Here is a 56,686-nt window from a genome sequence, read left to right as displayed (position 1 = left end):
TGCTCAAGTCGCAGGGCGAGCTGTTCGCTGCTCCGCCGCGTGGGTCCGGAGGCCGGAGTCGTGGTGAGGGTGTAGCTCACCCGGACCAGGGCGACGGCCTTGGTCGGAGCCGGTGCGCCGTCGGGGACCGCGGTGGAGGTGATGTCGACCGTCTGCCGGGCCTGCTCGGCGCGGAGCGCGGCCCAGGCCGTCTCCTGGCCGGGACGCTTCTGGCCGAGGATGGGCACCAGGTCGCCGGACGCGAACTTGGCGGCCCTGGCTCCGGCCTCGGCGAACGAGGAGTCCTTGCCGTCGCGGGCGTCATGCTCGGCGTAGGCCGCGGTGAATGCCCGCGCGCTCTGTTCGATATCCGCGGGCAAGGAGGTGCTCGGCGGCGCCGCTGGGGCTTCTGCAGCCCGGACCGCCGCGCTCGTCTCCGCGGAGCCCGCCGAGATGGTGTCCGCCTGCGCGGCCGAGGAACGGGAGGAAGCCTCCGGGCCGCTGGAACAGCCGGCCGACAGCGCGGCCAGTGCGCCGACAGCACCTATGGCTGCGGATATGCGTATAGAACGGCTGGATCGAGGCATGGGGAATCCGCAATCTCGGTGCAAGGGGATTTTGAGAGCGGGTGTTGCGGCCCAGGGGGAGGGGGCCGCAACACCCCTTCGCAGAGGAGGGGGATTTCCTCTGCGGGCTTTATCGGCGGTTGCTCGCCGCAGAATTGGCGGACCAGGGGCGTATCTGTGCCGCGCCGGTCCGGGAGCTGTTCACTGGTCTCACCGGCAGACCTTCATTCCAGGTCAGATGCCGTTCCCAGTACCCGTCAGCCCGTGGCATAGTTCAGGGGGACGGTGCACGAAAGCAGCCGCTCATATCAAGGCCATCAGCCCCTTCCAGGAAAAAGGGAAGCCCGGAATTCGGGGCTCCTGTGGGCCGAAAACGCCTTGTGGCGTTGGCCGTGCCTAAATCCTCGCAGGGGTCTGCGGACAACTCGAATCAGCAAAAAAGCCGGAACCTAATTCCAGGAATTAGCCTCGATCTTTCGTGACGGTCCGTCGGTTCATCTGACGGGCCGTTTCGGCTTCTCGGGCTGGTGATGGGCAGGGCGGTGGCCCGGCTGTCGCGTCGGGTGGGCGCCGGGTTCCACGGCTCCGGGGTGGTGGGCTGCTCGTCGGGATAGGCGTTGTCGCTGGTCAGCCTGGCTGTGGGAGGGACTGGAGGCGCTCGAATGCGGTGGTGATCATGTCGGTCCAGGGCCAGTGGCGGGCCAGGCGGAGCCAGCGGCGGCGGCCGGTGGTCACGAGCTGGGCGGCGGCGGAGAACAGGCGAAGCCGCAGGCGCTTGGGCTCCCAGCGTCGGGCGTTGCCGGTCAGGGCGAGCATGGGCATCCAGGCGAGCAGGTCCAGGGCGATCTGGACGATCTCCAGCCAGATCCGGTTCTGGGCGGCGGCGTGGAGGGGCAGGTTGCGCAGGCCGGTGTCGCGGGCGGCACGGATGCGGTCCTCGGCCCGGGCCCGCTGGCGGTGCCGCAGTTCCAGAGCGGCGATCGGTGTGCCGGTGGTGTTGGTGGCGAAGCAGGTCAGCCGCATGCCGTCAGCGTCGGTGAAGCGCAACTGTGCTCCGGGGTGCGGGCGTTCCTTGCGCACGATCAGCCGCATGCCCTTCGGCCAGCCGCCCAGGACGTCGCCGGCGAGTTCGGCGACCCAGGCGCCGTCGCGGACGTGGCCGTCCGGTTCGACGGCCGGAGTCCAGGCCGAGGCGGGAACCAGCAGCACGGCCTGGTGGATCGCCTCCGTGATGGTCATTCCGATGGAGTAGGACAGCCATCGGCCGCGTGCGGTGAGCCAGTTGAGGAATTCGTGGGTGCCGCCGCCGGAGTCGGTGCGAATCAGGGTCCGCCGTCCGCGCCGGTGCTTCTTCGGCAGCTGGGCCAGGGCCAGGCGGGCGGCGGCGATGTGGTCGGCCGCGGTGTTGCTGCCCGCGTTGCCCGGCCGCAGCAGACCCGCGACCGGCTCGCCGGACCCTTCACGGCCGTGGTCGACGAACGCGAACAGCGGGTGGTGCCCGAAGGTCTTCTTCCAGGTCGCGGCCGCGTCCTGCTTCTCGGAGTGCGCCAGTACCAGCACCCCGTCGATGTCAACGATCACCGCGCCGTCGGCGGCCGGGGCCGCGTTGCCGGCCAACCGCCATACCTGTTCGCGGACTTCGGCCCGTGCCCGCCTTATCGCCGCAAGGGCTCGGGGCCCGGCCGTGGCCAGGGTGCCGACCAGGCGGGAGACGGTCGGGTCGGAGGCCACCGGGCCGAACACGGCGGGCTCGGCTCGCAGCATCGCGACATCGGCCAGGCAGTCCCCGCCCAGAGCCACGGCGAGCGCGACGTCCAGCAGGATCTTGCCCGGATCGTGTACCGCCCGGGGCTTGCGCCACGGCTTGAGCGCCACCGACAGCGCGTCCGCCAGTCCTGTCCGGCGGGCTGTTTCCACGAGGAGTACCCCGCCGGCCTGCGAGACGACCCCGCTGCCGCCACCCGATACCCGCACACGCGGGTAGGACCCGATACGCTTACTCACCTGGGAAGTGCCTCCGACGGCGCGAGAACAAGGGCCTAGACAATCCTCATTCTCGCTGGTCAGAGGCACTTTTCGCTTATCTGATCACCTGTCGGACGGGCCGCTCATGAAAGCCCGAGGTTAGGTTCCGGCTTCTCGGTCTGGAGACGGCGCTACTCGGCCCGGCGCAGGTGCTCGATCGCCACTCCGAGCCAGGCTGCGGCGGGCCCGGCGACCCACAGGGGTGCGCACGTGCTGTACGAGAGCACCAGCCCGTGCGGCCCTGCGGTGAGGTCGGTGAGGAGGCAGTGGTCGAACGGCATCCAGTCCACCGAGCCGGTCGGCCTGAGCCGCACGCCCGCAGAGGACAGGACGATCCGGGCCGGTGTGTGGTCACGCCACTGCGGCTCGGCGGCGGCCTCGGCTTCCCGCCGCCGCCGGGCGTTGAGAGCGTTGGGCACCCACTGCTGGCCGAAGGTGGGGTGGTTCTCCCAGTACCCCGCCGGCCGCGGATAGACGACGTCGGTTCCGTAGAAGCGGGCGGCCGAGCACCACACGTCGGCGAAGGCGGTCTCCCCCTCAGCCAGCGGGACGTCTGTCGCTTCGATGGGTGCCAGCCGGCCGCCGTTCTGGAGGTGTGCGGCGAGCGCGGACGCGGCGTGCACGCCTTCGGGGAGGGCCGTCTCCTCCGTGCGGTTCTGACGGCGTCGCCACATGACCGGTCCTTCCTTGTTGACGAGGCCGGGCGTGGTCGCTGCGGTGGAGACGGCAGCGACCACGCGGCCCCAATGAGATGAGATCACCAAAGAGCGCTGGAGGCGGCGGCGGGGGCGCTCGCGCGCTGGTCCGTCTCGTCCTTCAACCGCGCCAGCAGGACGCCCAACCGGTCGTTGCTGATCGGCTGCCGTGCGCGGACGGCCTCCTTGATCGCGTCACGGCTGATCCTTCCGCTCTCTCGGTAGGCCGCCCGAGCGACCGGCAACAGGTCCTCCAGCCACTCGTCATCGGCCTCCCGGTCCTGTGGTGGTTCGGCGTCGTCCGGGACGGACGGTCCGCCGTCGCCTGCGAGGTCGGGGACCGGCGCCGGGGCCGGTGCTTCGGGGTCCGCCGAGGACGGCGACGCTTCCCGGTCCTGTGGTGGTTCGGCGTCGTCCGGGACGGACGGTCCGCTCTCGCCTGCGGGGTCGGGGACCGGCGCCGGGGCCGGTGCTTCGGCAGCGGCCGGGGCGGGCCCCGGTACCTCCTGGTCCGGGCGGCCGGTCGGCTGCCCGTCGGCCGGTCCTCGCCCGTCGTCCGCCCGGTCCGCCGCCGCGGACGGTCGCGGCCTCGGCCCGGCCGCAGCAGGTGTCTCCGGATGGCGCTTTGCGGGCTTTCGCAGGTCAACAGCCGCGCGGACCGTCCCGGACGGCGCGGACGACGCGGACCTCATCCCGGAGTCCGCGCCGGTGTCCAGCGGCCCGGGCCCGGGGATCTGGGTGCCGCTCGCGGAGTCCTGGGCGGCCTGGCGGACCGGTCCGGGACCGGATTCCGCCCCGTCCCGGACGGACAACTCGGCGGTCCGCGCCATCAGGATGTACAGGTGGACCGAGCCCGCTAGCGCCAACGGCGCGAGCATCGACAGCACCGCGACGACACTGTCCGTGAGGTGCAGCGCGGACTGCGCGGACTGCGGACCGCGGTTCAACGTGATGGCGTGCAGCGCGTTCGCGCCCAAGCTCGCCGCCGTGGCTGCGAGGAACAGGAACCAGGTGTAGAGACGGGACAGGAACGGCTGGTGGCGGAGCAGGACGATCGCCCGCACTCCGTACGCAATGAACCCGTCGATGAACAGCGGGAACAAGTACGACAAGGTCTCGCGTGCATGGATCGCTATGGCGATCTGCCGCAGCGCGTCGTACGAGAACGCGAAGCCGGCCGCGCCCAGAAGGACGATCGCCGACCGGTCCCAGGGGGTCATGCTCCGCAGCGGGACCGCGGACTGCGAGTTGCCGGTAACCGGGGATATGTGCGCGTGGGACATCAGTAGTTGCCCCCATCCTGCGGAGCGATGTACTGCCAGGCCGGGGTCTGGGAGAGCAGGTGTCCGAGCTGCTCCAGGGAGGTCACCGCGTGTACGCGCTGGCTGGGGCAGCTCATGCAGGACACGCGCAGGGTGATGGACTCCGTGCCGCCCTGGTCGGAGTAGTACAGCTCCAGGTGCTGGCCGCCGACGGTGTCGAGCGAGGCGAATGCCTGGAGATGCTCCTCGAACGACAGGAGACCCAGGGTCTGCCACTCCAGGGTGGCCGCGTCGGCGCCGAGGAGACGGTGGGCGAAATTGGCCGCCGCCTTGGTGGACCGAGGGCCCCAGGTGCGGAAGGCGTCTTGCCGAGCAGCGGTGCGCCGCCACCTGTCAAGCGTGAGCTGTTCGGCCGCAGAGACCATGATCGGGTGGGGCATCGCGGGGCCTTCCGTGGAGTTGCTGGTGGAGATGGTGTTGCCGCCGCCGGGGGAGTTGGCGAGACGGAGCAGGACGTCCGCGTGGCACGGCACGTCGAGGGGGCAGGTGCACATGAGGTCGAGGCCGCGGAGCGCGCGGGCGAACTCCTTCGCGTAGGAGCGGCCCACCGGCCCCCGGAGCGTCGCGGAGAACAGGTCCACCGCTTCCTCCGGGCCCATCGGGGGCCCGGCCGGGGAAGGGCTGCGGTCCCCGGGCGTGAACGGGTTCGCGTACGGGCTGCGAGGACCGACGTATGCACAGGCTGTGGACAGGGTGGCGTCCGGTGCCGCCCCTTGCAGGCGAACGGGCATCAGGCTGCCCTCCCGCCGCGTCGACGGTCCGCGCCGATCATCGGGACCAGGCTGGTCACCATCTCGGCCAGTCGGCTGGCCACCCGGGCCCCGACGAAGTCGGTCAGGTCCGGCCCGGTCTCGTCACGCGCGGGGAGGTTGGACGTGATGACGGTCGGCAGGCAGTGGTTGTACCGGTGATTGATGAGGCGGTACGTCACCTCCTCGGTCCATTCCGAGGTCTTCGCGGTGCCGAGGTCATCCAGCAGCAGGTACTGCACCTCGCTGAGCCGCCGGAGCTCACGCTCGGCCGAGCCCATGACCTGTGAGGGCCGCAGCCGGCCGTACATGTCGGCGCTGTTGACCGCGATCAGCTCGAACCGGTCCGGGCCGCCGGCCGCGATCCTCCGCAGCGCGCCGTACGCCTCGTGCGTCTTGCCCGTGCCGGTGTGGCCGGTCAGGAGCAGGGCACCGGCGGCGGCGTTGTCGGCCAGAGCCCGATCGGCCCAGGCTTGTACTTCCGGAAGGCTCGCGTCGGCGTCGCGGTACCGGGGCGGGGTCGCGGCGTTCCAGCGGCCCAGGGCGTACTCCGCGCGGGCCCGGCGGTGCCACTGCCGGTCGCCCGGGTTCTCCTCCGGCGAGTCGTCGTCGATCGCTTCCGGCACGGTCTGTAGCCCTCTCGCTGCGAGTATCCGTTCCATGGCCCGCAGGGATGCGGCGCTGCCCGCGCGCTCTGGGTTGGGGGCCATGATCAAAATCCGTTCTGGTAGGCGCTGGGCTGGGCGGTGTTCTGGAAGGGGACCCACGTTCCGGGCTGCCTCCGCAGCGGGACGACGTTGGTCTGGGCCGCCTGCGCCGGGGCCTGATCAGGGAGGTCCGCCCAGATGCGGAGCAGGTAGCGGGCGGACAGCGGCGGGCGCTCGGAGTTCCAGCGCCGGGCGACCATCTCGACCAGCCGTTGGTGGCCCCAACGGGCCGCGAGGGCTGTTACCCGGTCCCATTCCGCTTCGGTCAGCCGCCAGCCGACGACCATCCCGGCCGCGGTCATCGCTGCTACCAGCTCCCGGGCGCCTTCCGGGACCTCGACCGAATCCTGTCCGGCTGAAACTTCCCGGAGCTTTGAATCAGCAAAGCTAGCTTGCTTTTTGGTGGTGGTAGTACTCCCGTAGGGAGTACTACCACCACGCACACGCGAGGAAGAAACTTCCGGCTCGCCGTGAAGAGAATTCCAATTTGAGGGCACCACAGGGGAATTCTGGGAAGCCCCTTCCTGGAAGTCCCTCCCACCTTGCGGCACGCCGGAGCCCGAAGACGGAAGTTCCGTCCCCTCGCGCTCCGCCGTCCCGCCGGCCTGGCCGAGGAGGATGGAGTACCTGCTGGGGTTGGACGCCCCGCCTCCGCGTTCGCGGCTCAGCTCCCCGAGCGACGCCAGGTCACCGAGGCACGTCGTGATCGAGCGGACCGTCAGCCCGGTCAGCCGCGATATCTCCTCCAGGGTGAGGGTCGCCCGCCCCTGATCATCCGCCTCCCGGGCCAGGGCGAGCAGGACGAGCCGCGAGCCCCTGCACGCCTTGGACTCAGACCACACCAGGTCCGTGGCTATCTCGCTCATTCGAAGTTCCCGTCGGATATCGCTATACGGCGTGCCGGTACGAGGCCGAAGGACTGGTCGTCTTCCGGGATGTACCCCTTCTGGTGCGGCTCCGGGGTGAGGTAAATCTCCCCGGTCGGGAGATAGAAGTCGTGAGCGACCCGCCAGTCCGCGAGACCGCCGAAAGTCCGGCGGACCAGTCGCGCCACGCCTTCTTCCGTCCTGTGATCGAGAAACGTACGGTAGAAATCGGGTTCGAATAGGTAGGTGAAGCCTCGCCGGACCGGAAAGACCCGGACAAGAACCGCAGCGGGGGCAACCCTTCTAATTTCTTCTTCGAGGTTTTTCCGCGTCAAAGCAGTGAGGTTGTTCTGAGACATGGGTAGGCTCCAGGACGCAAGGAAGTCCTTGCGGGAAGAATCGTTTCCTCGCGGCCGTCAGGCAGCATCAGCGCTTCGAACCGGCGGCGCGGCCGGTTCGGACCGGCGCTTCTGCCGGTGGGTCCGTGCCAGCTTCAACAGGTACTCGTGGGTGATTCCGAGCCCTCGCGCCACGGCAGCGGCATCCATCGTGGGATCGGCCGCGAACCGGGCGATCACTTCGTTACGCTCCGCCTTGCTCAGTGCCGCGGTTGAGCCGCGCAGCGCTCGACCGACAGCGTTCTCGTCGGTGCGCTTCTGCCAACTGGCCCGCAGAGTAGAGCGTTCCGAGGCAATCAGCCCCCCGCGAATCCCGAACTCTTCGTCGTTGCGCAAGGACTCGATCAGGCACCGGGCCGCCGTCGACAGCGGGCAGGCCGCACACAGATTCAGCGGCCTGACCAGCGACAGCCCCAGTCGTTCGACCGTTTCCATCGGCTCGGCCTGCGGACCGTCCCCGAGAGGAAAGAACATGTCGGTATCCCGCCCGGAGCACCGGGCATTCTCGGCCCAGTGCTTCCCTCGGGCCTTCTCGGATTCCCTGATGAGGGGGCCCCAGTCGCCCCGCAAAGCCGCCTCGGAGAGGTCGGATATTGTGGTTCTCATTTCGCCTCATGGTGCTAGCGGCACACGGCAGCCCAACCGGTCCGGTGCCAGAAGAGGAAGCGAGAGTCATCGAAAACTCTCGGTGAGGAAGGCGTGAGCTAAGCGGCTTCGCTGTCGACCGAGGTCCCGGTAACAGGCTTCACGAAGTCGTAGACGCGCGAATCGTGGGGAACCGAGAACTCGACGTCGAGGATCTTCCCCAGCGTCTCCCACTTCTCGCGGTCCCAGTCCGGCGAGGCTTCGAGCTGTGCGCTCACCCATGCATCAATGGAGGCGTCGAGGTCGTCCGCGTCCGCCATGGCCGCCCTCACGCGCCGAGCCGCAGGAACGCGACAGGGTGTACGGGCGTGCAGCAGGTAGCGGGCCCTCCCGGCCGGGCCATCGCCTCGGAGGCGTGCTCAACCCCAGACGGCCGACTGGGAGCCTGGCCGTAGCAGGGAGCAAAGAGGGGACGGACGTGCTCGACGGCAGGGGCGAGCTGGGGCTGGCCGTGGCCGGCCACTGAGGAAGGGATTCCCTTCGGCATGGCAAGCATGCGATACTCCATGGTTGCTAGAAACGCACGCAGCGGCCTCTCGCCAAAGAAGTTCCGTTGCCTGCGTAGTAGTGAATCGGCGCCCTTTAGGGAGCCGGACCCGGTGTCCAGGAGTTGGTAGCTCCTGGACACCGGTCTCATCTCGCCCGGATTCCTGCCGGGCTGGCTCTCTGTGGCACGTGTTTCCCCTCCGTTCGTTCCGGTGCCTGCCTGGGATGTTGCCGGGACACCTGCGGTGAGCCCATCCCCTAGCTCCAGGGATTGCGACGGGTCCGCGGGGCCCGCGACGGCCGACATCATCGGAGAGTGCTCCCGCCACCGGCCGACAACGACTAGGTACCGAAAGCAGGCCACGTCGATGCGACAGGCGCAGGAGTCCACTGGAGGCTGGCACCATAGAGGAGGCAGCCCGATCAGCAGGTTCGATACCTAAACTTACATTATTTTCCTAGAAGTATCAACCCTGATCTGCGGCTACCCGGTGCCGTCCCGACCCGTCCCCGATCGCCACCCTGGAGTTCATGTGCCACGTCAGTTCGACGGCAAGCGTGTACGCGCTGTCCGGCGGGGCAAGGACCTGAGCCAGGGCGAGCTGGCCGCCGCGGTGGGCGTCAAGGCTCCCGCTGTGGCGCGATGGGAGAGCGGTACGGACCACCCCAAGGGTGAGAAGCTCCCCGCGATTGCAGCGGCCCTCGGTCAGCCGCTCGACGTTCTCTTCCCCCACGACGGCCCGCCGGACCTCCAGCTCCTGCGGTGCGACGCCGGCCTCAGCGTGGCAGACGCCGCTGCGATCCTCGGCACGAGCCGCGTGCCGGTGAGCAATGCCGAGTCCGGTCGGCGCCGGCTGGGTGACGCCTATGTCCGACCCCTCGCGGAGGCGTACGGGGTGACCGAAGCGGAGTTGCTGGCCGCCCAGGACTGCTCGTTCGGGATTCGCCCCGAGACCTCGGGTGACGAGCGGGCATCGGCACCCCGCACGGTCGGGGAGAAGATCAACTATCTCCTGGAGTACGGGTACCTCGACCAGGACGCGCCCTCCAACGACGAAATCGTTCGGCGCGTAAATGAGCATGCCAGCGGGCCAGTCGTTACGGTCGAGGACATCGCCGCCCTTCGCGCGGGCGCGACAACCGAGGCATCCGAAGCAGTGCGCGCCGGCCTCGCCGAGGCGCTCCAGGTCGACGTCGCCATCTTCCAGGACGATGCGGAGCTCAACGAAGAGGTCCGCGAATTCCTGGAGTCGATCCGCTTCCTCAAGTCGATTCGAGGAGGGCAGATCCTCGGTCTGGCTGCCCGCGGCAACGGCGCGGGCCTGTCCGCCGAGATGATGGCCACGATCAACAACCTGGTCGGAGAGCTGAAGCACAAGCTCCCAGACGTAGAGGACGAGGGCTGACGCCCACCGGCGAGCGGTCCTCGCGGCCCTGGATCGGCGAGAATTTCCGAACCTCGGTTTCGTGTCCGGCGCCGACCGTTGGCGGGGCGCAGGCCCTGCGGCGGTAGCCGCGCTGCACCGAGCCGACAAAGGCGAAGGGACTGAGGCGATGCCCCCACGGGGGCATCGCCTCAGTCCCTTCGCCTTTTGCCGACCAGACCTCCGAGGCGCTGAACTACGACGCGGAGAGGTCCACGCCGAGCAGGTCGGAGAGAGTGGCTACCGTCTGCTTGGGGTCACGGTTGTGCACCCCCGCAAGGCCGAGCTGCTCTGCTGCCTTGACGTACGCCTCGGTGTCGTCGACGAAGATGCACTCCTCCGCCGGCAGGTCCATGAGCTTGAGCGTGATCTCGAAGAGGCCCTGGTCAGGCTTGCGCATCAGGTGCTGCTCGGAGATCACTACGACGTCGTACAGCCGCTCAAGCTCGTAGCCGTCGTACAGGTCCCAGGGGGCGAGGCCGACGCTGTTGGACAAAATGCCCACCTTGACCCCGGCCCGCCTGGCCGCAGCAGCCGCGTTGATCAGCAGCGGCTCGGGGCGGAGGTCGCCGAAGATGCGGCCCATCAGGTTGTCGGGGGCCACGCCCAGCATCTTGCCGGCGAACTCGTTCCACTCGGTCTGGGAGACCGCGCCGCGCTCAAGATCGCTGGTGATCCGGACGCCTTCCTCGTCCTTGTACAGGGCAGTGAGGCAGGCGCCCTGAGGAAGGCCCTCGCGCTGCTCGAAGGCGAGCACCGCGGGCAGCAGCGGCGTGGTGAGCACGCCGCCGAAGTCGAGGATGAGGCCAGTGCGGCGGTGGGACATGCGGGAACTCCTGGTTGCTGAGATTACGGACACCCATCCAGACCGGACGGCGTCAGGCCCCGGCTCCATGTCGTGACTGTGCGTCGCAGGCCAGGGCGTACCTATGGGCGGATCAAGACCGATTTGTCCGCACAACCCACGGTACCAAACCAGATCAAGCATCGGATGGTGCCGAATCTCACTGTCGGTGCGCTATTCAAGATCGCCATATCGCACCCCGCGTGCCTGAGATGAGGCCGCCCTGGGCGTCGTACGGAAATCCGTAGAGGCTACCGATCAGCCAACTCCGAAATTGTCGCTTCGGTGAGAAGGTCCTGAGCCTGCTTCTCGGTGGTATTCAAGTAGGCCGTGCTGACGCGCGCTAGCCATGCTGCTTCGCTGTCGGTGTCAACAAAAGGCTTTTCTCGCAGAGGGGCGGAGGCATCCACCCTTGCTGGTCCGGCGTCAACGGCCTTGAGTGCGGCTTTAATCCAGTACGCTTCTGCGGCCGGCTCCGGATCGGAATGCGACGCGGTAGCGTCCTCTGCGACAAATATCAGCTCCTGTGGAGCGTAGTAGCGCAGCTTCTCGCAAGCGTCAGCGATATCCTGGGTCCACCGGTCGAGGCGGACGTCGATGGGGACGCGCATGTGCATAAGCTCGGTGAATCGCTTTCCAGGTGGATAGAGACTCGTCCCCGGAAACGCCTCTACCAGGTCGAACCAGAGCGGATAGATCGTGTTCAACGTGCGCCACGTCTTCCACCGGGCCACGGCCGCGCGGGTGGTGGGAATGCTGGCCCCAACGCAGACGATCAGGAAAAGCAGGTTCATCCATATTGATGCAGCGTCCACGACAAGTCGAACTGCGGAGGGACTCATAGGGAAGATCACCGCGGCCCAGACGAGAGCAATGCGGGACACCGAATGGACCAGGCCCATCCACATCGAAATCCCCATCAAACGCAGCCCGATGCGCATGCTCGTGCACTCAGCCCGTCGCGCTGCCCTTGTCCACTGGTACCCGCAAACTGTGGCCGTGACCAGCGGAAAGAAGTAGAAGACGGTCATGTAGACCGCAAATCCCCACTGGCCGGCATGGTCGATGAGGAAATCTTGGCTCCGCACCTTGCGGTCCACCACGGTAAAGAACAGGACGGTGAGGAGAGCGACGCCTACAATCCCGGCCTTATATGATGCGCGGGCGATCCAGCGAGAGACCGCTACGTGACGGGGGACAACTGCCTCCGTGCTCTTCCCGTAGCTCGTGGCGACGTAGGTCAAGGCTGCGATGGTTGCCGCAGTGCTGGCGAAGTGTCTGAGCAGAGCATCCACGTCCACGACCGGGATTCGGTCCATGACGGTCATCAGTGCCGGTGTATAGAGCCACAGGGCTATTCCGAACCCTGCATAGCCTCCCCACAGGGCCCGGCGGTGAAAGTCACCGTAGCGAACTGCTGGGAATCGCCATACAGCGATTGCGGTCATTACAACCGCAGTCAGATATTGAAAATAGTCGGACATTGAACCGTGGCTATCTTGGGTAGGCTGCAATTGTCCCGACCCTGAAAGTCGGACGGCCGCAGCCTTAATCGCAATGAGGTGGACGGTCGGAAGTTGCGGTGCCCGATACGGCTAACGCCGGCGCTGGGGCGGGGCAACAGGGTGAGCAAGGGAGGCCTCAAGAAGGCTGACCATGTCATCTCCCCCGGCTGACTGACGGCGCGCCAGCCTCTTTATGAGCGACGCCGAAAGCTCGGCCTGCTTCTCCTCGGGGCTGTCAAAGTCGACGCGCCCTTGGACCACCGCCGATGGATAACGACGGATGACCTCTTGGCGGATTCGTTCAGGAACGTATCGCGCGATCTCGACTGCCGTCAGAGTGGTCCCGTGGTCCAGCCATTCGTGCGCGAGCTCATGGAGGATGATGTGCTCGGTCTGATTCCGGCTCGAACGGCGGCGGTAGAGAATGAGGGTGAACTCCGGCGCTTTCACTCGGAGGCCGCATGCTGAGCCCAGCCCGCCATCGGGGTCGTCTAGTGGTACTAGCCGAATCTGGCGACCCAACGCGCCCTCCATGTTCCGCACCAGTGCCTCGACGCTGAAAGGGGTGGGAACAGGAAGGTCGGCGAGCAGCCTCTCACATTCCTTCACGAGTGCGCGCTGTGAAGGGTCTCTACGCCAACGCATTAGTCGCTCCATTGAAATGCTGGTTTGCACCGCCAGCGCCACCCAGATACTCGTACGCGAGGCGCTATCAGTTAGGAGCCTGTGCTTGAGGTGTGTGCGGGGGCCGGTCGATCGGTGGCCGTAGCCACGGTCAATCGTACAAGGAGAAAAGTGTGTTATGTCCGGGCTGGGCGTGTTGTGAAGGTCACGCCGACGCGCAAATTCCAAGATCAAATTGAGAGCGACGACGCCTTAATTGATCTTTAGCCCTCCGGGCGCGAGCCGGGGTGAATGGGCCGGGCCGGGGCCGGCTTGGAGGAGCGCTGCGAGGCGGTTGGCAGCCTCGTGTCGGGGGTGGGCGCGGCACGGCCAGCCGGGGCACGCTCCGGGGCGGTTCGGGATGCGCTCGATGACAGACCTGCAACCGGTGCAGATCGTCATCATGGGGTCCGTGCTGCGGCGCTCCACCGACCGGTCCGTCCTTGCTCGTGATGCTGGTACCTCATCGAACGTACGGCTGCGCGGAGCGCGAACGGGAGCGAGGGCGGCGTGAGGTCGGCCACGCCGCGCATAGAGGTGGCTGCTGACGCGGAAGGGGCGGGGCCGTGCATGCCAGAGTGCACGGCCCCGCCCCTTCCGCTCGTGCCGAGCTGCCGTCGAGGGCGGGGAGCTATTTCCACACAGGGATGAGGCGCTTCGGGTTCGGTGTCTTGTTCCCCTTCTGTCCCGGCAGAACCTGGACAGCGGAGAATATCTCGAAGAGCACGTGGCGCTTCTGTGAAAGGTCGTACTCGCCGGAGAGCCACTTCTTGGCAACGTCGTCCGGTGCCTGGTTCTGCACTTCTGCCGCCAATTCAAACTTGGCTCGCTCGCGGCGCAACTTCTTGACTTCCTTCTCCAGTGGAATCGCCAGCCTGTAGAACATGTCGGCGGGGACTTCGTCCTCCTGCCACTTCTTCTCCAGGTCGGCGAGCTTGTCCGCCTTCTTCTGGAGCTTCTGTTCGTCTGGCCAAGCGACCTTGACCGGGATGAAAGTAGCCTGAGCCTTTTTCAGTTTCGCCAGCACCAGGAGCTGGAGTTGCTTGTCGACCATGGGTCCGGAGATCGAGTTACGCGAGCACCGCGAGCAGGTGTAGACGTACGGACTTCGCTTGCTCGAAGTCACCGAGCCACCCATGGCCTCGTTGCAAATGCGTGTCGTCACAACCCCGTTGAGCTCCTCCTCGATGCGGTACTGGCAGCGAAGCAAGGTGGAGCCTAGGTACTTGATGGTCTTTGGGATGCCGGTAATCCTCGGTGTGCCAGAGCCGCGGGCAAGATAAGTGCTTCCAGGCCCGAAAGTGGCGCACACTGCGTGCCACTTTTCCGGCGTGGTTACCGTTTCCCAGACTCCCACGATCGGCATGCCATTGTCGTCCAGGACGAGGTCACCACGGTTCGCGCGATAGCCGCAGACACGTGGCGCAGTCATCATCTGTGTCAGCGTCTGCGGAACAATGTTGCCGCCACGGCTTCCCTTCAGCCCTCGTCGCCGTGATTCATCGCAGAGGGTGCTCATGGCTTTCCCCTTGATGCGCTCGTCAATCGCCCACGCGAGAAAGTCTGACTCGACCCGTCGAAGCGTTTTCCGGTCTTCCTCCCAGCCGAACGGGCGCGGGCCGCTGTGAGGCAAACCGTCGAGTATTCGGTCCTGGTGCCAGTCACGGATTCGGCGCTTCTTCTTCATGGACTCGGCCTTGTTGACCACCGCCATGATGCCGGTCTTGATGATCTCGCTTTCCTCGGTGAGATCCATCGGCCCCGACGGGGTGTAGAACCGCCGGCTCGGGTCGAGGGTGAGCGCCTCGACAAAGTCCTCCCAGTCCCGGTCCGTGCGCTGTACGCGGTCCTGGTCCACGCAGATGACCCCGTGGACCGGGTAGCCCTCCGGGGTGTGCCCGCGGCGGAGGTCCCGGAGCATCGCCTGGAAGTCCGGACGGATTACGTCGCGCTTCGAGGCCGACAGGTCGTTGTCGGTGTACCGGTGGACGATCACGGCGTTGTGGCGAGCCGCGTTCCTGCCGTTGCGGCGGTGCTGGTTGGCCACGCCCTTGCCCGCCGACCACGCGGAGGTGGCGGCCTTCTTCTTGTTGTGCTTGCGCCAGTCGTCCGAGATGCGGGAGTACCCGATCAAGAAGGGGGTGTCGGGGTGGAGGCGGGCAAGCTCCTCCGGCGGAGCGAGCCCGGCGGGCCTGCCGCGCAGCTCAAGATCGTCCGGCCCGGTCTCGTCGAGCGGAGCGCTGGACATGGCGTGTTCGTGACTGATTGTGCTCAAGGACTTACTCCTGACCCGGCTGCCCGAAAGCTTCGCGGGGCGGTTCGGATCATGGGACGATGCCGGTATGAACCGACTGGCTAACGAGCAGTCGCCGTACCTACTCCAGCACGCTTCCAATCCGGTGGATTGGTGGCCATGGGGAGAGGAGGCGATGAATGAAGCTAAGCGGCGGGACGTACCCATCCTTCTTTCGGTGGGCTATGCGTCCTGCCACTTATGCTTCTGTAAGTTTACTGGTGTCACGTGATGGCGCACGAGTCGTTCGAGGACGAGGTGACGGCGGGGTTCCTGAACGAGCGGTTCGTGGCGGTGAAGGTCGACCGGGAGGAGCGGCCGGACGTCGACGCGGTGTACATGGAGGCGGTGCAGGCGGCCACGGGGCAGGGCGGGTGGCCGATGACGGTGTTCCTGACGCCGGGGAAGGAGCCGTTCTACTTCGGGACGTACTTCCCGCCGGAGCCGCGGCACGGGATGCCCTCGTTCCGGCAGGTGCTGGAGGGGGTGGACAAGGCGTGGACGGGGCGGCGCGAGGAGGTGGCGGAGGTCGCGGCGCGGATCGGGCGGGACCTGGCGGAGCGGGCCTCGGTGTACGCGGTGGGCAGCGGGGTGGCGGAGCTGCCGGGGGAGGGTGAACTGCACGGGGCGGTCGTGGAGTTGACGCGGTCGTTCGACGAGCGGCGGGGCGGGTTCGGCGGGGCGCCGAAGTTCCCGCCGTCGATGGTGCTGGAGTTCCTGCTGCGGCACCACGCGCGGACCGGGTCCGAGGCGGCGCTGCAGATGGTGGAGCGCACCTGCGAGGCGATGGCGCGCGGCGGGATCTACGACCAGTTGGGCGGCGGCTTCGCCCGGTACGCGGTGGACGCGACCTGGACGGTGCCGCACTTCGAGAAGATGCTGTACGACAACGCACTGCTGCTGCGGGTGTACCTGCACCTGTGGCGGGCCACCGGCGAGGAGCGGGCACGCCGGGTCGCGCTGGAGACCGCCGACTTCCTGCTGCGCGAACTGCGCACCCCCGAGGGCGGGTTCGCCTCCGCGCTGGACGCCGACTCGCTGGACGCGGCGAGCGGGAAGAACGCCGAGGGCGCGTACTACGCCTGGACGCCCGAACAGCTGGAGCAGGTGCTGGGGGCGGCGGACGCCGCCGTGGCGGTCGGACTGTTCGACGTCACCGGGACGTTCGAGCACGGCAGTTCGGTGCTGCGGCTGGTCGAGGACCCGCAGGACGAGGAGAAGTACCGGGAGATCCGGGCGAAGCTGTTCGAGGCGCGGGCCGGGCGCCCGGCCCCCGCGCGGGACGACAAGGTGGTGGCGGCCTGGAACGGCCTGGCGATCGCCGCGCTCGCCGAGGCCGGCGCGCTGCTGGAGCGCCCCGACCTGGTCGAGGCCGCCGAGCGCGCCGCCGACCTGCTGATCGCCGTCCACCTCACGGCCGAGGGACGGCTGCTGCGCACCTCCCGGGACGGGCGGGCGGGCGCCAACGCGGGCGTGCTGGAGGACTACGCCGACACCGCCGAGGGCTTCCTCGCGCTGTACGCCGTCACCGGGGAGAGCTCCTGGCTGCAACTGGCCGGGGAACTCCTCGACCTGGTGCTGCTGCACTTCACCGACGAGGCGTCCGGCGCGCTGTACGACACCGCCGACGACGCCGAGCAACTGATCCGCCGCCCGCAGGACCCCACCGACAACGCCACCCCGTCCGGTTGGACCGCCGCCGCCGGCGCCCTGCTCACGTACGCCGCGTACACCGGCTCGGCGCGCCACCGCACCGCCGCCGAACGGGCGTTGGGCATCGTCTCCACCCTCGGCACCCGCGCCCCCCGGTTCACCGGCTGGGGCCTGGCCGTCGCCGAGGCGCTGCTCGACGGGCCCCGCGAGGTCGCCGTGGTCGGCCCGGCCGGCGACCCGGACCGGACCGCGCTGCACCTGGCCGCGCTGCGCTCCACCGCGCCCGGCGCGGCCGTCGCCGTCGGCGAACCCGGCGACACCGAGGTGCCGCTGCTCGCCGACCGGCCGCTGCTGGACGGCCGGCCCGCCGCGTACGTGTGCCGGCACTTCGCCTGCGAGCGCCCCACGGCGGACGCCGCCGAACTCGCCGCCCGCCTGCGGGGGAAGTAGCGGACCGGAAAAACCCGCTGGGCACGGACGACCGCGGCGGGGGAGGATGCGGCAATGGGCTGGACACTCACCACGTCACTGGACGCGTTCCGCACCGCAGCCGGGGCCTTCCTCGCGGCCGATCCCGTCGAGAACACCGTGCTGCTCACCATCCTCGACCGGATCGACCGGGACGGACCGCGGGCCTACGGCGAAACGCCGCCCGAGTACGGCTGGTGGTGCGAACCGGACGGCACCGTCACCGGCGCCACCGTGCGCACCCCGCCGTACGGGCAGCGCCTCGGCCGGATGGGCACCGCCGCCGCCGAGGAGCTCGCCCGGGTGCTCGCCGACCGGCCGCAGCGGCCCGAGGACGCGGGCGGCGGCCGGGAGACGGTGTTCGCCTTCGCCGCCGAATGGGCCCGGTGCACCGGCCTCGGCTGGGCCGTCGCCTCCGACGAACGGCTGTACCGGCTCGGCGAGTTGACCCCGCCGCCGGCCCCGCCCGCCGGGCGGCCCCGCCCCGCCGCGCCCGCGGACCGGGAGCTGGTCGCGCACTGGCTCGCCGCGTTCTGCACCGAGGCCGGGATCAGCGCCCCCGGCGACGTGCGGGCCGACGCCGACCAGCGGATCGCCGCCGGCACCCTGCTGCTCTGGGAGGCCGGCGACGGCCGCACCACCGCCCTGGCCGGAGCGAGCCCGGCCGTCGCCGGCATGTCCCGGATCGGCCCCGTCTACACCCCGCCCGAGCACCGCGGCCACGGCTACGCCAGCGCCCTGACGGCGGCGGCCTCCGCCCACGCCCGGGCCGGCGGCGCGGCCGAGGTGCTGCTCTACACCGACCTCGCCAACCCCACCAGCAACGCGATCTACCAGCGCATCGGCTACGTCCCGGTCGGCGACGCGGCGAACGTCGTCTTCCGCTGAACCGGAGGACCGCGGCGCGCTACCTGGACTGATGGCAGCGGGACGTCAACGCGGCGGTCAACGTCGCCAAGGCCGCCGGACTGGCGGTGTCAGCCTGTGGAGCGCAGGTCAGACGGGCACCCGTGCCCGCACCGCGCGGCGAAGCAGGAACCCACCCGAAGCGACCCACCCAACCGGTGCGGGAGCAGGCGGGAATCCCCGGCCCCTAGGCCGGGGAGGATGTCAATCCCAGTCCCAGCGCAGGCCGAGCAGGCAGGGCGGCAGGTCGGCGGCGACCAGGTGGGCGCAGTGGTGGCCGTCGAGGGTCAACTCCTCGGTCTCCAGCGGGGACTGGCCGGGGGTGCGCAGGGTGAAGCGGTCGCAGCGGACCGGGAGGGCGGCGGCGGAGAAGGTGACCTGCAGGACGTACTGGCCGGCGCCCGCGTTGAAGCCGCGGACGTACTCGTGGCTGGGCCCGGCCGACGGGGCCTCGTCGAAGCCGTAGCCCAGCAGGTGGGTGTCGCCGGTGCGCAGGCGGCGGTCGAGGAGGAGTTCGGCGACCAGCAGGTTGGCGGCGGGGTCGCGGCGGATCCGGCCGGGCCGGCAGTTCTCCTCGGCCCGGACCCGGACGCGTTCGATGTCGCAGCCCGGGTCGCCCTGGTAGATGGCCAGGTAGCGGTCGATGCCGTCGCGGTGCGCGCGCAGCACGTGCTGGGAGTCGCGGCGCAGCAGCTGCCGGTCCGCGCCGACCCGGATCCGCTCGATGTGGGTGATGGTGTGCAGGCCGGTGTCGGGCGGTCCGGACAGGACGGCGAGCAGCCCGTCGACGGCCTCGGCGGGGCTGATCAGGTCCCGGTAGGGGCGGACCGCCGGGCTGGCCGGCGCGGGGTCGGGGACGCTGCGGCGGGGGCCGAGCAGCCGGGTCAGCGAGTGTTCGGGCAGGTCCAGCAGCTCCTCCAGCACCGCGACGGCGCGCAGCGACTCGGCCCGCTCGGGCCGCCGCAGCCCCTGCTGCCAGTAGCTGAGGCTGGTCACCCCGACCCGCACGCCGCGCTGTGCGAGCCGTTCGCGCAGCCGGTGCAGAGCCAGCCCGCGGGCGGCGATCGCGGCCCGCAGCGCGAGGTGGAACGGCCCGGTGCGCAGGGCGAGGGCCAGGTCGGACGGTGCGGTCGGCTGCTGCATGGCCACCTCCTCGATCGACCGTGAATATTCACACCTCGCGGCCGCCTTGTCATCGGGCCGGACGATATCCGCGCTGCCCAGGTCCGCCGCGTTCACACCGCCGCCGACCCCGTTCACACCCCGGCCGCCGGGCGGGCCGCGGCCGTTGACCCGCGCCCCGGCCCGGCCGGATGCTCGTCCCGCGCCGTCCGGACGCCGCCCCCCACATCCACTCCTCGCCCCTGCCAGGAGGCCGAACCCCCATGCCACACCTCCCGATCCGGCTGCGCCGGACGGCCGCCGCACTCGCCCTGGGCGTCCTCGCCCCGGTGCTGGGCACGGCCGCCACCGCCACCCCCGCCCAGGCGGCCACCGCCCCCACGACGACGGCCGCCGCGCCGGCCGCCCCCGCCGCGCCCCAGGCCCCGGCGCTGGCCGGCACCTCGCGCATCCTCGACCTCACCATGCAGGCCCAGCAGCAGAGCAACTGGTGCTGGGCGGCCAGCGGCAACACCATCGCCACGTACTACGGCTACACCTACAGCCAGAACCAGTTCTGCAACCTCGCCTTCGGACGCTCCGTCAACTCCTCCTGCCCCAACAGCCAGGCCAGCCTGGCCGAGGTGCAGAACGCGCTGTACCGGATCGGCATCAGCACCGGCTCGTACGTCAACGGCTACCTGCGCTACGCCACCGTGCAGGGCGAGATCGACGCCGGCCGGCCCGTCGAGACCCGGATCCAGTGGAGCTCCGGCGGCGGCCACATGAACGTCCTCTACGGCTACGACACCGGCAGCAACTGGCTGTACTGGGGCGACCCGTGGCCGTCCGACTACCGCTACAACTGGGGCGACTACAACTACTACGTGAGCAACGGCTCCTTCTCCTGGACCCACTCCCTGTACCGGATCGGCGCGTGAGGAGCCCCGCCATGAACAGCCACCACCACGTCCGCACCGCCCGCACCGCGACCGCCCTCACCGCCGTCGCGCTCGCCCTCGTCCTCGCGCCCGCGGCCCACGCCGCCGACGCCCCCGGGGCCCCCGCCGCACCCGGCGCCGGCGAACTCGCCGCCGCCCGCACCGCGACCCAACAGCCCGCCGTTCTCGACAAGTTGGGGCACTTCTTCGCCCGCAAGGGCGTGCCGCCCACCCAGCAGCTCGGGATCAGCGCGGCCGACGAGGCCAAGGCCGCGACCGCCGCCGCACCCCGGCTCACCGGGGACACCGTGCCCGTCTACACCCTCTCCGCCGCCTTCGTCTCCGGCCGGGCCGGGGCCGAGGTCGCCGAGGCCGGGTTCACCGCGACGACCGCCGTCGCCGCGGACGGACAGCGCGCCTCGGTCTGGACCGCCCGGCAGAACGGAAGCTGGCGGGTCGTCAACATCGCCTCCGGCAGCGACGAGGCCGACTACGCCGCCAAGGCCGCGGCCGACGGCGGCACCGCCTTCCGCGAACCCCAGATCAACGCCTGGTACGAGCTCAAGGACGGCCGCGTCCTGCCGCTCGACGACGAGGCCCGCCGCTCGGTCGGCGCCCGCGGCAGCACCGTCGCCGCCTACCAGCGGCTGGTCCGGCAGCGCTACGGGGACAAGCTGCCCGGCTCCGCGTACGACGCCTCCGGCAAGGCCGGCGGCTTCACCGCGGAGAACGCCGCACCGCAACCCGACCGGACGGCGCCGCTGCTCACCGCGGGCAGCGCGATCGGGCTGACCGCCCTGGCCGGCACGGCACTGGGCCTGCGGCGCCGCAAGGCCCGCATCAAGTACTGACGCGCACATCGAGCACCGGACCTGCACCAGGACGCCCGCCGTCGGAGACGGCGGGCGTCCGCCGTGCGGCGGTGGTGCCGACAGGTGGCCCTAGGCCCTGTCCGGTCGATCTTGTCGGATCAGCGCGCGGCGGTGGGCGCCCGGCTGGGAGTGCCGGCCCGACGCCCTCGTACTGGATGTACTTGGGTGTTGGGCCGGTGCTTCCAGGCGGGATGTCCGGCGTCGTGCGCCCGGCAAGATCGGCCGGACAGGGCCTAGCGGGCGGTGCCGGCGAAGGTGCGGCGGTAGGCGAGGGGGGAGACGCCGATCGCGCTGTGCAGGTGCTGGCGCAGCGAGACGGGGTTGGCGAAGCCGACGCGGGTGGCGATCTGGTCGATGGTGAGGTCGGTGGCCTCCAGGAGGTGGCGGGCCAGGGCGATGCGCTGCTGGGTGAGCCAGCGGCCGGGGCTCTGGCCGGTCTCCTCCTGGAAGCGGCGGGCGAAGGTACGGGTGCTCATGGCGGCGTGGGCGGCGAGTTCGGCGAGGGTCAGCGGCCGGTGGAGCCGGGTGAGCGCCCACTCGCGGGTGGGGGCGGTGCCGGCGCTGCCGGTGGTGGGGACGGGCCGCACGACGTACTGGGCCTGGCCGCCCTCGCGCCAGGGCGGGACGACGCAGATCCGGGCGGCCCGGTTGGCGGCGGCGGTGCCGTGGTCGCTGCGCAGGACGTGCAGGAAGAGGTCGATGCCGGAGGCGGCGCCCGCCGAGGTGAGGACGTCGCCGTCGTCGACGAACAGCACGTCGGGGTCGAGCCGGACGCGCGGGAAGAGCGCGCGGAAGCGGTCGGCGAGGGCCCAGTGGGTGGTGGCGGGGCGGCCGTCGAGGAGTCCGGCGGCGGCGAGGACGAAGGCGCCGGTGCAGATGGAGATCAGCCGGGTGCCGGGCCGGACCAGGGCGAGCGCGGCGGCGGTCGCCGGGTCCAGCGCAGCGGTCTCGGGGACGGGCGCGAACGGCGGGATCACCACGGTGTCGGCCTCGGCGAGGACCTCGGGCCCGTGGTCGGGGACGACGGCGAAGTCGGCGTCGGCGCGGACCGGCCGGCCGTCGACGGTGCAGGTGGACAGCCGGTAGAGGCCGTCGGTGCTGCCGAACACCCGCTTGGGGATGCCCAGTTCGAACGGGTACACGCCGTCCAGGGCGAGCACGGCGACCCGGTGCGGCGCCGGAGCGGGGGCGGTGGCCATGGCGGACCTCCTGGCAGGATCCCATCGGACGGTGACCATCATGCCACTCACGTCCGGCCGCCCGCCGCCGCGAGGCTGGAGCACATGACGACGGACCGGACGAACACGAACACGAACACGAACACGGGCGCGGACACGATGCGCGCGGTCAGCCAGGACGTCCTCGGCGGCCCCGAGGTACTGCGGGTGGTGGAGCGCCCCCGCCCGCACCCGGGGGCGAGCGAGGTGCTGGTACGGGTCCGGGCGGCGGGCCTGAACCCGACCGACTGGAAGCACCGGGCGGCCGGGATCTTCCTCGGCGAGCCGCCGTTCGTGCTCGGCTGGGACGTGGCGGGCACGGTCGAGGCGGTCGGCCTCGGCGTCACGCTGTTCGCGCCGGGCGACGAGGTGTTCGGCATGCTGCCCTACCCGCACGGGGTCGGCGCGCACGCCGAGTACGTGACCGGCCCGGCCCGGGCCTTCGTCCGCCGCCCCGCCTCGCTGGACGTGGTGCAGGCGGGCGCGCTGCCGCTGGCCGCGCTGACGGCCTGGCAGGCACTGGTGGACACCGCGCAGGTCCGGGCCGGGGACCGGGTGCTGGTGCACGCCGCGGCCGGCGGGGTCGGACACCTGGCGGTGCAGATCGCCAAGTCCCGCGGCGCGCACGTGATCGGCACCGCCAGCGCGGGCAAGCACGACTTCCTGCGCCGGATCGGGGTGGACGAGCCGGTCGACTACCGGGCGGTCGACTTCGCCGAGGCGGTGCGCGACGTCGACGTCGTGCTCGACACCATCGGCGGCGACTACCAGCTGCGTTCGCTGCGCACGCTGCGCCGGGGCGGGCTGCTGGTGTCGATCCTGCCCGTCCCGGCCGAGGGACTGGCCGAGGAGGCGGCCCGGCTCGGGGTGCGGACCGCGCTGCTGCTGGTGGAGGCCGACCACGCGGGCATGACCGCCGTCGCCGACCTCGCCGAACGCGGCCTGCTGCGGGCCGAGATCGCCGGGACGTTCCCGCTCGCCGAGGCCGCGAAGGCGCACGAGCTGGGCGACGGCGGGCGGGTCGCGGGCAAGCTGGTGCTGCTGCCGACGGACTGAGCCCGGCCCCGGCCCCGGCCCCGGCGCCGGCCCCGGTCAGCGGGTGCCGAGTTCCTGGAGGTGCCGCAGGGCCTGGTCGAGCAGGTCGGCGAGGTCGTCCCGGCCCTCGTGCTCGGCCCAGTACAGGGAGGTCTCGGTGAGCGCGGCGGAGATCGCGGCGGCGGTGACCCGCAGTTCGAGGGGGGAGGCGTCCGGGGCGGCCCGTTCGGTGAGCAGGTCGAGCAGCATGCCGCGCGGCTGGCCGGAGCCCTCCAGCATCCGGACCCGGACCGACGGGACGGAGGCGGCCAGCCGCATCCGCTCGTACAGCTCGGCGCGCTCGTGCTCGGCGAGCATCCGCCGGACCAGCCCGACCAGCACCTCGCGCGCCGAGGTCAGGAAGGGCTCGTCCGCCGGTCGGGCCCGGATCGCGTCGGCCATCAGCGGGTCGTACTCGTCGGTGAGCAGCAGGTCCTCCTTGACCGGGAAGTACCGGAAGAAGGTGGACGGGGAGACCTCCGCCGCGGCCGCGATCTGGTCGACGGTGGTGGCCTCCCAGCCCTGTTCGGCGAAGAGCCGCAGCGCCTCCCGGCGCAGCGCCTGACGGGTCTTCAGCTTCTTGCGCTCGCGCAGCGACAGCGGGGCCTCGACGAGTTCCTCCAGCGAACCGGGCGCGCCGGGGGAGGAGTCGGACGGTCGGGGCCGGGCGCTGCGCGGGGTGGTCATGCTGACGATTCTCCGTGATCGCCCGCCGCCGCGGCCACCGGCCGCACCGGCCCGCCCGGCACCGCACCGTCCGGCTGCTCCGAAGCACCGGACACCGGAGCACTGGACACCGAAGCACCGGACACCCCACCGCCCGGCACCGGCCCGCCCGGCCCGCCCGGCTCCGGGAGGGCGGCGGGTGTGGGCCCGGGGCCCGCGCCGGGCGCCGCCGCGGGGTCGGTGCCGGGCATCCGGGCCGCGACCAGGACGGCGGAGAGCACCGCGAGGATCCCGGCGACCAGCAGCACCAGCGTCATGCCGTGCAGGTAGGCGCCGTGCGCGGACGCGGCCAGCGCCGGGTCGCCGAGCCGCTCGGCGACCGTGTCGGCGGCGGTCACCGAACCGCGGGCCGGCTGCGCGGCCGGGCCGGGCAGCCCGGCGGTGTCCAGGCGGGAGCGGTACCCGGCGGCCAGCAGGGCGCCGAAGGCGGCGACGCCGAGCGCGCCGCCGACCTGGCGGAGCGTCTGGAGCAGGCCGGAGCCGACGCCGGCCTTGGCGGGCGGCAGCAGGAGCAGCGCGGAGGCGGTCGCGGTGATCAGCACCAGGCCGAGTCCGGCGCCGAACAGCGGCAGCCACAGCGCCGTCCAGCCGTAGCCGTCCCCGGCGGAGGTGCGGCTGCCGAGCAGCAGGGCCAGGCCGGTCAGCGCCAGCCCGGCGGTGATCACGCCGCGCGGGGCGAAGCGGCGCACCAGCGGTTCGCCGAGCCGGGAGGCGACCAGCAGGCCGCCCATCATCGGCATCAGGCGCAGCCCGCTGCCGAGCGCGTCGGTGCCCAGCACGCTCTGGAAGTAGGCGGGGAGGACGAAGAAGCCGCCGAGCAGGGCCACCGACACCAGGGTGACGGCGATCGCGCACCAGCGGAACACCGGTTCGGCGAGCAGCCGCAGGTCGAGCATCGGGTGCTCGGCGCGGCGGCTGCGCCGCACCAGCCAGGTCAGCGCGAGCACGGCGCCGGCCAGCGCGGCCGGCACCCGGGCGTCGCCCCAGCCCAGGTCGCCGCCCTCGATGACGCCCCAGGTCAGCGCGGACAGGCCGGTGGCGGCGAGGACGGCGGCGGGCAGGTCGATCCGGGGTGAGGCCGGGTCGGCGGACTCCGGGAGCAGCAGCAGGCAGGCGGCGGCGGCGAGCAGCACCAGCGGCACGTTGATCAGGAAGATCGAGCCCCACCAGTAGTGGCGCAGCAGCAGGCCGCCGACGATCGGGCCGAGCGGGACGCCGATCGCGGTCATGGTGGTCAACAGGGCGGTGGCGCGGCGCTGTTCGGCGGGCGGGAAGACGGCCGGGACGACCGCCATCGACATCGGCATCACGAGCGCGGCGGCCAGTCCCATCGCGGCGCGGGCGGCGATCAGCTGCCCGGGGCCGGAGGCGAGCGTGCCGAGCAGCGAGGCGGCGCCGAACAGGCCGAGGCCGAGGACCAGGGTGCGGCGGCGGCCGAACCGGTCGCCGAGCAGTCCGGCGGGCAGCAGGGCGGCGGCGAACAGCACCGTGTAGGCGTCGACGATCCACTGCTGCTGCCCGGTGCTCGCCGCCAACTGCCGGGCCAGGTCGGGCAGGGCGACGTTCAGCACGGTGGTGTCGAAGCCGATGACGAGCGCGCTGAGCGCGACCGCCACCAGGGCGATCCAGCGGCGCGGGTGCGGAGGGGCGGGCGGTGCTTGGGACACGGGCATGGCGGAGCCTCCATCGGAGAGTTTCTCTCAAATGAGAGTAACTCTCAAAAGATGGCCACCGTCAAGCGAAGAGCGGTCTGCGGGATTCCCACCTCTGGAATTGATGCGTTGTTGATCCCCCGTTCGCCCCCGGAGCGTGCTGAACATGTCACCGTAGGTGGGGAGTTCTCTGACGACGTGTCAGAAGACCTGTCGGCCGGCGGGAGGTTTGCCGATGGAGTACGGTGCGGCGCGGTTCTGGAGCGGTGTGGTCGGTGTGCTGGCCGCGCTGGCCGTCATAGCCGGGTACCTGGCGGGCGGCGCCCGCATGGTCTGGGGCGTCTCCGCGGTGGAGGTGCTGGCGGTGATGGCCTGGGTCGGGTACCGCTTCCGCGGCCGGGCCCACCAGCGGGCGGCGGGCGAAGGGCCCGACGCGGCGCACTGCGAGCGCTGCCGTCGGGCCCGGGAGCGGCTGGAGGCCAAGGCCCAGCCGGTTCGCTACTGAGACTGCCGCGGGGGGTTCAGGAGGTGACGGTGTACGCCACCAGCGAGACCCCCACGTACTGCACGATGAACGCGCCCAGGGTGAAGGCGTGGAACACCTCGTGGAAGCCGAACCAGCGCGGTGACGGGTTCGGCCGCTTGAGGCCGTAGACCACGCCGCCGACGGTGTAGAGCGCGCCGCCGACGATGATCAGCGTCAGCACGGCCGCGCCGCCCTTGTGCAGGAAGTCCGGCAGGAAGAACACCGCCGCCCAGCCGAGGGCCAGGTAGCACGGGGTGTACAGCCAGCGCGGCGCGCCGACCCAGAACACCCGGAACGCGATCCCGGCCAGCGCCCCGCCCCACACCAGCCACAGCAGCACCTGCTGCCGCGCGCCGTCCAGCAGCAGCATGGTGAACGGGGTGTACGTCCCGGCGATGATCAGGAAGATGTTGGCGTGGTCGAGCCGGCGCAGCACCGCCTCGCCGCGCGGCCCCCAGGTGAAGCGGTGGTAGACCGCGCTCACCCCGAACAGCATCCAGGCGCTCACCGAGTAGACGACGCAGGCGACCCGCGCCGCCGTCGAGTCGGCCAGGCAGATCAACACGATTCCGGCGGCCAGCGCGGCCGGGAACATCCCGGCATGCAGCCAGCCGCGCCACTTGGGCTTCACGAGCTCCAGTGCTTCCGCGGTCATGGGCAGCATCTTACGGAACCGTAGGTTACTGGCGCGTAGTGAAGTGGCGATCCTCACTCTTGTACGTTCTGTAGCAATAGGGGTGAGTGATCAAGGTCTCCCTCGGGCATCCGAGAGGTGGTCCCGGGCCCCCGAATCAGACACTGCGTAGTAAAAATCTCGTCAATGACGCCAATTTGACGAAGAAGGGGGCTCCTCCCGGGGCTACCGTGTAACCACCCTCAACCCCCGCGAAGCCGTCTCCTGGCCGAGATGGTGTGAAACGGAGCGATCGTGCCGCCTCAGATCTCTGCGCTCGCCGAGTCCGCGCCCACCCGCCACCAGCGCCTGGTGGACTGGGTGAACGAGATTGCCGACCTCACCCAGCCGGACCGCGTCGTGTGGTGCGACGGCTCGGAGGAGGAGTACCACCGCCTCGCCGAGCAGCTCGTCGCCCAGGGCACCTTCACCAAGCTCGACGGGACCAAGCGCCCGAACTCCTACTACGCGGCCTCCGACCCGTCCGACGTCGCCCGCGTCGAGGACCGCACCTTCATCTGCTCCGAGCAGGAGAAGGACGCCGGCCCGACCAACCACTGGAAGGCCCCCGCCGAGATGCGCGAGGTCTTCAGCGGCGAGGACGGCCTGTTCCGCGGTGCGATGCGCGGCCGGACCATGTACGTGGTGCCGTTCTCGATGGGCCCGGTCGGCTCCCCGCTGGCCGCGTACGGCGTCGAGATCACCGACTCCGCGTACGTCGCGGTCTCGATGCGCGTGATGACCCGGATGGGGCAGGCCGTGCTCGACCAGCTCGGCGAGGACGGCGAGTTCGTCAAGGCCGTGCACACGGTGGGCGCCCCGCTCGCCGAGGGCGAGGCCGACGTGCCGTGGCCGTGCAACAGCACCAAGTACATCTCGCACTTCCCGGAGACCCGGGAGATCTGGTCCTACGGCTCCGGCTACGGCGGCAACGCGCTGCTCGGCAAGAAGTGCTACGCGCTGCGGATCGCCTCCACCATGGCCCGCGACGAGGGCTGGCTGGCCGAGCACATGCTGATCCTCAAGCTCACCCCGCCGTCCGGTGAGGTGAAGTACGTCGCCGCCGCGTTCCCGTCCGCCTGCGGCAAGACCAACCTCGCCATGCTCCAGCCGACGATCCCGGGCTGGAAGGTCGAGACCATCGGCGACGACATCGCCTGGATGCGCTTCGGCGCCGACGGCCGGCTCTACGCGATCAACCCGGAGGCGGGCTTCTTCGGCGTCGCCCCCGGCACCGGCGAGGACACCAACGCCAACGCCATCAAGACCCTCTGGGGCAACACCGTCTTCACCAACGTCGCGCTCACCGACGACGGCGACGTGTGGTGGGAGGGCCTCACCGAGGAGCCGCCCGCGCACCTCACCGACTGGCGCGGCAACGACTGGACGCCCGCGTCCGGCACCCCCGCCGCCCACCCCAACGCGCGGTTCGCCGTCCCCGCCGCGCAGTGCCCGACCATCGCCCCCGAGTGGGAGGACCAGGCCGGCGTCCCGATCTCGGCCATCCTGTTCGGCGGCCGCCGGGCCACCGCCGTCCCGCTGGTCACCGAGTCCTTCGACTGGCAGCACGGCGTCTTCCTCGGCGCCAACATCGCCTCCGAGAAGACCGCCGCCGCCGAGGGCACCGTCGGCGAGCTGCGCCGCGACCCGTTCGCCATGCTGCCGTTCTGCGGCTACAACATGGGCGACTACTTCGCGCACTGGCTCAAGATCGGCGCCGAGGCGGACGCCGCCAAGCTGCCGAAGATCTACTACGTCAACTGGTTCCGGAAGAACGCCGACGGCCACTTCGTCTGGCCCGGCTACGGCGAGAACAGCCGCGTCCTGAAGTGGATCGTCGAGCGCCTGGAGGGCACCGCGGCGGGCGTCGAGACCCCGATCGGCGTGCTCCCCGAGGTCGACGGCTTCGACCTGGACGGGCTGGAGCTCGCCGACGCCGACCGCGAGCTGCTGTTCACGGTCGACAAGGAGATCTGGAAGCAGGAGGCCGCGCTCGTCCCGGCCCACCTGGAGATGTTCGGCGCGCACACGCCGAGCGAGCTGTGGGACGAGTACCGGGCGCTGGTCAAGCGCCTCGGCGACTGACCCGCGCGAGCGGCGAAACGTTCGCCCCGCGTCCCGGAAGGGGCGCGGGGCGCACCCGCGTCAGGGCTGCGCGTAGCCGGACAGGAAGTCGCCGATCCGGGTGACCGCGTCCGTGATGTCCTCCGGGCGCGGCAGGGTGACCAGCCGGAAGTGGTCCGGGTCGGGCCAGTTGAAGCCGGTGCCCTGGACGATCAGGATCCGCTGGGAGCGCAGCAGGTCCAGCACCATCTGCGCGTCGTCCTTGATCTTGTAGACCTGCGGGTCCAGCCGCGGGAAGGCGTACAGCGCGCCCTTCGGCTTCACGCAGGAGACGCCCGGGATCTCGTTCAGCAGCTTGTACGCCGCGTCCCGGGAGGCGAGCAGTCGGCCGCCGGGCAGGATCAGGTCGCGGATCGACTGCCGGCCGCCGAGCGCGGCGGCGACCGCGTGCTGGGCGGGCATGTTGGCGCACAGCCGCATCGAGGCCAGCACGTTGAGGCCCTCGATGTAGGAGCGGGCCCGGTGCCGGTCGCCGGACAGCACCATCCAGCCGGAGCGGAACCCCGCCACCCGGTAGGACTTGGACATGCCGTTGAAGGTGACGCAGAACAGGTCGGGCGCCAGGGTGGCCAGCGGGGTGTGCTCCACGCCGTCGTACAGGATCTTGTCGTAGATCTCGTCCGCGTAGACCACCAGCTTGTGCCGGCGGGCGAGTTCGGCGATCCCCTCCAGCAGCTCGCGCGGGTAGACCGCGCCGGTCGGGTTGTTCGGGTTGATCACCACGATCGCCCGGGTCCGGTCGGTGACCTTCGCCGCGATGTCGGCCAGGTCCGGGTACCACTCCGCCTGCTCGTCGCAGCGGTAGTGCACGGCGGTGCCGCCGGCCAGCGAGACCGAGGCCGTCCACAGCGGGTAGTCGGGGGCCGGGACGAGGACCTCGTCGCCGTCGTCGAGCAGCGCGGTCATGGCGAGCTGGATCAACTCGGAGACGCCGTTGCCCAGGTAGACGTCCTCGACCGACAGGCCGTGCAGCCCGCGCTCCTCGTAGTGCATCACCACGGCCCGCCGGGCCGACAGCAGGCCCTTCGAATCGCCGTACCCGTGCGCCGAGTTGAGGTTGCGGAGGATGTCCTGGAGGATCTCGGGCGGCGCCTCGAAGCCGAACGCGGCGGGGTTGCCCGTGTTGAGCTTCAGGATGCGGTGGCCCTGTTCCTCCAGCCGCATCGCCTCGTCGAGCACCGGGCCGCGGATGTCGTAGCAGACATTGGCGAGCTTGCTGGACTGGATCACCTGCATACCCGCTTACTTTACGGCCGCGTTACGCCGATCACCGAGTGCTGTTCGCCACCTGGACACGGACGGGCGAACCGCCCCGCGGCGGTAGGGTCGCGGCGGACCGTCAGGGGAGGGGCCGGATGACCGGGGCAGTGGTCGGAGCCGTACTGGGACTCTTCGCGGGCGCGCTGCTGCGCCCCGCGGTGGCGCGCTACGCGGTGCCGCCCGGCGAGCCGTGGGGCAGCTGCCTGCCCACCCCGCTCGGCCGGTGCGTCCGGCACGGCGAACGGACCGGGCCCCCGCCGCTGGCCGTCGAGGCGGTCGCCGCCGCGCTCGGCGCGGCCCTGGGCGGCTGGGCGCCGGGCCGCTGGCTGCCGCTGCTGGTGTGGCTGGCGCTGTTCGGCACCGTGCTGGGCTTCGTGGACGCCGCGGTCAAGCGGCTGCCCGACGCGCTGACCCTGCCGCTGTTCCTCGGCACCGCCGTGCTCGTCCCGCTCACCGACCACCGTCCGGCGGTCTGGCTGCGCTGCGCGCTGGCCGCGGGCGTCCTCGGACTGCTGTTCCTGCTGCTGGCGCTGCTCGCCCCGATGGGCCTGGGCGACGCCAAGCTGGCCCCGTCGCTGGGCGCCGCCCTGGCGCTCGGCGGCTGGCGCGCGGTGTACGGGGGCCTCTTCTCCATGTGGCTGGTCGCCGGACTCTGGGCGGTGGCGCTGCTGGTGCTGCGCCGCGCGGGCCGCCGCACCGAACTGGCCTTCGGCCCGGCGATGCTGCTCGGCACCCTGGCGGCGCTGCTGGCGGCCGCCCACCGCTGACCGGCGGTGCCCCGTCCGGGACACGGGCGGGGCCCGCCGTACCCCAGCGGTACGACGGGCCCCTGTGAGTGCACCTGCCCCACCCTCAAGGAGCGGCGCACTGGTCTCCGGGTGCTACTGCATGTTGTGGGCGAAGGCGCCGACGTTGTTGGAGAAGTCGTTGCCGTTGTTGGCGTCCCAGTTGGTCGACCAGGTCATCGCGCCGCGGATGGTCGGCCACTTGGCCGGCGGGACGAAGCTGCCGCAGTGGTTGCCGGTGGCCAGGCAGTCCAGCGCGTTGTTCACCACGGTGGAGTTGACGTAGCCGCCGCCCGCCGCCTTGGTGGAGGCCGGGACGCCGATGCCGACCTGGTCCGGACGCAGGCCGCCCTGGATGTGGGTGCAGACCTGCGCGGTGATGAAGTCGATGGTGCCCTGGGTGTACACCTTGCCGTCGCAGCCGTTCATGCCGCCCGAGTTGTAGAACTGGGTGTTGACGACGGTCAGGATGTCCTTGGTGTTCAGCGCGAGCTGGAAGTACGCACCGGCGGTGGAGTACATGCCGATGGTCTCGGGCGCCATGGTCAGGATGAAGTTGGGGCCGACCTTGGACTGCAGGGTGTGCAGCGCCTGCGACATGTAGGTCGGGTCGACGCCGTTCTCCAGGTCGACGTCGATGCCGTCGAAGCCGTACTGCTGGATCAGGCTGTACGCCGAGTTGGCGAAGTTGGCGGCCGCGGTGGCGTTGCCGACCGAGATGGCGCCGTTCTGGCCGCCGATGGAGAGGACGACCTTCTTGCCGGCCGCGTGCTTGGCGGCGATGTCGGCCTTGAACTGGGCGTCGGTGTAGCCGCCGAGCTTGGTGGCCAGCGCCGGGTCCAGGGTGAAGGAGATGCCGCCCTGGGTGGTGGTCGCGTCGGCGAAGGAGACCGCGATGATGTCGTACGCGGACTGCACGTCGGAGAGCTTCTGCACGGTCGAGCCGTTGTCGAAGTTCTGCCAGTAGCCGGTCAGCACGTGCTTCGGCAGGCTGCTGTTCGACGGCGGGTTGCTGGTGCTCGACGAGGCGGACGGCGACGGCGAGGAGGAGGCCGAGGCCGACGGGGAGGCGCTCTGCGACGGGGAGGCCGACGCGGACGGCGAGGCGCTCTTGGTCGGCGAGGCGGAGGCCGACGGCGAGGCCGAGGTGGCGGAGGCCGACGGGGTCGGGGAGGCGGTGCCGCCCGGGCCGATCAGCTGGACGTCGTCCGCGTAGTAGGTGGGCTGGCCGTACCAGCCGTGCAGGTAGAGCGTGACGCTGGTGGTGTTGGCGCCGGTGGTGAAGGTGGTGTTCAGCTGGTTCCAGGCGCTCTGCGCCGACCAGGTGGACGGGTCGGTGCCGCCGGTGCCGCGGGCGCCCAGGTAGACGTACTGGCCCTGGACCCAACCGTTCAGCGTGTAGGCCGTGTTGGGGAGCACCGAGACGGTCTGGGTGCACTCCGCGGTGTCGCCGGCGCCGGGGGTGGCGGCCAGCGCGCCGGTGCCCGAGTGCACCGGGGTGGAGACCGTGGTGGCGGTGCCGGCGCAGGTCCAGCCGGACAGGCCGGAGTCGAAACCGCCGTTGGTGACCAGGTTGCCGACCGCGGCGTTCGCGCCGCCGGCCGACAGGGCCAGGCCGGTGCCGGCCAGGGCCAGCGCGGTCGCGGTGGCGAGCACCGCCGGGATCTTGTTGCGGCGCCGGTGGGACGGCTGCTGCAGGGTACGGGCCATGGCAGGCTCCAGTGCAGGGGAGTGGGGGTGTGGGGTGTGGGGAGGCACGCTGGGAAGGTCGGAGGAGAGCCGCCGCGGTGGGGGTCGCGGCGGCTCCGCTGTGGGGGAGGGTCCGATGTGGTGCTGACCACACGCTGGACTAGACCAATGGCAAGCGTCAAGACCCGGAATCCGGTTTAGGGGGTGTTTAAGGATTCGGAGACCGTTCCGTAGCCGTCCCCGTGCGCGCACTGTGACAAGACCGGTACCTGCGGTTTTGCCGCGCGCAAACCCGGGCGGAGTAGGCTGCCGCAGGGATTTCGCACCCGGAGCAATCAGCACGGAGGGGCCGTTCACGATGGGTCTGCGCGATGTGGTGGAACGCACGCCGGGGCTGCGCAACCTGCTGGACCGGGCCTACCGGCTGTACGGCCGCCGGGTCGAGGTGCACCTGGCCAACACCCCGCACCACATCGGCGTGATCCTGGACGGCAACCGCCGCTGGGCCAAGGCCACCGGCGGCAGCACCGCCTACGGCCACCAGCGCGGCGCCGACAAGATCAGCGAGTTCCTGGGCTGGTGCGCGGAGACCGAGGTCCGGGTGGTCACCCTCTGGATGCTCTCCACCGACAACCTGGCCCGCCCCGCCGAGGAGCTCGTCCCGCTGCTGGGCATCATCGAGGACACCGTGCAGGGCCTGGTCGCGGCCGGCCGCTGGAAGGTCCACCCGGTGGGCGCGCTCGACCTGCTGCCCGCCCGCACCTCCGGGGTGCTCAAGCAGGCCGCCCAGGAGACCGAGCACGTCGACGGGCTGACCGTGAACGTGGCGATCGGCTACGGCGGCCGCCAGGAGATCGCCGACGCCGTCCGCTCGCTGCTGCAGGAGCACGCCGGGCGCGGCACCTCGATCGAGGAGCTCGCCGAGATCCTCGACGTCGAGCACATCGCCGAGCACCTCTACACCAAGGGCCAGCCCGACCCGGACCTGGTGATCCGCACCTCCGGCGAGCAGCGGTTGTCCGGTTTCCTGCTCTGGCAGTCCGCGCACAGCGAGTTCTACTTCTGCGAGGCGTACTGGCCGGCCTTCCGGAAGGTCGACTTCCTGCGGGCGCTGCGCGACTACCAGTTGCGCAACCGGCGGATGGGGCGCTGACCCCGGGTCAGACGCTTCTACCCGTGGGACGGGTGGGAAAACGTTCACCTGCTGTGATCCCGCCATTCGCTCCGGCGCGAATGCGGTGCCCCTCGCCTGGGAATACTCCCCTCAGACCGTCCCCCCGGCCAGCGGGGCCGCGGGGACCGGTGGGCCGCGGGTGACGTCGGGTCACCCGCTCTGGAGGGCTAGTGGTCAGTTCCAAGAGCCGCCGGACACCTGACCGGCGCACGTACGTCCTCGACACCAGCGTGCTCCTGGCCGACCCCCTCGCGATGACGCGGTTCGAGGAGCACGAGGTGGTCCTCCCGGTCGTCGTGGTGACGGAGCTGGAGGGCAAACGGCACCACCCGGAGCTGGGCTACTTCGCCCGCCAGGCGCTGCGGATGCTGGACGACTACCGGGTCCGGCACGGGCGGTTGGACGAACCGATCCCGGTCGGCGAGCTCGGCGGCACCATCCGGGTCGAACTGAACCACTCCGACACCTCGATCCTCCCGGCCGGCTACCGGGCCGGCGGCGGCGAGGCGGACACCCGGATCCTCGCGGTCGCCCGCAACCTGCAGGCCGAGGGCTACGACGTCACCGTCGTCTCCAAGGACCTGCCGCTGCGGATCAAGGCCAGCTCGGTCGGCCTGCTGGCCGAGGAGTACCGGGCCGAGCTGGCGATCACCTCCGGCTGGACGGGCATGACCGAACTGCACGTCCCCGCCGACCAGGTGGACCGGCTGTTCGCCGGGCAGGAGCACGCGCTGGAGGTCGAGGGCGCCGAGCAACTCCCGGTCCACACCGGCCTGGTGCTGCACTCCGAGCGCGGCCGGGCACTCGGCCGGGTGGCCCCCGACGGCCGGGTGCAGCTGGTGCGCGGCGACCGCGAGGCGTTCGGCCTGCGCGGCCGCAGCGCCGAGCAGCGGATCGCCCTCGACCTGCTGCTCGACCCGGAGATCGGGATCATCTCGATGGGCGGCCGGGCCGGCACCGGCAAGTCCGCGCTCGCCCTGTGCGCCGGGCTCGAAGCCGTCCTGGAGCGCCGCCAGCACCGCAAGGTGATGGTGTTCCGTCCGCTGTACGCGGTCGGCGGCCAGGAACTCGGCTACCTGCCCGGCAGCGAGGCCGAGAAGATGGGCCCCTGGGCGCAGGCGGTCTTCGACACCCTCTCCGCCGTCACCACGCCGGACGTGATCGAGGAGGTCATCTCCCGCGGGATGCTGGAGGTCCTGCCGCTCACCCACATCCGCGGCCGCTCGCTGCACGACGCCTTCGTGATCGTCGACGAGGCGCAGTCGCTGGAGCGCAACGTCCTGCTCACGGTGCTCTCCCGGATCGGCCAGAACTCCCGGGTGGTGCTCACCCACGACGTCGCCCAGCGGGACAACCTGCGGGTCGGCCGGTACGACGGGGTGGTCGCGGTGGTCGAGAAGCTGAAGGGCCACCCGCTGTTCGCCCACATCACGCTCACGCGTTCGGAGCGCTCGCCGATCGCCGCACTGGTGACCGAGATGCTGGAGGACATCCAGCCGTAGCCATAACCGGACACAACGGGGCAAAGGGGTCTGGCGCATAGCGTCAGGCCCCTTCGCTGTCAGTCGAACTGACGTCCCCTCGGCGGCCCCGCCGCCAAAGCCGCAGGTGGAAAAGTTTGTGAGATCCGCCACGGCCAAGGGAATTGCGTAGACACACTCGCGTGCGGCATGGTGTGGGTTCTGTCAGGCCCCGCGTACGGCAAAAGCACGTCCGACGACCCCGGTCGGCGGACGGACAATTGAACACCGCAAGGCCGTACGCCGCTCGATCCAACCGAACTCCCGGGCTCCGCCCGGAGGTACGGCCGAGCCCGTGCCTCCCGTGACCAGCGTTCGACGGAGGCCAGTGCCAGGGGCAGATACGCGCCCGTACGGTCACAGGACGGGCGACGCTGGAAGGAAACCATGTGACTCGGATCTCGGTCCGGGGAGTCGCTGTCGCCTCCGCCACCGCGGTGACCGCCGTCGGTGCCGTCGTGGGTGCGGCCTCTGGCAGTGAGGGCAAGACCGTCCAGACGGTCGACGTCGCGAGCGCCACCCTGCTCGCCGACGCGCCCACCGGTGCGCAGGCCCAGAACGTCAGCGACGGCATCAGCCGCCAGGCGAACGCCCAGCAGGTCTCCGCCGACACGGCCGCCAAGAAGGCCGCCGCCGAGGCCGCCCGGCAGAAGGCCGCGGTCGACGCCCAGGCCAAGGCCGACGCGGACAAGGCCGCCAAGGAGGCCGAGGCCAAGCGCGCCAAGGAGGAGGCCAACCGCGCCGCCGCCCGCAGCGTGCTCGCCACCGTCAGCCCCGGCTCGGTCCAGGACATGGCGCTGCAGATCGTCGGTGACCCCACCCAGTTCCAGTGCTTCAGCCAGATCGTGAAGCGCGAGAGCGGCTGGAACTACACCGCCACCAACGCCTCCTCCGGTGCCTACGGCCTGGTCCAGGCGCTGCCGGGCTCCAAGATGGCCTCGGCCGGCGCGGACTGGCGGACCAACCCCGAGACCCAGATCAAGTGGGGCCTCAACTACATGAACAGCCGCTACGGCAGCCCCTGCGGCGCCTGGTCGTTCTGGCAGGCCCACAGCTGGTACTAGGCCGGCCCCTGGTACTGGACCGGCCCCGCACGTGACGGAGGGCCCCGGCGCGTCCCGCGAGGGACGCGCCGGGGCCCTCCGTGCTGCTGCCGCGAGACAGCCGCCACGGCGCGGGCCGCCCCGCCCGGGCGACGCTGACCAGTGCGCCGCGGGCGGTGACGGCTCGGTGCGGACGCGGGGAAGCGGAGCGGGTCCTGGTTTCTCTCCGCTCCCGGCCGGTCCGCCGACAGAAGGTCCGTTCGGTACCTCTCCCGTTCCCCGGACCCGCCGGTCGAAACATCCGGAAAGCCGATGATTTGCCCGATTCCACCGGCAGTCGGCCGAGATACCCCCGAGACCGGGCCCCTCGACGCCGGGTAGCGTTCCTCACCGACGACCGCGCGACCCGCGGCCGAGAGGAACCGACACGGGGGAGACCGGGCAGTGACGGAAGAAGAGCCGGGCGGCGGCCGCTGGCGCGGCATCGCCAAGATCGGAGCGGTCGCCGCCGGACTGTTCGCGGCCGCCGAACGCCGCCGCCGCGCGGCCATCTCCGCCGAGGCACACGTCCTCGCCACCGAGCAGGCCGTCGAACTCGCCGCCGAACGGGCCGCCCTGCGCACCGCCGAGCAGACGGCCCGTCAACTCGCCGGCCACGGCGCACCGGCCGACCCCGAAGGAGCGGTCGTGCGCACCGACGACACCGTCCCCGCCCCGCGCACCGCGCCGCCCGCCGAAGTCCCGCCCGCCGAACACCCGCTCGGCACCGCCCCGCTCGGCCGGCCCGCCAACCCGGTGGACGCGGTGCCCTGGTCGCTGCGGGTCGCCGCCGAGTCCACCTGGCGGCTGCTGCTGCTCGGCGTCGCCCTCTACGTGGTCCTCCGGGTCGTCGACACCCTCAAGCTCGTCGCCTTCGCCGCGGTCGCCGCCCTGCTCATCTCCGCGCTGCTCGAACCCACCGTCTCCTGGCTGCGCCGGTACGGCGTCCCCCGCTCGGTGGCCGCCGCCATCACCTTCCTGGCCGGCCTGGCCAGCATCGGCCTGGTCGGCTGGTTCGTGTTCTGGCAGGTCTCCAGCAACCTCGACCCGGTCACCATCCAGGTCCAGAACGGCGTCCGGCAGCTGCGCGACTGGCTGCTCACCGGCCCGTTCCACCTCACCCCGGACCAGCTCAACAACGTCACCAACCAGATCACCACCGCCATCGGCAAGAACTCCGAGCAGCTCACCTCGGCCGGCTTCACCGGCGTCACCATCGCCGTCGAACTGCTCACCGGCGTGGTGCTCACCGCCTTCACCACCTTCTTCCTGCTCTACGACGGCGCCCGGATCTGGAGCTGGGTGCTGCGCGGACTGCCCCGGCACTCCCGCTACGCGCTGGCCGGCGCCGGCCCCAAGGCCTGGGCCACCCTCACCGCGTACGTCCGCGGCACCGTCACCGTCGCCTTCATCGACGCGCTCTGCATCGGCATCGGGCTCTTCATGCTCGGCGTGCCGATGGCCATCCCGCTCGCGGTGATCATCTTCCTGGGCGCGTTCGTCCCGCTGGTCGGCGCGCTGGTCACCGGCACCATCGCGGTGCTGATCGCGGTGGTCACGGTCGGCCCGGCGAAGGCGCTGATCGCGCTGGCCATCCTGATCGGCGTCCAGCAGCTGGAGGGCCACATCCTCCAGCCGCTCATCCTCGGCCGCGCCGTCCGGGTCCACCCGCTCGCCGTGGTCCTCGGCGTCGCCGCCGGCTCCATCCTCGGCGGCATCCCCGGCGCGATCGTCGCCGTCCCGCTGATCGCCGTCACCAACACCGTCACCGGCCACCTCCGCCAGCGCAACGCCGCGGGGCAGGAGGTCTTCCAGGCCATCGAAGCCGCCCGGAAGCAGTGAAGTCCCGCGCGCCCCGCCGGGGGTGCGGGGAACTGCGCGGGCAAGCCCGGTGACGCAGAAGGTCCGCCCGAGGAGAGAAACCCTCTCCCCGGGCGGACCTTTCGTCCAGCGGGCTCAGCGGAGCAGCTGCGCCTCCGCGTCCAGCACCGCGGCGACGGCCTGGACGGTGGCGGCGATCTTGATCGCGGCCTGGATCACCTCGCGGTCGACCCCGGCCTTGCGCAGCACGCCCTCGTGCGAGTCGAGGCACTGGCCGCAGCCGTTGATCGCCGAGACGGCGAAGGACCACAGCTCGAAGTCGACCTTGTCGACGCCCGGGTTGCCGATGATGTTCATCCGCAGGCCGGCCCGCATCGTCCCGTACTCCTTGTCGGAGAGCAGGTGCAGCGTCCGGTAGTAGACGTTGTTCATCGCCATGATCGCGGCCGCGCCCTTGGCGGCCTCGTAGGCCTCGGGCTTCAGGTTGGCCTTGGCCTCGGGCTCCAGCTCGCGCAGCACGCTCGCCGAGCCGGTGGCCATCGCGCAGGCCAGCACGGTGCCCCAGAGCTGCTGCCCGGGCAGGTCGGAGTTGCCGATCACGGAGCCGAGGTTGAGCTTGAGGTCCTTGGCGTAGTCCGGCAGGGCGGCCTTGAGTTCGTCGAGCGCCATCGGGGTCAGCCGGCCAGCAGGGACTGGGCGTCGAGGGTGTCCTCGCCCTTGTTCCAGTTGCACGGGCACAGCTCGTCGGTCTGCAGGGCGTCGAGGACCCGCAGCACCTCCTTGGGGTTACGGCCGACGGAGCCGGCGGTCACCATGACGAACTGGATCTCGTTGTTCGGGTCGACGATGAACACCGCGCGCTGGGCGGTGCCGTCCGCGCCCTCGACGCCGCAGGCGCGCATCAGGTCGTGCTTGATGTCGGCGAGCATCGGGAAGGGCAGGTCGCGCAGGTCCTTGTGGTCCTTGCGCCAGGCGTGGTGCACGTACTCGGAGTCGCCGGAGACGCCGAGGATCTGGGCGTCGCGGTCGGCGAACTCCTCGTTCAGCTTGCCGAACGCGGCGATCTCGGTCGGGCAGACGAAGGTGAAGTCCATCGGCCAGAAGAAGACGACGCGCCACTTGCCCTCGTAGGACTTGTGGTTGATCTCGGCGAAGGCGCTCGCGGCGTCGAGGTCCACGCAGGCGTTGAGTTCGTACTCGGGGAACTTGTCGCCGATCGTCAGCACGTCGCTTCTCCAGGGTTTGGGACGAGGGATGTCCGGATTGCGGACACTCCCCAGCCTTGCACAGAGCAACTGATCAGTGAAATCGGTTCTGGCGTGCGGTGCGATAGGCAAGTCCGATCAGTGCGGCAGACTGGAGGGGAGCACCCCCGTCGGCCGGCAGGAAGCACCCCCCGTGAAGCCCAGCGCCCCCCGCACCCCCACCGTCTCCCAGCTGCGGGCCTTCGCCGCGGTCGCCGAGCACCGGCACTTCCGGGAGGCCGCGTCCGCGATCGGCACCAGCCAGTCCGCGCTGTCCGGGGCGGTCGCCGCGCTGGAGGAGTCGCTCGGCGCCCAACTGGTCGAACGGACCACCCGGCGGGTCGTGATCACCCCGCTCGGGGAGCGGATCGCCGCGCACTCCCGCCGGGTGCTGGCCGCGCTGCACGCGCTCACCGAGGAGGCCGAGGCCGCCCGCCGCCCGTTCACCGGGCCGCTGCACCTCGGGGTGATCCCGACCGTCGCACCGTACCTGCTGCCCGCCGTGCTGCGCCTGGTCCGGGACGCCTACCCCGACCTCGAACTGCACGTCCACGAGGAGCGCACCCCCTCGCTGCTCGGCGGCCTGGCCGACGGGCGGCTCGACCTGCTGCTGCTCGCCCTGCCCGCCGGCGGGAGCCAGCCGGTGGCCGAGATCCCGCTGTTCGACGAGGACTTCGTGCTGGTCGTGCCGCCCGAGCACGAACTCGCCGGCCGCGCCGACGTCCCCCGGGACGCCCTGCTCGACCTCGACGTGCTGCTGCTGGAGGAGGGCCACTGCCTGCGCGACCAGGCGCTCGACATCTGCCGCGAGGTCGGCGCCGACCCGGCCGGCGGCAGCACCCGGGCCGCCGGGCTCTCCACCCTGGTCCAACTGGTCGCCGGCGGACTCGGCGTCACCCTGCTCCCCGCCACCGCGCTCGACGTCGAGACCGGACGCACCGACCGGCTTGCCGCCGTCCGCTTCGCCCAGCCCGCCCCCGGCCGCCGGATCGGCCTCGCCCACCGCCCCGGCTCCGCCCGCACCACCGAGTACGGCCGCTTCGCGGCGGCGCTCCGGGAGGCCCTGCGCGGCCTCCCGATCCGGCCCGCCTCCTGACGGCGCCCCACCCGGTTCCACCCGGACGGGCGACCCGCCTCCCGGGGCGCGGAGTTGACGACGCGTCCGTTCACCTCCCGGCCGCCCCCGCGGGGGGATGGGCGGGCCGGGGCGTGGGCATGAATCGCTCCGAGGGGGTGGTCCGGTGTACGTGTCGCGGATCAGGGTGTCCGGAGTGAAGTGCTTCACCGGCGCGCGCGAGGTCGACCTGGCGGTCCCGCCGGGCCCCGGCTGGACGGTGTTCGCCGGACCGAACGGCAGCGGCAAGACCACCCTGCTGCGGGTGCTCGCCATGGCGCTCGGCGCGCTGCCCGGCGGCCCCGCCGCCCGCTGGGGCGCCGACGGCTGGGCCCAGGCCGACCCGGCCCCGCGCTGGCGGGTCGGCGACCCGCCGGGCACCCCGCGCGCCCACTACCCGCTGCCCGCCCCGGGCCGCCGCGTCCCGCTGGACGCCGAGCTGGCGGCCGAGGTACTGCCCGCCGGCTGGCGGGTCAGCGACCCGGAACGGCAGCACGTCGCCCGCGGCGGCCTGGAACTCCCGCTGGACGAACTCGGCGACGGCACCGCACAGTTGGCCCGCCTGGTCAGCCAACTCGCCGCCGCCACCGCCACCCCCGGACCGGTCCTGCTGGACGACGTCGACCGGCACCTGCACCCGCACTGGCAGCAGCGGATCGGCCCCTGGCTCACCGAACGCTTCCCGCACACCCAGTTCCTGGTCGCCACCCACAGCCCCTACGTCTGCCAGGCCGCCGACCCCGGCGCCCTGATCCGGCTGCCCGGCCCCGACGAGGACCGCGCCCCCTACCGGCTCGACGAGGAACTGCACCAGCGGGTGCTGTACGGCAGCGGCGAGGACACCGCGCTCTCCGAACTGTTCGCCCTGCCCAGCGCCTACTCGCCCGCCGCCGAGGCCGAACGCCGGCTGCTGGTGCGCCTGGAACGCAAGATGTACGCCGGACAGGCCACCGACGCCGAACTCGCCGCGTACCGCGAACTCGGCGCCAAGCTCAACAGCTCGCTGACCGCCCGGGTCGACGAGGTCACCGCCCGGCTGCTCGGCAGGGACGGGTGATCCCGCTCCAGCGGCCGCCCCTGCAACCCCGGCTGGCCGCCGAACTCGCCCGCGCCACCGACCGGATACGCACCGAAGGCCCCACCACCGCCACCGGACGCGCCGCCTGGCGCCGCGCCGTCCGCCCCAAGGCCCAACTGCGGCTGATGCTCCGGCAGATGGCCCCCGGCCTGGAACGCTGCATGTACTGCGGCGACAACCTCGGCACCGACATCGACCACTTCGAACCGATCGCCCAGGCCCCGCTGCGCACCTTCGACTGGCAGAACCACCTGCTGGCCTGCGCGCACTGCAACAGCAACCGCAAGCGCGACCGCTTCCCGCGCGACCCCGCCACCGGCGACGGCCTGCTGATCGACCCCTGCCGCGAGGACCCCGCCGACCACCTGCGGCTCTACCTCGACTCCGGCGCGTACGACCCGCTGACCGCCCGCGGCGAGGCCACCATCGAGGTGTTCGGCCTCAACGAACGGCCCGAACTCGTCCGCGGCCGCCGGATGATGTTCGCCGTGGTCAAGGCCCTGCTGCTGGCCTGGCGGGACGCCCCGCCCGCCGAGGCCGCCGAGTACGCCGCCGCCCTGCGCGAGATCCACCACGCCGACGTGCTGCGCACCGTCCTCGCCCTGCGCCGCAGCCGCCCGCTCGCGCTCGCCGTGCTCGGCCCCGACGTGCTCGCCGCCCTCGACGGACTCACCACCGCCGAACGGGAGCCAGACGGCTGACGGGAGCCCGACGGCTGGGCCCTGTCCGGCGGGTCTTGCCGGGCGGCAGGGTCTAACGGGTCAGCCGCTGCTCGAACCAGACCACCTTGCCCGTCCCCAGCCGGGTCGCCCCCCAGCGGTCCGCGCACCGGGCCACTATCTGCAGGCCCCGCCCGCGCTCCTCCTCCGGCCCGGCCCGGCGGGTGCGCGGCAGCGCCGGCGAGTCGTCGCCGACCTCGCAGCGCAGCAGCGAGGTGCGCACCAGCCGCAGCGTCACCGGCCGGGTGGCGTGCTGGATCGCGTTGGTGACCAGCTCGCTGACCATCAACTCGCAGCTCTCCGCCAGGTGTTCCAGCCCCCACCGGCGCAGCGCGTGCCCCGCCAGCCGGCGCGCCCGGCCCGGCGTCTCGTGCCGCGGCTGCAGGTGCCAGTGCGCCACGTCCTCGGCCGGGATGCCGTCGAACGCCGCCGCCAGCAGCGCGATGTCGTCCGCCCGGTCGCCCGGCGGCAGGATCCGCAGCGCCTCCTGGCACAGCTGCTCCGGGGTGAGCCGGTTGCCGCCCGCCAGCCGGGCCCGCAGCAGCTCCAGGCCGGTGCCCAGCGGGCGGCGCCGGGTCTCCACCAGGCCGTCGGTGAACAGCAGCAGCGCCGAACCGGGCGGCGCGGGCAGCTCCACCGAGGAGAAGTCCACCCCGCCGACGCCGATCGGCGCGCCCGGCGGCAGGTCCAGCAGCTCGCTGGTGCCGTCCGGGCCGATCAGCACCGGCGGCACGTGCCCGGCGTTGGCGATCCGCACCCGGCCCGCGATCGGGTCGTACACCGCGTACACGCAGGTCGCCAAGTGGTGTTCGCGGCCCAGCCGTTGGGCCTGCTCGTCGAGGTGGTACAGCACCTCGTGCGGCGGCAGGTCCAGGCCCGCCAGGGTCTGCGCCGACGTCCGCAGCTGGCCCATCACGGCCGCCGAGGTCAGCGAGTGGCCCATCACGTCGCCGGTGATCAGCGCGACCCGGTTGCCCGGCAGCGGGATCGAGTCGTACCAGTCGCCGCCGACCTGCGCGCCCCGCTCGCCCGGCAGGTAGCGGTGCGCCAGCCGGACGCCGTGCGGCTGCGGCAGGTGCGCGGGCAGCATCGAGCGCTGCAGCTCGTCGGCGATCTCCCACTCGCGGGTGTAGCGCAGCGCGGTGTCCACCGCCAGGCCGCCGTGGGTGGCCAGGTGCGCGGCGGTCGCCGCGTCGGCCGGGTCGAAACAGGCCGGGGCGCCGTCCGGACGCGGGCGGCGCACCAGCAGCAGCATGCCGAGCGCGGCCTGCCGCCCGTGCAGCGGCAGCGCCAGCAGCGCCGTCCCCGCCGCCAGCCGGCCCAGCGCCCGCGCGCCCAGCAGCTCGGCGGCCAGCCCGCCCCGGCGGGCGTCCAGCACGGTCGGGGAGCCCGGGGCGCGGCGGGCCAGGGCACGCTCCAGGTCGCCGCCGGGCGGCACCGGGCGCACCCCGGCCCGGCGGCCCAGCCTCGTCCCGCAGGTGTGCCGCACCCGCAGCGCCCGCGGCGGGCCCGGGTCGCGCTCGACGTCCGGCAGCGGGTCGCGCACCAGCACCACCAGGGCGTCCGCGAGCGCCGGGACGAGCACCCGGCCCAGGTTGCGCAGCGTCGCGCCCAGGTCCAGCGAGCTGTTGATCCGGCGGGCCGCCCGGTCCAGCGCCGCCAGCCGCTCCGCCAGCCGCCCGGGCACGCCGGGGCCCGCCCCGTCCGGCCCGTCCCCGTCGGGCGGCGGGTGCCGCTGGACGGGAACGGCGGGCGGCTGCCCCGCCAGGGGCTCCAGGTGGTCGCGCACGGGCTGCCCGATCTGTGCAGATGTGGTCTCGGGGACGGAAGCCGACGCCTCGTCAGCCGGTGCGCCGACAGCGCAGGTACAGCTGGGTCTCCGGCGGCTGCGCCGACCCGGCGGGCGCGTACGACTGGCTGTCCACCGCCTCCACCGCGAAGCCGCCCCGCTCCAGCAGGCCGGACAGCTCCTCGCGCAGGTAGCCGCTGACCCGGATCTCCTGCTCCAGGAACGGCAGCGGCGCGTCGTCCAGGTCCGCCTCGACCATGCCCAGCGCCAGCAGGCCGCCCGGACGCAGCAGCCCGCGGATCCGGCCGAGGGTCTCGGCGATCTCGGCCCGGGGCAGCATCAGCAGCGAGAAGAACGCCGTCGCGGCGTCCAGCGAACCGTTCCCGTCCGGGCCCAACTCCGGTACGCCCCACAGGGATCCGGCGCTCTCCAGGCCCAGGTCCAGGACGTCCATCCGGTGGAAGCCGGCCCCCGGGACGGCCGCCCGGGCCTGCGCCAGCATGCCCTCGGACAGGTCGACGCCGGTCACCCGCAGCCCGCCCCCGGCCAGCTGGCGGGCGGTCGGCTCACCGGCCCCGCAGCCCACGTCCAGCACCCGGGCACCGGCCGGGAGTTCGGCCAGCAGCCAGTCGCCGCACGCCAACTGCCCGGCCCTGGCCGGAAACACCTCCTGGTAGCGGGCCCCGACCGTGTCGAACACGGCGGCCTGCCGGGCCCGCTCGGCCCGGCGCACACCCGCCGCGGACGCCCGGTCGGCGTCGGCGGCGGCAGCGGTCTGTTCGTCCGTCACGATGATCTGGGCACCTCTCCCGCGCGCGTCCTGCCCTGCCCGTCGTGGCTCGCACTCCACTCCCGACCCTGGCCTTCGAGAATAAACGCGATCACCGCACCGTGGAGTCCGTTTCCGGCCAACTCGGGTGCCGTTGGGCGCTTATCGCCCGCCAGGGGAAGCACACCGGGGCCCGCGACGGAGCGCGCCACCGCACCGCACGCCGCATGGCGCACCCCCGCCACCGCCGTGACCTGCGCCGACGCCCGGTCAACGCCCTTGCCGCGGACGTTTATCGAACGTCAATCGCCACCTGTCAGAGTCTTCTCAGCGCCGGGGAAGCGTCAAGGCGTTCCCGCAGCCGGGGGGCTGCGGGGACGCCGACGCTCCGGGGGGAACGGGCTTCCGCCAGGGGGGACCAGGGGGGTACCACGGGGGAGCGGAAGCCTACGGCGCGACCGGGGGAAGAGGGGGAAGGGAAGGCTCGGTGTGCCGAGAAGCGATGAGGTCCTGCACGGGCTGGGCCTCGGGCACACCGAGCCGCGTGAACACCGTGAGCGCCTCCTGGAGACACGCCAGCCCGCGCGAGGGCTGCCCCAGCTCCAGGAGCGCCTCGCCCAGCGCCGCGTTCGCCATCCCCTGGCAGTACGCGGCCTCGATCTCCTGGGCGATCGACAACGACTCCTCGGCCGCCCGGGCCGCTGCCGCGAACTGACCGTCCGCGAGCAGGCAGGCCGCCAGCCTGGCCAGCGAGTAGCCCTCCCAGATCGGGTGCTGGTGCTGCCGGTACAGCTGGTGCGCCTCCCGCAGGTGCACCGCCGCCTCGCCGGGGGAGCCGGTCGCCCGCAGCACCACGCCCAACTGGTAGAGGGTGTCGGCCAGGCACGGCACGTTCCCGGACGTCCGGGCCGCCGCCACCGCGGCGCGCGCCGACTCCTCCGCCTCCGCGTGCCGGTCCAGGCCGACGTAGGCGCGGGCCATGTTGCCGAGCAGCCGGGCCTCGCTGATCGGCGAGTCGAAGTGGCGGACCGCCTCCTGCGCCTGCTCGTAGAACGGCAGCGCCTCGCCCGGCCGGCCCGCCATGAACAGGACGATCGCCAGCGCGTTCGTCGTGACCAGCCGCAGCACGGTCGGGCGGTCGACGGGCTGCAGCTCCAGGCTGCGCGCGAACCACTGCTCGGCCTCGGCGAGTTCGCCGCCGATCCGGTGGATCTGGCCGAGCACGGAGTGCACGCAGGCCAGCGCCCGCGGGTCCTGCTGCGCGGCGGGACTCGCCGAGGCGGCCCGGAGCATCGCCAGTATCCGGGGCACCAGGGTGGGGTCCTCGGCCACCGACACCAGGCTCTGCAGGATGTCCAGCGCCGGGTGGAGCAGCGCCAGTGGGGCGTTCGCGGCCACCTCGACGGCGCTCAGCAGCACGGAGACCTCCGAGCGCAGCCAGTCGCGCGCGGTGCCGTTGTCGGGGAACGCCTGCCCGGCCGCCTCGGCCCGGTGCAGCGGCTCGACCGGTTGGTCGTCGGGCTCCATCACCCGCAGCGCGTTCTGCATGGTGGCGTCCAGCAGGTCGAGCAGCCGCAGCAGCGCCGCCTGCTGCTGCTCCTCGTCCCCCAGCTTGGCGTTCTGCCGCTGCGCGTACAGGCGCAGCAGGTCGTGGTAGCGGTAGCGGCCGGGGGTGAAGCACTCCAGCATGTTGGCCTCGACCAGGGCCTCCGCCAGGTCCTCGGCCTCCTGCTCGGCGGTGCCGAGCAGCGCGGCGACGGCGGACAGCGGCAGGTCGGGGGAGTCCACCAGGGCGAGCAGCCGGAACGCCCGGGCCTCCTCCGGCCGGAGCTGGGCGTAACCGAGCCCCAGGGTGGTCTCCACGGCGAGGTTGCCGAGCTGGAGCTCCTGGAGCCGGTTGCGCTGGTCCGCTAACCGGCGGGCCAGGTCGGAGACGCTCCAGCGCGGACGGCTGGCCAGCCGGGCGGCGGCGATCCGGACCGCCAGCGGCAGGAACCCGCAGGAGGTCACCACCTGCAGCGCGGCCTCCGGTTCGGCGCCGACCCGCTCGGCGCCGACGATCGCCGAGAACAGCGCCAGCGCCTCGTCCGGGGTCAGCTCCTCGATGTCGACCAGGTGCGCGCCGGGCAGTTCGGCCAGCCGGGAGCGGCTGGTCACCATCACCGCGTTGCCGGAGACGCCGGGGATCAGCGGCCGCAACTGCCCGGCGTCGCGGGCGTTGTCGAGCAGGATCAGCATCCGCTTGTCGGCCAGCAGCGAGCGGTACAGCGCGGCGCGCTGGTCCAGCGAGTCGGGGGCGTCGGGCGCGCCGAGCGCGTGCAGGAAGTCGCCGAGCACCACGGCCGGGTCGGCGGGGGAGGCGCCCGCGCCGCGCAGGTCCACGTACAGCTGCCCGTCCGGGAAGTCCGGCCGCAGCGAGTGCGCCACGTGCACCGCGAGGGTGGTCTTGCCGACGCCGCCGATGCCGGCCAGCGAGGTCACCACGACGGCTTGGCCGGAACCCGCCCTCAGGACGTCCCGCAGCTCGCCCACCATCTTGCTGCGGCCGCTGAAGTCCGAGACGTCGGCCGGGAGTTGGGCGGGGGGGACGAACGCGGGCGATTCCTCGGCGGCCTTCGGCGGGGCGGCCGGGGGCGCCAGCAGCTCCGGGTCGCCGGCCAGGATCCGGGCGTGCATCGTGGACAGCCCGCCGCCCGGCTCCACCCCGAGCTCGTCGATCAGCAGCTTCCGGGTGTCCGCGTACACGCCCAGCGACTCGGCCTGCCGGCCGCTGCGGTACAGCGCCAGCATCAGCAGCTCGCGCAGCCGTTCGCGCAGCGGGTACGCGGCGGACAGCGAGTTCAACTCGGCCACCACGTCGGCGTGCAGGCCGATCTCCAGGGCCAGCGCGCAGCGCTCCTCGGCCACCGCGAGCTGCCGCTCGGCCAGCCGGGTGCGCTGGGCGTCGGCGTACGGTCCGGGCACGCCGGGCAGCGGACGGCCGCGCCACAGGTCGAGCGCGGCCACCAGGGTGTCGTGGGCCGGGCGCAGGCCGCCGTCGGCCCGGGCGGCGGACGCCTCGGCGACGCGCCGCTCGAAGACGGCCAGGTCGAGGGCGTCGGCCGGGATCCGCAGCGCGTAGCCGTCGGTCATCGAGACCAGGACCTCGGAGGGCGTGCGGGCGGCCCGGTTGGGCTCCAGCACCGAACGCAGCCGGGAGACGTAGGTGCGCAGTGCGGCCACCGCCTGCGGCGGGGTACGGTCTCCCCAGATGCCGTCCACCAGGTCGTCGGTGGTGACCGGACGGCCCTCGCCGAGCAACAGGGCCACCAGCACTGCCTGCTGCTGCGGTGATCCGAGCGCCAGCGGCGCGCCACCGCGCCACGCCTGGACAGGGCCGAGCACTTGGAACCGCAACGCCTCGGCGGAGCGCGTGTCCTGATGCTCCATGTCCTCCCCTGTGGCCGATGTACCGTCTGTTCCCCGCACTGCCGCCGGTCGTGTGGGGGCGTCAGCTTATGAGGAAGCGCGCAAACGTCCACCAAGCGGATGCGCGGTGCGACGTTTATAAGACATTTAGCGGGCCCTACGATACTGTCCGCGCGCCCGAGGACAGTCGTCCGGGTGATCGAACCCTCTCAGCTGAAAGGCGGCCCGCCCCATGGCCGACGAGACCACCACCGCTGTTCCCGAGACTGAGCAGACCCCGGCCCCGGTCGAGCACACCGCCGCCGCCACCGACCCGAATGCGATCGAGCACGCCCTCGAGGTGCTGGCCGAGCAGCCCGTCGAGGCGCCCGTTCCGGCCAAGGACCCCAAGGACGACGAGGTCTTCGAGCCGCTCGGCACCGTCACCAACTGCCCGTGACCGCTGTCCGCACCGCCAGAACGAGCCCCGACCCTCACCGGCCGGGGCTCGTCCCGTTTCAGCGCACCACCGGCGTCACTGCGCCGAGCGCACCCGCAGGTTGGTGATCAGCGGGCCGTCGGTGACCTCGGCGAAGAAGTCGTTGCCCTTGTCGTCCACCACGATGAACGCCGGGAAGTCCTCCACCTCGATCCGCCAGACCGCCTCCATGCCGAGCTCCGGGTACTCCAGCACCTCGACCTTCTTGATGCAGTCCTGCGCGAGCCGGGCCGCCGGGCCGCCGATCGAGCCCAGGTAGAAGCCGCCGTGCTCGTTGCACGCCTTGGTGACCTGCTTGGAGCGGTTGCCCTTGGCCAGCATCACCATCGAGCCGCCCGCCGCCTGGAACTGGTCGACGTAGGAGTCCATCCGGCCGGCCGTGGTCGGGCCGAACGAGCCGGACGCGAAGCCCTCGGGGGTCTTCGCCGGGCCCGCGTAGTACACCGGGTGGTCCTTCAGGTACTGCGGCATGCCCTGGCCGGCGTCGAGGCGCTCCTTGATCTTGGCGTGCGCGATGTCGCGGGCCACCACCAGCGTGCCGGTGAGCGAGAGCCGGGTCTTCACCGGGTACTTGGACAGCTCGGCGCGGACCTCGGACATCGGGCGGTTCAGGTCGATCCGCACCACGTCGTCGTTCAGGTGCTCGTCGGTGGTCTCCGGCAGGTACTTCGCCGGGTCGGTCTCCAGCTGCTCCAGGAACACGCCCTCGGCGGTGATCTTGCCGAGCGCCTGGCGGTCCGCCGAGCAGGACACCGCCATCGCGACGGGCAGCGAGGCGCCGTGCCGCGGCAGCCGGATGACGCGGACGTCGTGGCAGAAGTACTTGCCGCCGAACTGGGCGCCGATGCCGATCTTCTGGGTCAGCTCGAAGACCTTCTGCTCCAGCTCCAGATCGCGGAAGCCGTGCCCGGTCCTCGCGTCGCCGCCGGTGGGCAGGTTGTCCAGGTAGTGCGCGGAGGCGTACTTCGCGGTCTTCAGGGCGAACTCGGCGCTGGTGCCGCCGACCACGATCGCCAGGTGGTACGGCGGGCAGGCCGCGGTGCCCAGCGAACGGATCTTCTGCTCCAGGAAGTTGAGCATCGACGCCTCGTTGAGGATCGCCTTGGTCTCCTGGTACAGGTACGACTTGTTGGCCGAGCCGCCGCCCTTCGCCATGAACAGGAACTTGTAGGCGTCCCCGTCGGTGGCGTACAGCTCGATCTGGGCCGGCAGGTTGTTGCCGGTGTTCTTCTCGTCCCACATGGTCACCGGCGCCATCTGCGAGTACCGCAGGTTCAGCTTGGTGTACGCGTCGAACACGCCGCGGGCGATCGCCGACTCGTCCTCGCCGGAGGTCAGCACGTGCTGGCCGCGCTTGCCCATCACGATCGCGGTGCCGGTGTCCTGGCACATCGGCAGGATGCCGCCGGCCGAGATGTTGACGTTCTTCAGCAGGTCCAGCGCCACGAACCGGTCGTTCGGGCTGGCCTCCGGGTCGTCCAGGATCCGGCGCAGCTGCGCCAGGTGCGCCGGGCGCAGGTAGTGCGAGATGTCGTGCATCGCCTCGGCGGTCAGCAGCCGCAGCGCCTCCGGCTCGACCTGCAGGAAGGTGCGACCGCCGGCCTCGAACGTCGAGACCCCCTCGGAGGTGAGCTTGCGGTACGGAGTGGAGTCCGTGCCGAGCGGGAGCAGGTCGCGGTAGGCGAACTCTGGGGCCATGAGGAGATCCTTCGGTTCTTTCGGCTTCGTCGACGAGGCACCCTCCAGGTTAGGCGCACCCGTCGCGGCCCCGGCGCCCAGGTTCGCCTGCGTGACCGGCGTCACGCCCATTGCGTCGAACCGCCGTTCGGTTCGCGGGCGGGCTCGCTAGGCTTGTGACGTGGACAACTCTCCCGAGCAGGACCCGCGGGGCAAGTCGCCCGCCCCGCTGCCGAAGAACGAGCCCGCCCAGGCCCCCGGCACCGACCTGGCCGCCGAACTGCGCGCCTCCGACGCCGACCGCGAGCGCGTCGCCGAACTGCTCCGCGACGCGTACGCCGAGGGCCGGCTCACCGTCGACGAGCACGCCGAACGCATCGAGGCCGTCTACAACGCGCGCACCTTCGGCGAGTTGGAGCCCCTCACCCGCGACCTGCCCAGCCACCCCGGGCCGATCCGGCACAACCTCACCAAGGCCCCGCTGGACGCCCCGGCCCCCGCCCCGCAGCCCCCGCTCCCCCCGGCCCGGGCCGAGGCCCCCACCATGGTCGCGGTGTTCGGCGGCGCCGCCCGCAAGGGCCGCTGGCGGGTCGGCTCGCACCTCAAGGCGGTCGCCGTGTTCGGCGGCATCGAGATCGACCTCACCGACGCGGTCTTCGAGTCCCCCGAGGTGGTCATCGAGGTGGTCTCGGTGTTCGGCGGCGTCGAGATCCGGGTCCCCGAGAACGTCAGCCTGCACGGCGGCGGCGCCGGGGTGTTCGGCGGCTTCGAGGTCCGCGAGCAGACCTCCGCCGACCCGTACGCGCCGGTGGTCCGGGTCAAGGGCGCCGCGGTGTTCGGCGGCGTCGAGGCCAAGCCGCGGCGCGGCAAGAAGCTCAAGGAATGGGTGCGCCGACAGCTCGACGGCTGACCTGCGGGATCGCCGTCGGGGCGTCAACTCGCCCGGCGGCACTCGCCGTTGCTCCGAGTGCAGGGTGTAGTCGATTGCGTGCGGTGTGCATGAATCCCGGGGCGGCGGGGTAGTTCCCCTCGCACATCGTTCCTGTACGGCTGTGACCCCGCGGGTCGGCGACGGTGCCACGGCGAGGGAGCACGGGGCAGTCGGGCAGGAGGCGAGATTGTCCCCGAGCCTTGAGCCTGGTCAGGAGTTACCGTGCTGCATCCGATCGAGTCCAGCGCCACCGCCGCCGCCCGCCGCCCGGCGGCCCAGCCGGACGTGGACGACAACCCCTGGCACACCTCGGCCGCCTGCCGCAGCGACGAGGCCGGGCTGTTCTTCGCCCCCTCCAAGGAGCCGACCGCCGCCCGCCTCGCCCGCGAGGAACAGGCCAAGCGCGTCTGCGCCCGCTGCCCGGTCCTGCTCGAATGCCGCGAACACGCCCTCGCCCAACCCGAGCCCTACGGCGTCTGGGGCGGCCTCACCGCCGCCGAACGCCGCGTCGTCCTCACCCGCCGACGCCGCCGCGACACGGAGATCCGCGTCCCGGCCCGCATAGCGGGCTGAAACCCCGCGAGCGCACGAAAGCAGGAAGCGCACCGACAGGGGCGCGGAAAGAACTGCCGCGCCAGGCCCTGCGCAAGCAGGGGCGCGGGGAACTGCGCGGCCAACCGAGCACCCACAGCCAGATCGCCTCGTAGGACAGCCACTTGCACCATCCCGCGACCTCGCTGACGTGCGACTCCCGCCGCGCGCAGTTCCCCGCGCCCCTGCCTTCGCGCTCCGCGCTAGTTCGCCCGGTCGAAGTCGATCGCGCTGTACGCCCGCAGCTTCGCCAGCTTGTGCGTGGAGTCGATCCGCCGGATCGTCCCGCTCTTGGAGCGCATGACCAGCGACGAGGTGGTGGCGGTCTCCTGGCGGTAGTGGACGCCGCGCAGCAGTTCGCCGTCGGTGATGCCGGTCGCGACGAAGAACACGTTCTCGCCGCTGACCAGGTCGTCGGTGGTGAGGACGCGGTCCAGGTCGTGCCCGGCGTCCAGCGCCTTCTGCCGCTCGGCCGCGTCCTTGGGCCACAGCCGGCCCTGGATGACGCCGCCCATGCACTTCATCGCGCAGGCGGCGATGATGCCTTCGGGGGTGCCGCCGACGCCCATCAGCAGGTCGACGCCGGTCTCCTCGCGGGCGGCCATGATCGCGCCGGCCACGTCGCCGTCCGAGATGAACTTGATCCGGGCGCCGGCCTCGCGGATCTCCCGGACCAGGCCGTCGTGCCGGGGCCGGTCCAGCACTACGACGGTGACGTCCTCGACGGCGGAGCCCTTGGCCTTGGCGACCCGGCGGATGTTGACCGCGGGCGGGGCGGTGATGTCGACGTAGTCGGCGGCCTCGGGGCCGCAGACCAGCTTGTCCATGTAGAAGACCGCGCTGGGGTCGAACATGGTGCCGCGGTCGGCGACCGCGAGGACGGCGACGGCGTTGTTCATGCCCTTGGCGGTGAGGGTGGTGCCGTCCACCGGGTCGACCGCGACGTCGCACTCGGCGCCGGTGCCGTCGCCGACCCGTTCGCCGTTGTAGAGCATCGGGGCCTCGTCCTTCTCGCCCTCGCCGATGACGACGATGCCGTTCATCGAGACGGTGGAGACGAGGGTGCGCATGGCCTTCACGGCCGCGCCGTCGGCGCCGTTCTTGTCGCCCCGGCCGACCCAGCGGCCGGCGGCCATCGCGGCGGCCTCGGTGACCCGGACCAGTTCGAGGGCGAGGTTGCGGTCGGGCGCCTCCGGAGCGACCTCCAGGGCGGAGGGGAGGTGGTGCGGGTACTGCGTGGTCATCGTCGTTACCTCTCTGTACGCGACGGCCAGTCAGCACCGGGACACGGAGTGGCACCGGCGCTGCGATGAGGGTTGCTGCGATCGTATCGGCAGGTGGAACGGGTGTCTGTGGCGCACTCCTCGCCCGCCCCCCGCCCGCCCCCGTCCGGTACCGGTGCGCGGCGTCCGCGTAAGCGCCGCCTACCATGGGCGGGTGGCAGGCAACAGCAGCAAGAGGGGCCGTCAGACGGTACGGGACATGGTCCTGTCGATGGCGGCGGTCGGCGTCGTGGTGGTGGTCGCGTACTTCTCGATCCCCAGCGCGGACGGCAAGGGCGGCGCCCACGCGGTGCCGTACCAGGTCGAACTGGCGTCGGCGAAGCGGGCCGCGCCGTACCCGCTGCTCGGGCCGCAGCAGCTCCCGGACGGCTGGAAGGCCACCTCGGTGAGCTACAGCCCGAACGACAAGGGCCACGCCGCCTGGCACCTGGGCCTGAGCACCGCCTCCGGCCAGTACGCGGCGATCGAGCAGAGCAACGGCAGGTCCGAGGACGTGGTGGCGCAGAACGTGCCGGGCGCCAAGCCGGACGGCACCGCCACGGTGGCCGGCCAGGAGTGGCAGCGGGTGCAGGGCGACCGCTACCGGGCGCTGGTCCGCCCGGCCGGCGACACCGGCACCACGGTGCTCACCGGCACCGCCTCGTACGAGGAGCTCGCCCGGCTCGCCGAGACCCTGGGCTGAGCCCCCGGCCCCTGGAAACCGCCGGAGCGGGGACGACCGCCGGAGCGGGAACGAGCACGCGGAAGGCCCCCGCCGGGGAACGGCGGGGGCCTTCGCTGTCACCGGGTCCGGGACGCGGGTCGGACGGTTCAGATGGTGGTGACGACCTGGTCGTACTCCAGGCGCGGGCCGCGCGGGAACCAGGCCTCCTCGCCGGGCTTGCCGATGTTGACCACGGTCAGCACGGTGTGCTCGCCGTCGCCGAAGAACTCCTTGTTCAGGCCCTCGGCGTCGAAGCCGGTCATCGGGCCGGCGGCCAGGCCGGCGGCGCGGACGCCGATGATGAAGTAGGCGGCCTGCAGCGCGGCGTTCAGCGCGGCGGAGGACTCGCGGACCGGGCGCTCGGAGAAGAAGAGGTCCTTCGCCTGCGGGAAGTGCGGCAGCTGCGAGGGGAGCTCCTCGTGGAACTCGTTGTCGGCGGCCAGGATGGCGACCAGCGGGGCGGTGGAGGTCTTGGCCTTGTTGCCGTCCGCCATGTGCTGGACGAGGCGGGCGCGGCCCTCCTCGGAGCGGACCAGGACGATGCGCAGCGGCTGCTGGTTGAAGGCGGTCGGGCCGAACTTCACCAGGTCGTAGATCGCCTGGACCTGCTCGTCGCTGACCGGCTCGTCCGAGAAGGTGTTGGCGGTGCGGGCCTCGCGGAAGAGCAGGTCCTGGGCGGCGGCGTCGAGTGCCAGGGTCATGTCGGTGTCCTACCTCAGAGCTGGGGACGGGGGTCCGGCTGGCGGCGGGGTGCCGCACGCTGAGGTCCAACTTCGATGAAACTTAAACGATTCCCGGACGCCGGGGTGACGTGCCTCACAATCGCGCCGGGTCCGTCACTCGGCGGCGGGCTCCTCGGCGGCCAGCGCCGCGTCCAGCCGGGCCCGGGCGCCGTCCAGCCAGCGCTGGCAGACCTTCGCCAGCTGCTCGCCGCGCTCCCACAGCGCCAGCGACTCCTCCAGCGTCGTCCCGCCGGTCTCCAGCCGCCGGACCACCTCCAGCAGCTCGTCCCGCGCCTGCTCGTACCCGAGCGCCTGCTCCGGACCGGCTTCCCGCTGCCCCTGCTGATCTGCCATGCCGCCCAGGGTAGGCGCTGCCCCCGACAAACCCGTTGCGCCCCGCCCCCCGCCCCGCCCTACCCTGCCCGGCATGAGCACCCCACGCCCGGCCGTCCCCGCGGACGCGGAAGAACTGGTCGAACTCCGCGCGCTGATGTTCGAGTCCATGCAGGGCGAGGCCCGCCCCGGCCCCTGGCAGCGCACCGCCGCCGACCTGCTGACCGCCCAACTCGCCGCCCCGGAACGGCGGTTGCAGGCCTACGTGATCGACGACCCGGAGCGTCCCGGACGGCTGCTCAGCTGCGCCGTCGGCACCCTGGAGCAGCGGCTGCCCGCCCCCGGCCACCCCGAGGGCCGGTTCGGCTTCGTCTTCAACATCTGCACCCGCCCCGAGCACCGCGGCCGCGGCCACGCCCGGGCCTGCACCGAGGCGCTGCTCGCCTGGTTCGACGCCGCCGGCGCCACCCGGATCGACCTGCACGCCACCGAGGGCGGCGAGACGCTCTACCGCAGCCTCGGCTTCCAGGAGCACTCCACCGCGCTCTCCCGCCAGCGCCCGCCGGCCACCGCCTGACCCACCGCCTGACCCGCCGCCCCGACCGCCCGCCGCCGGTCCGCCCCCGTCGGCGCGGGCCGGACCGGCAGCGGGGCGTCCGCGGCCAGCGAGCGGCGCAGGTTCAGCCGGGCCCGGTAGGTCAGGGTCTTCACGGCGCCGACCCGCAGCCCGATCCGGTCCGCGATCTCCACCGAGCTCAACCCGTCCCAGTAGCGCAGCCGCAGCACCGCCCGCTGACGCTCGTTCAGCACCGCCAGCGCCACGCCCACCCGCTCGGCCTCCGCCGCCGCGATCACCGCTTCCTCCACCCGCACCCCCGAATCCAGGTCGGCGAACACCGCCACCGCCGACTCGCGCCGGGTGGAGCGCCGTTTCTCGTGGTCCAGCAGCACGTTGCGGGCGATGGTGAACACCCACGCGCCGAGATCCGTACCCGTCCAGTGGAAACCGCGGATTCCCGCCATCGCGCGGACGAAAGTGTCCTGGGCCAGGTCCTCGGCCAGCGGGCGGTTCCCGGTCCGGCGCAGCAGGAACGCCAGCACCGCGCCGTGGTGGCAGCGGTAGATGTCCGCCCAGGCCTCGCGGTTCCCGGACTTCGCGGCCTCGATCAGCGCGGGCGTCACCGCCGGTGGCTCCGCCGGGGGGACGTCCATGCCAAACCTCCGGAAATGCCGGAAATGGGAAGGCCGTCACACTAGGACCCGCTCCGACCCGGTGCAACCAGTTCACGGAAAAGCACCGGGAACCCCGGCCGATTTCCGCGCGGAGGGGGGCTCGCGGGCAATTCCGCGAGCCGGTTCCGAACGGCCGACGGGCCGTCAGTCCCCCGCCGCCCCCGCCCCCGACCCGTCCCCGGC

The 56,686-nt window shown here is 71.8% G+C and carries 51 protein-coding genes and 1 pseudogene (1 of these 52 cut by a window edge); 21 read left to right on the top strand and 31 right to left on the bottom strand.

The features are described 5' to 3' along the window. The 10 genes from IH44_RS45460 to IH44_RS0117840 all read right to left on the bottom strand — a co-directional run. A protein-coding gene (locus IH44_RS45460) for a hypothetical protein (protein ID WP_232794989.1) crosses the window boundary here: on the bottom strand, positions 1-359 show its 5' portion. 43 nt of this gene lie to the left of the window's left edge; 359 of the gene's 402 nt are visible here — the first part of the coding sequence; it begins with the start codon at positions 357-359; the stop codon falls past the left edge of the window. Between the two features lie 813 nt (positions 360-1,172). Continuing rightward, the gene (locus tag IH44_RS0117885; protein ID WP_030460592.1) at positions 1,173-2,549 is read right to left on the bottom strand and encodes an IS1380 family transposase; all 1,377 of its coding nucleotides are present in this window, start codon (positions 2,547-2,549) and stop codon (positions 1,173-1,175) included. Between the two features lie 152 nt (positions 2,550-2,701). Beyond that, positions 2,702-3,244, bottom strand: a complete 543-nt coding sequence (locus tag IH44_RS0117880) for a hypothetical protein (protein ID WP_030460591.1) — start codon at positions 3,242-3,244, stop codon at positions 2,702-2,704. An 83-nt stretch (positions 3,245-3,327) separates the two neighbouring features. Further along, on the bottom strand, positions 3,328-4,485 hold the full coding sequence (locus tag IH44_RS48130) for a DUF2637 domain-containing protein (protein WP_232794988.1): 1,158 nt from the start codon (positions 4,483-4,485) through the stop codon (positions 3,328-3,330). 62 nt (positions 4,486-4,547) lie between these two features. After that, on the bottom strand, positions 4,548-5,318 hold the full coding sequence (locus IH44_RS48125; protein ID WP_232794987.1) for a DUF6195 family protein: 771 nt from the start codon (positions 5,316-5,318) through the stop codon (positions 4,548-4,550). Then, positions 5,318-5,998, bottom strand: coding sequence for an ATP-binding protein (locus IH44_RS0117860; protein WP_107066567.1), 681 nt, complete (start codon positions 5,996-5,998; stop codon positions 5,318-5,320). The genes IH44_RS48125 and IH44_RS0117860 overlap by 1 nt, the downstream gene beginning before the upstream one ends. A 50-nt stretch (positions 5,999-6,048) precedes the next feature. Continuing rightward, on the bottom strand, positions 6,049-6,345 hold the full coding sequence (locus tag IH44_RS46555; protein WP_157852368.1) for a hypothetical protein: 297 nt from the start codon (positions 6,343-6,345) through the stop codon (positions 6,049-6,051). A 560-nt stretch (positions 6,346-6,905) separates the two neighbouring features. Next, positions 6,906-7,268: a hypothetical protein gene (locus tag IH44_RS46550; RefSeq protein WP_157852366.1), complete on the bottom strand. Its 363-nt coding sequence runs from the start codon at positions 7,266-7,268 to the stop codon at positions 6,906-6,908. Between the two features lie 57 nt (positions 7,269-7,325). Further along, complete coding sequence (locus IH44_RS0117845) at positions 7,326-7,913, bottom strand: WhiB family transcriptional regulator (protein WP_030460586.1); 588 nt, start codon at positions 7,911-7,913, stop codon at positions 7,326-7,328. Positions 7,914-8,011: 98 nt separating this feature from the next. Next, on the bottom strand, positions 8,012-8,212 hold the full coding sequence (locus tag IH44_RS0117840; RefSeq protein WP_030460585.1) for a hypothetical protein: 201 nt from the start codon (positions 8,210-8,212) through the stop codon (positions 8,012-8,014). 759 nt (positions 8,213-8,971) lie between these two features. Between IH44_RS0117840 and IH44_RS0117835 the strand changes: the two genes are divergently transcribed. Then, on the top strand, positions 8,972-9,844 hold the full coding sequence (locus IH44_RS0117835) for a helix-turn-helix domain-containing protein (protein ID WP_030460584.1): 873 nt from the start codon (positions 8,972-8,974) through the stop codon (positions 9,842-9,844). A 214-nt stretch (positions 9,845-10,058) separates the two neighbouring features. Here IH44_RS0117835 and IH44_RS0117830 read toward each other — a convergent pair whose 3' ends face one another. The 4 genes from IH44_RS0117830 to IH44_RS0117815 form a co-directional block, all read right to left on the bottom strand. Further along, the gene (locus IH44_RS0117830) at positions 10,059-10,688 is read right to left on the bottom strand and encodes an HAD-IA family hydrolase (protein ID WP_030460583.1); all 630 of its coding nucleotides are present in this window, start codon (positions 10,686-10,688) and stop codon (positions 10,059-10,061) included. A 269-nt stretch (positions 10,689-10,957) separates the two neighbouring features. Next, positions 10,958-12,154, bottom strand: coding sequence for an MAB_1171c family putative transporter (locus tag IH44_RS0117825; protein ID WP_369794970.1), 1,197 nt, complete (start codon positions 12,152-12,154; stop codon positions 10,958-10,960). A 147-nt stretch (positions 12,155-12,301) separates the two neighbouring features. Next, a complete protein-coding gene (locus IH44_RS0117820; protein ID WP_369794968.1) occupies positions 12,302-12,898 on the bottom strand; it encodes a hypothetical protein in 597 nt (198 codons plus the stop codon). Positions 12,899-13,505: 607 nt separating this feature from the next. After that, complete coding sequence (locus IH44_RS0117815) at positions 13,506-15,149, bottom strand: recombinase family protein (RefSeq protein WP_157852362.1); 1,644 nt, start codon at positions 15,147-15,149, stop codon at positions 13,506-13,508. Positions 15,150-15,216: 67 nt separating this feature from the next. Between IH44_RS0117815 and IH44_RS0117810 the strand changes: the two are divergent. Both IH44_RS0117810 and IH44_RS0117805 read left to right on the top strand, forming a co-directional pair. Continuing rightward, a pseudogene (locus IH44_RS0117810) lies at positions 15,217-17,270 on the top strand (thioredoxin domain-containing protein). A gap of 54 nt (positions 17,271-17,324) precedes the next feature. Next, entirely contained in the window at positions 17,325-18,176 is an 852-nt protein-coding gene (locus IH44_RS0117805; RefSeq protein ID WP_030460578.1) for a GNAT family N-acetyltransferase, read from the top strand. Positions 18,177-18,398: 222 nt separating this feature from the next. Here the strand turns inward: IH44_RS0117805 and IH44_RS0117800 are convergent, their stop codons facing one another. Then, a complete protein-coding gene (locus tag IH44_RS0117800; protein WP_030460577.1) occupies positions 18,399-19,337 on the bottom strand; it encodes a hypothetical protein in 939 nt (312 codons plus the stop codon). A 242-nt stretch (positions 19,338-19,579) separates the two neighbouring features. Here IH44_RS0117800 and IH44_RS0117795 point away from each other — a divergent pair, with 242 nt between their 5' ends. Next, positions 19,580-20,236 carry a papain-like cysteine protease family protein gene (locus IH44_RS0117795; protein ID WP_030460576.1) on the top strand — a complete coding sequence of 219 codons (657 nt, stop codon included), beginning with the start codon at positions 19,580-19,582 and terminating at the stop codon, positions 20,234-20,236. An 11-nt stretch (positions 20,237-20,247) separates the two neighbouring features. Then, the gene (locus tag IH44_RS0117790) at positions 20,248-21,087 is read left to right on the top strand and encodes a hypothetical protein (RefSeq protein WP_051817019.1); all 840 of its coding nucleotides are present in this window, start codon (positions 20,248-20,250) and stop codon (positions 21,085-21,087) included. 254 nt (positions 21,088-21,341) lie between these two features. On the opposite strand, the gene IH44_RS0117785 is transcribed toward IH44_RS0117790, so the two are convergent. Then, positions 21,342-22,307 carry a GlxA family transcriptional regulator gene (locus IH44_RS0117785; RefSeq protein WP_035955486.1) on the bottom strand — a complete coding sequence of 322 codons (966 nt, stop codon included), beginning with the start codon at positions 22,305-22,307 and terminating at the stop codon, positions 21,342-21,344. An 84-nt stretch (positions 22,308-22,391) separates the two neighbouring features. On the opposite strand from IH44_RS0117785, the gene IH44_RS0117775 reads away from it, so the two are divergent. Continuing rightward, positions 22,392-23,381, top strand: coding sequence for an NADP-dependent oxidoreductase (locus IH44_RS0117775; RefSeq protein ID WP_051817018.1), 990 nt, complete (start codon positions 22,392-22,394; stop codon positions 23,379-23,381). Between the two features lie 36 nt (positions 23,382-23,417). On the opposite strand, the gene IH44_RS0117770 is transcribed toward IH44_RS0117775, so the two are convergent. Both IH44_RS0117770 and IH44_RS0117765 read right to left on the bottom strand, forming a co-directional pair. Then, positions 23,418-24,086, bottom strand: a complete 669-nt coding sequence (locus tag IH44_RS0117770) for a TetR family transcriptional regulator (protein WP_030460572.1) — start codon at positions 24,084-24,086, stop codon at positions 23,418-23,420. Beyond that, positions 24,083-25,798: an MFS transporter gene (locus tag IH44_RS0117765; RefSeq protein ID WP_030460571.1), complete on the bottom strand. Its 1,716-nt coding sequence runs from the start codon at positions 25,796-25,798 to the stop codon at positions 24,083-24,085. Before IH44_RS0117765 ends, IH44_RS0117770 begins: the two co-directional genes overlap by 4 nt. 214 nt (positions 25,799-26,012) lie before the next feature. On the opposite strand from IH44_RS0117765, the gene IH44_RS0117760 reads away from it, so the two are divergent. Then, positions 26,013-26,282: a hypothetical protein gene (locus IH44_RS0117760; protein WP_030460570.1), complete on the top strand. Its 270-nt coding sequence runs from the start codon at positions 26,013-26,015 to the stop codon at positions 26,280-26,282. Positions 26,283-26,298: 16 nt separating this feature from the next. Here IH44_RS0117760 and IH44_RS0117755 read toward each other — a convergent pair whose 3' ends face one another. After that, the gene (locus IH44_RS0117755) at positions 26,299-26,967 is read right to left on the bottom strand and encodes a hemolysin III family protein (protein ID WP_369794967.1); all 669 of its coding nucleotides are present in this window, start codon (positions 26,965-26,967) and stop codon (positions 26,299-26,301) included. A 264-nt stretch (positions 26,968-27,231) separates the two neighbouring features. On the opposite strand from IH44_RS0117755, the gene IH44_RS0117750 reads away from it, so the two are divergent. After that, entirely contained in the window at positions 27,232-29,061 is a 1,830-nt protein-coding gene (locus IH44_RS0117750) for a phosphoenolpyruvate carboxykinase (GTP) (protein WP_198545004.1), read from the top strand. Between the two features lie 60 nt (positions 29,062-29,121). Here IH44_RS0117750 and IH44_RS0117745 read toward each other — a convergent pair whose 3' ends face one another. Next, positions 29,122-30,336, bottom strand: a complete 1,215-nt coding sequence (locus IH44_RS0117745; RefSeq protein ID WP_030460567.1) for a pyridoxal phosphate-dependent aminotransferase — start codon at positions 30,334-30,336, stop codon at positions 29,122-29,124. Positions 30,337-30,455: 119 nt separating this feature from the next. Between IH44_RS0117745 and IH44_RS0117740 the strand changes: the two genes are divergently transcribed. Continuing rightward, a complete protein-coding gene (locus IH44_RS0117740; protein WP_030460566.1) occupies positions 30,456-31,127 on the top strand; it encodes a prepilin peptidase in 672 nt (223 codons plus the stop codon). Between the two features lie 114 nt (positions 31,128-31,241). On the opposite strand, the gene IH44_RS0117735 is transcribed toward IH44_RS0117740, so the two are convergent. Continuing rightward, positions 31,242-32,855 (bottom strand): chitinase, encoded by a 1,614-nt coding sequence (locus IH44_RS0117735; protein ID WP_030460565.1) that lies wholly within the window; start codon positions 32,853-32,855, stop codon positions 31,242-31,244. A 337-nt stretch (positions 32,856-33,192) separates the two neighbouring features. Here IH44_RS0117735 and IH44_RS0117730 point away from each other — a divergent pair, with 337 nt between their 5' ends. The 4 genes from IH44_RS0117730 to IH44_RS0117715 all read left to right on the top strand — a co-directional run bounded on the left by IH44_RS0117730 (position 33,193) and on the right by IH44_RS0117715 (position 38,452). Then, on the top strand, positions 33,193-33,987 hold the full coding sequence (locus tag IH44_RS0117730; RefSeq protein WP_051817017.1) for an isoprenyl transferase: 795 nt from the start codon (positions 33,193-33,195) through the stop codon (positions 33,985-33,987). A 191-nt stretch (positions 33,988-34,178) separates the two neighbouring features. Further along, positions 34,179-35,510: a PhoH family protein gene (locus IH44_RS0117725; protein WP_030460563.1), complete on the top strand. Its 1,332-nt coding sequence runs from the start codon at positions 34,179-34,181 to the stop codon at positions 35,508-35,510. Between the two features lie 407 nt (positions 35,511-35,917). Further along, positions 35,918-36,592 (top strand): transglycosylase SLT domain-containing protein, encoded by a 675-nt coding sequence (locus IH44_RS0117720; protein WP_030460562.1) that lies wholly within the window; start codon positions 35,918-35,920, stop codon positions 36,590-36,592. A 423-nt stretch (positions 36,593-37,015) separates the two neighbouring features. Further along, the gene (locus IH44_RS0117715; protein ID WP_030460561.1) at positions 37,016-38,452 is read left to right on the top strand and encodes an AI-2E family transporter; all 1,437 of its coding nucleotides are present in this window, start codon (positions 37,016-37,018) and stop codon (positions 38,450-38,452) included. A 114-nt stretch (positions 38,453-38,566) separates the two neighbouring features. Here IH44_RS0117715 and IH44_RS0117710 read toward each other — a convergent pair whose 3' ends face one another. Both IH44_RS0117710 and IH44_RS0117705 read right to left on the bottom strand, forming a co-directional pair. Further along, positions 38,567-39,100: an alkyl hydroperoxide reductase gene (locus IH44_RS0117710; RefSeq protein WP_030460560.1), complete on the bottom strand. Its 534-nt coding sequence runs from the start codon at positions 39,098-39,100 to the stop codon at positions 38,567-38,569. 5 nt (positions 39,101-39,105) lie between these two features. After that, positions 39,106-39,657 (bottom strand): peroxiredoxin, encoded by a 552-nt coding sequence (locus IH44_RS0117705; RefSeq protein ID WP_030460559.1) that lies wholly within the window; start codon positions 39,655-39,657, stop codon positions 39,106-39,108. A gap of 172 nt (positions 39,658-39,829) precedes the next feature. Between IH44_RS0117705 and IH44_RS0117700 the strand changes: the two genes are divergently transcribed. The 3 genes from IH44_RS0117700 (at position 39,830) to IH44_RS41140 (ending at position 42,568) form a co-directional block, all read left to right on the top strand. Further along, a complete protein-coding gene (locus IH44_RS0117700) occupies positions 39,830-40,771 on the top strand; it encodes a LysR substrate-binding domain-containing protein (RefSeq protein ID WP_035955484.1) in 942 nt (313 codons plus the stop codon). A gap of 97 nt (positions 40,772-40,868) precedes the next feature. Continuing rightward, complete coding sequence (locus tag IH44_RS48115; RefSeq protein WP_081966943.1) at positions 40,869-41,846, top strand: AAA family ATPase; 978 nt, start codon at positions 40,869-40,871, stop codon at positions 41,844-41,846. Then, complete coding sequence (locus IH44_RS41140) at positions 41,843-42,568, top strand: HNH endonuclease (RefSeq protein ID WP_232794985.1); 726 nt, start codon at positions 41,843-41,845, stop codon at positions 42,566-42,568. Before IH44_RS48115 ends, IH44_RS41140 begins: the two co-directional genes overlap by 4 nt. A gap of 52 nt (positions 42,569-42,620) precedes the next feature. Here IH44_RS41140 and IH44_RS0117685 read toward each other — a convergent pair whose 3' ends face one another. The 3 genes from IH44_RS0117685 to IH44_RS0117675 all read right to left on the bottom strand — a co-directional run bounded on the left by IH44_RS0117685 (position 42,621) and on the right by IH44_RS0117675 (position 48,573). Continuing rightward, positions 42,621-44,375, bottom strand: a complete 1,755-nt coding sequence (locus IH44_RS0117685; RefSeq protein ID WP_081966942.1) for an ATP-binding SpoIIE family protein phosphatase — start codon at positions 44,373-44,375, stop codon at positions 42,621-42,623. Positions 44,376-44,427: 52 nt separating this feature from the next. Further along, entirely contained in the window at positions 44,428-45,165 is a 738-nt protein-coding gene (locus IH44_RS0117680; RefSeq protein ID WP_232794984.1) for a class I SAM-dependent methyltransferase, read from the bottom strand. Positions 45,166-45,591: 426 nt separating this feature from the next. Next, entirely contained in the window at positions 45,592-48,573 is a 2,982-nt protein-coding gene (locus IH44_RS0117675) for an AfsR/SARP family transcriptional regulator (protein ID WP_063759634.1), read from the bottom strand. A 211-nt stretch (positions 48,574-48,784) separates the two neighbouring features. Here IH44_RS0117675 and IH44_RS0117670 point away from each other — a divergent pair, with 211 nt between their 5' ends. Further along, positions 48,785-48,991, top strand: a complete 207-nt coding sequence (locus tag IH44_RS0117670) for a hypothetical protein (RefSeq protein ID WP_030460552.1) — start codon at positions 48,785-48,787, stop codon at positions 48,989-48,991. Between the two features lie 75 nt (positions 48,992-49,066). On the opposite strand, the gene IH44_RS0117665 is transcribed toward IH44_RS0117670, so the two are convergent. After that, the gene (locus IH44_RS0117665) at positions 49,067-50,728 is read right to left on the bottom strand and encodes a fumarate hydratase (RefSeq protein WP_030460551.1); all 1,662 of its coding nucleotides are present in this window, start codon (positions 50,726-50,728) and stop codon (positions 49,067-49,069) included. A 160-nt stretch (positions 50,729-50,888) separates the two neighbouring features. On the opposite strand from IH44_RS0117665, the gene IH44_RS0117660 reads away from it, so the two are divergent. Continuing rightward, entirely contained in the window at positions 50,889-51,617 is a 729-nt protein-coding gene (locus IH44_RS0117660; protein ID WP_051817014.1) for a DUF1707 domain-containing protein, read from the top strand. Between the two features lie 243 nt (positions 51,618-51,860). After that, positions 51,861-52,211, top strand: a complete 351-nt coding sequence (locus tag IH44_RS0117655) for a WhiB family transcriptional regulator (RefSeq protein ID WP_030460549.1) — start codon at positions 51,861-51,863, stop codon at positions 52,209-52,211. Positions 52,212-52,432: 221 nt separating this feature from the next. On the opposite strand, the gene glpX is transcribed toward IH44_RS0117655, so the two are convergent. Beyond that, entirely contained in the window at positions 52,433-53,473 is a 1,041-nt protein-coding gene (gene glpX, locus IH44_RS0117650) for a class II fructose-bisphosphatase (protein WP_030460548.1), read from the bottom strand. Positions 53,474-53,666: 193 nt separating this feature from the next. Here glpX and IH44_RS0117645 point away from each other — a divergent pair, with 193 nt between their 5' ends. Further along, positions 53,667-54,194, top strand: coding sequence for a DUF4245 domain-containing protein (locus IH44_RS0117645; protein WP_232794983.1), 528 nt, complete (start codon positions 53,667-53,669; stop codon positions 54,192-54,194). 128 nt (positions 54,195-54,322) lie between these two features. Here the strand turns inward: IH44_RS0117645 and IH44_RS0117640 are convergent, their stop codons facing one another. Together IH44_RS0117640 and IH44_RS0117635 are read right to left on the bottom strand one after the other, a co-directional pair. Beyond that, positions 54,323-54,916 carry a malonic semialdehyde reductase gene (locus IH44_RS0117640; RefSeq protein ID WP_030460546.1) on the bottom strand — a complete coding sequence of 198 codons (594 nt, stop codon included), beginning with the start codon at positions 54,914-54,916 and terminating at the stop codon, positions 54,323-54,325. A gap of 135 nt (positions 54,917-55,051) precedes the next feature. Next, complete coding sequence (locus IH44_RS0117635) at positions 55,052-55,291, bottom strand: exodeoxyribonuclease VII small subunit (protein ID WP_030460545.1); 240 nt, start codon at positions 55,289-55,291, stop codon at positions 55,052-55,054. Positions 55,292-55,364: 73 nt separating this feature from the next. On the opposite strand from IH44_RS0117635, the gene IH44_RS0117630 reads away from it, so the two are divergent. Beyond that, complete coding sequence (locus tag IH44_RS0117630; protein ID WP_030460544.1) at positions 55,365-55,847, top strand: GNAT family N-acetyltransferase; 483 nt, start codon at positions 55,365-55,367, stop codon at positions 55,845-55,847. Here the strand turns inward: IH44_RS0117630 and IH44_RS0117625 are convergent. Next, complete coding sequence (locus IH44_RS0117625; RefSeq protein ID WP_051817013.1) at positions 55,778-56,482, bottom strand: RNA polymerase sigma factor; 705 nt, start codon at positions 56,480-56,482, stop codon at positions 55,778-55,780. The genes IH44_RS0117630 and IH44_RS0117625 overlap by 70 nt on opposite strands. Positions 56,483-56,686: the final 204 nt, after the last annotated feature.

The organism is Kitasatospora sp. NRRL B-11411 (assembly GCF_000721345.1).
Classification (GTDB): Bacteria; Actinomycetota; Actinomycetes; order Streptomycetales; family Streptomycetaceae; genus Kitasatospora; species Kitasatospora cineracea.
The sequence above is the reverse complement of the archived record's forward strand: the minus strand, read 5'-3'. Positions and strand labels throughout refer to the sequence as shown.

Coding starts and splice junctions, on each gene's coding strand:
- IH44_RS0117830 (WP_030460583.1), bottom strand. CDS start 10,688: ATGTCCCACCGCCGCACTGGCCTCATCCTCGACTTCGGCGGCGTGCTC.
- IH44_RS0117745 (WP_030460567.1), bottom strand. CDS start 30,336: ATGCAGGTGATCCAGTCCAGCAAGCTCGCCAATGTCTGCTACGACATC.
- IH44_RS0117740 (WP_030460566.1), top strand. CDS start 30,456: ATGACCGGGGCAGTGGTCGGAGCCGTACTGGGACTCTTCGCGGGCGCG.
- IH44_RS0117755 (WP_369794967.1), bottom strand. CDS start 26,967: ATGCTGCCCATGACCGCGGAAGCACTGGAGCTCGTGAAGCCCAAGTGG.
- IH44_RS0117800 (WP_030460577.1), bottom strand. CDS start 19,337: ATGCAGCAGCCGACCGCACCGTCCGACCTGGCCCTCGCCCTGCGCACC.
- IH44_RS0117760 (WP_030460570.1), top strand. CDS start 26,013: ATGGAGTACGGTGCGGCGCGGTTCTGGAGCGGTGTGGTCGGTGTGCTG.
- IH44_RS0117670 (WP_030460552.1), top strand. CDS start 48,785: ATGGCCGACGAGACCACCACCGCTGTTCCCGAGACTGAGCAGACCCCG.
- IH44_RS0117775 (WP_051817018.1), top strand. CDS start 22,392: ATGACGACGGACCGGACGAACACGAACACGAACACGAACACGGGCGCG.
- IH44_RS0117735 (WP_030460565.1), bottom strand. CDS start 32,855: ATGGCCCGTACCCTGCAGCAGCCGTCCCACCGGCGCCGCAACAAGATC.
- IH44_RS0117845 (WP_030460586.1), bottom strand. CDS start 7,913: ATGAGAACCACAATATCCGACCTCTCCGAGGCGGCTTTGCGGGGCGAC.
- IH44_RS0117640 (WP_030460546.1), bottom strand. CDS start 54,916: ATGACCCTGGCACTCGACGCCGCCGCCCAGGACCTGCTCTTCCGCGAG.
- IH44_RS0117805 (WP_030460578.1), top strand. CDS start 17,325: ATGGGCTGGACACTCACCACGTCACTGGACGCGTTCCGCACCGCAGCC.
- IH44_RS0117625 (WP_051817013.1), bottom strand. CDS start 56,482: ATGGACGTCCCCCCGGCGGAGCCACCGGCGGTGACGCCCGCGCTGATC.
- IH44_RS0117765 (WP_030460571.1), bottom strand. CDS start 25,798: ATGCCCGTGTCCCAAGCACCGCCCGCCCCTCCGCACCCGCGCCGCTGG.
- IH44_RS0117730 (WP_051817017.1), top strand. CDS start 33,193: ATGGGTCTGCGCGATGTGGTGGAACGCACGCCGGGGCTGCGCAACCTG.
- IH44_RS0117635 (WP_030460545.1), bottom strand. CDS start 55,291: ATGGCAGATCAGCAGGGGCAGCGGGAAGCCGGTCCGGAGCAGGCGCTC.
- IH44_RS46550 (WP_157852366.1), bottom strand. CDS start 7,268: ATGTCTCAGAACAACCTCACTGCTTTGACGCGGAAAAACCTCGAAGAA.
- IH44_RS48130 (WP_232794988.1), bottom strand. CDS start 4,485: ATGACCCCCTGGGACCGGTCGGCGATCGTCCTTCTGGGCGCGGCCGGC.
- IH44_RS0117795 (WP_030460576.1), top strand. CDS start 19,580: ATGCCACACCTCCCGATCCGGCTGCGCCGGACGGCCGCCGCACTCGCC.
- IH44_RS0117710 (WP_030460560.1), bottom strand. CDS start 39,100: ATGGCGCTCGACGAACTCAAGGCCGCCCTGCCGGACTACGCCAAGGAC.
- IH44_RS0117860 (WP_107066567.1), bottom strand. CDS start 5,998: ATGGAACGGATACTCGCAGCGAGAGGGCTACAGACCGTGCCGGAAGCG.
- IH44_RS0117630 (WP_030460544.1), top strand. CDS start 55,365: ATGAGCACCCCACGCCCGGCCGTCCCCGCGGACGCGGAAGAACTGGTC.
- IH44_RS0117770 (WP_030460572.1), bottom strand. CDS start 24,086: ATGACCACCCCGCGCAGCGCCCGGCCCCGACCGTCCGACTCCTCCCCC.
- IH44_RS48125 (WP_232794987.1), bottom strand. CDS start 5,318: ATGCCCGTTCGCCTGCAAGGGGCGGCACCGGACGCCACCCTGTCCACA.
- IH44_RS0117825 (WP_369794970.1), bottom strand. CDS start 12,154: ATGACCGCAATCGCTGTATGGCGATTCCCAGCAGTTCGCTACGGTGAC.
- IH44_RS0117785 (WP_035955486.1), bottom strand. CDS start 22,307: ATGGCCACCGCCCCCGCTCCGGCGCCGCACCGGGTCGCCGTGCTCGCC.
- IH44_RS0117675 (WP_063759634.1), bottom strand. CDS start 48,573: ATGGAGCATCAGGACACGCGCTCCGCCGAGGCGTTGCGGTTCCAAGTG.
- IH44_RS0117840 (WP_030460585.1), bottom strand. CDS start 8,212: ATGGCGGACGCGGACGACCTCGACGCCTCCATTGATGCATGGGTGAGC.
- IH44_RS46555 (WP_157852368.1), bottom strand. CDS start 6,345: ATGACCGCGGCCGGGATGGTCGTCGGCTGGCGGCTGACCGAAGCGGAA.
- IH44_RS0117880 (WP_030460591.1), bottom strand. CDS start 3,244: ATGTGGCGACGCCGTCAGAACCGCACGGAGGAGACGGCCCTCCCCGAA.
- IH44_RS0117665 (WP_030460551.1), bottom strand. CDS start 50,728: ATGGCCCCAGAGTTCGCCTACCGCGACCTGCTCCCGCTCGGCACGGAC.
- IH44_RS0117790 (WP_051817019.1), top strand. CDS start 20,248: ATGAACAGCCACCACCACGTCCGCACCGCCCGCACCGCGACCGCCCTC.
- glpX (WP_030460548.1), bottom strand. CDS start 53,473: ATGACCACGCAGTACCCGCACCACCTCCCCTCCGCCCTGGAGGTCGCT.
- IH44_RS48115 (WP_081966943.1), top strand. CDS start 40,869: ATGGGCGGGCCGGGGCGTGGGCATGAATCGCTCCGAGGGGGTGGTCCG.